The organism is Bradyrhizobium sp. BRP19 (genome assembly GCF_020194195.1).
GTDB classification, from domain to species: domain Bacteria; phylum Pseudomonadota; class Alphaproteobacteria; order Rhizobiales; family Xanthobacteraceae; genus Bradyrhizobium; species Bradyrhizobium yuanmingense.
Genome location: NZ_JADYVZ010000016.1, coordinates 56,424 through 114,094, shown reverse-complemented (window position 1 = coordinate 114,094; position 57,671 = coordinate 56,424). Strand labels below are relative to the sequence as shown.

The following is a 57,671-nucleotide window of genomic DNA, read 5'->3' as shown; positions in this document are numbered from 1 at the left end:
TAGGCATACCGAGCGTCTTGAGCAGCAGGGCATAGGCGTCGATATGAACCGTCTCCTGTTAGTGAAAGCGGCCATCATCATCTGGACGGTGAGTGGCTGGAAGAGCGGAATGTACCGCTTGAAATAATTGTCGCCGACCTCGATGTCCGACTGAGTGAAGAAACGGAAGATCTGGGTGAGCAGCGCGCGCTCGCTGTCGGTGACGCGGTCCGAAGCCCAGTCGTTGAGGTCGGCGCCGAGCGGCACCTCCTCGCCCATCCAGTGGGTCTGCTGCTGGCGCTTCCAGAACTCGTAAGCCCAGGCATAGCGATCGACGTCGTAGCTGCCGGTCGAGTCAAGGAGGCCGACGCGTCCCTTGCCGATCAACGTGCGCGGATCGGCGCGCGACAGATCGATCACTGACATGCGAGGCACTCCTCATAGTCGGTGCGCTGCCGCGCCGGCTGCTGCGTCGGCGTTGCATCCCCGGCAATCTTGCCGGCGAACGCCGCGCGCGAGATCGACTTTGATCGACAGTAGTAGAGGCTCTTCACCCCACGCTTCCACGCCGTCCAGTGCAGCATGTGGAGGTCCCACTTATCGACGTCGGCCGGCAGATAGAGGTTGATCGACTGGCTCTGGCAAATCAACGCGGCGCGGTCGGCGGCAAGCTCGACGATCCAGCGCTGGTCGATCTCGAAGGCGGTGCGAAAGATCGCTTTCTCGTGCTCCGACAGGACGTCGAGATGGGCGACCGATCCGTCGTGCGCGATGATCGACTCCCAGGTCGCCGAGGTGTCGGCGCCTTTCGCGGCCAGCACCTTAGCGAGGTGCGGATTGCGCACCGAGATGGCGCCGGATAGCGTCTTGTGGGTGTAGATGTTGGCCGGGATCGGCTCAGTGCAGGCGCTGGTGCCGCCGCAGATGATGCTGATCGAGGCGGTCGGCGCGATTGCGATCTTGGGGCTGAAGCGCGCCATCACGCCGCGTTCCAGGGCATCCGGGCACGGGCCACGCTCGCGAGCGAGCGCCACGGATGCCGCATCGGCATCGCGACGAAGTTTTCGGAACATGTTCAGATTGAATGACTTGGCCAGGGTACCCTCCATTGGAATGCCCTTGGCCTGGAGAAACGAGTGGAAGCCCATGACGCCGAGGCCAACGGAGCGCTCGCGCAGGGCGGCGTAGCGGGCACGCTTCATTCCGTCCGGCGCCACCGTGATGAAGTGCGTGAGCACGTTGTCTAGGAAGCGCATGACGTCCTCGATGAAGCCGGGCTCCTCATTCCACTGGTCCCAGGTCTCGAGGTTGAGCGACGACAGGCAGCACACCGCGGTGCGCTCCTCGCCGCGATGATCGATGCCGGTCGACACGGTAATCTCGCTGCACAGGTTGGAGGTCGAGACCTTGAGGCCGAGCTCGCGCTGGTGCTTGGGGAGCGCACGGTTCACGGTGTCGATGAACAAGAGATAAGGCTCGCCGGTCTGCAGCCGGTTCTCAAGGATGCGTTGCCACAGCTGGCGGGCATCGATCTCGCGGACAACCTCGTTAGTCTTCGGGCTGCGCAGAGCGAATGCGGTGCCGGCGCCCACGGCACACATGAACTCGTCGGTGACGTTGATGCTGTGATGTAGGTTGAGGCTCTTGCGGTTGAAGTCACCAGACGCCTTGCGGATCTCGAGGAACTCCTCGATCTCGGGATGGTGGATATCGAGATAGACCGCCGCCGAGCCGCGCCGCAACGAGCCCTGGCTGATCGCCAGCGTGAGGCCGTCCATGACGTGGATGAACGGGATGATGCCCGAGGTGACGCCGCCCCTCGCCTTCTCGCCGATTGAGCGAACATTACCCCAGTAGGTGCCGATGCCGCCGCCATTGGAAGCAAGCCAGACGTTCTCGTTCCAGGTGCCGACGATGCCTTCGAGCGAGTCCGACACTGAGTTAAGGAAGCACGAGATCGGAAGGCCGCGCGTCGTGCCGCCGTTGGAGAGCACCGGTGTGGCCGGCATGAACCACAGCCGAGACATCGCATCATATAGACGTTGGGCATGCGCAACATTGTCCGCGAAGGCGCAAGACACTCGGGCGAACATGTCCTGGAGGCCTTCGCCGGCGAGCAGATAGCGGTCGGTCAGCGTCAGCCTACCAAACGAGGTCAGCAGGTCGTCGCGCGACCGATCGAGCGAAAGGTCAGACGGAGTTGGCGATCGCGCGGGGGGCCTCGGCAGGGGAGCCGGCAATGCTGGGGGCTGCACAAGACACAGTTCAGGTGTGGTAGGCTTTGCCTGCGCTGAGGGCTGCCGCACACTCGGCAGCTCAATGAGATGACCATACTGATCGAAATCGTAAGACGCCGACATCGGCAACCCCGTGATATTTGGGGGCTGGGACCGTGCGGACGACTTGCGAGGAGACCCGGCCAATGTCCCCGGCTGCAAGCGACCCACCGGGCACCCCGCCCGAGGACATGGGTTCTGTCGCGGTAGGTTTCCTGGCTCGCGGGTCTTCCCAGCGCTGTCGCGCTAATGCCTCGGAATAGCCGCTGCCGGCACAATGGGTTCCCCTTAACTCCGTGCCACCATATATGCGAATTGAAAACCACGACGACACCACATATAGAAGCCGTTGCCCAGACTCGTCAAGACGGCACAGTCAAGTTAACCAGTTGGAGCAGCCCCGAGGTCGAGGTTCGAAATTCGCCGAGCGCCTGTCCTGAGAGCCTCACTCAAAAAGCATAGATGTCTCAAGGCCTGGCCAATCGGCGAGTTAGGAGCCTCAGATGGGCGACGAGCGGCCAGGCGAGCTCGGTAGCGGCGGAACCTTCGAAGTCTTTGCAGAGATGCCGACATCTGCCGAGCCACGCAAAGGTGCGCTCGACGACCGAGCGCCTGCGATCGGCCAAGATGTGCTCAAGCCTTTGGAAGTGGCGTCGCAAATTCTCCAACAGGGGAACAGCAACCCTGGACATCCTGAATGTTGGCATCGATCGGTTCGCGGTCCGCGAATTGAGTTGGGCCGGATCGGGTTTCGGTAGCCATACGCGTCTCGCCATTCATCGCTTTCTGTGGCCCTTAGATCAAAAATTGTCTGGAGCCCGACCGCAATCGATGCAGCCGCCCGTGGCAATGTCCCACGCTTAGTGGATTTGACCCCGCCAGCTCTCACATCAGACGTGCCAACTTTGCCGAAGAGGCGATTCGTATGCTTTTCGCAGGCCGGGCGAGCCGCCTCACGTGCTCAGTTGTCTGGCCGCGAACATAAGCCGTCCTGACCGAACGCGGTCATGTCAGGTTATTGGCAATCAATCCTAACGGGATGAGCTATGCTTGAGTCTGGGTGACGAGCCGATCCGGCGGCGCGGCCTTGCTGGGTGGGAATGAAGCCGTTCGCAACATTGGCGTGAGCGGCGGCGAAGAACCGTGTTGTATCTCACCAACGACCTTGAAGCCGTGACGTTGGTAAAAGGGAATGTTTTCAGGGTTCGAGCTTTCGAGGTAGGCAACAATGCCGTTCTCATCGCATCGTTGAAGGGCGTATTTCATCAGCAACGTGCCAAGCCCTTTTCCGATCCAGTTCGGATCGACGGCAATGAGCGGCAGATACCAATGTGGCTCGTGGGGACGATGTTCGGCCATTCTCCGCCGCAAGTGTGCCATATCCTCGGTAATCTCCGGGCGCAGGGATAGCGCCATGATTGCATCCAATGCCTCCTCGTCTTGCTGCACGTTGGGAGGCAGCCACAGGGCCGCGCCACGAATCTCTCCCGCGACGTAGGCTGTGCCATGTGCAAATGCTCGGCCCCCACAGGCGTCAATGAACTGAGGCATGCTCCTAAGGTATTGCCTTGGGTCAGGCCAGCTCCAACGCATCAACGGATCCGCGGCAAAGCCGAGCACAATGGTCCAGACAGTGCTTGCACGAATGTTTGCGTTCGCAGATCTGATATCTGATTCTTCTGTCATGATGTCGTTTTCGGGGCTCTGTTTTGGCATTGGCCTTCCAAGGAGGAGCATGGCATCGACACATCTGACGGTGAGCGGAATGGATGCACCGACGGGGACCCGCCGGGTGCATTTGGTTTCCCTTCCGAGATCTCCGCCTGTCTCAGACGGCTGACGTTGACGGCCACTTCGGACGAAGGCTCCTTGGTCGGCAATGCTTGGATCTACATATTCCTGGCGGGCTTCTGCGCTTCCACGCCCTATCTGGAACCCGCCCCGCCCTTCCCAAAGGAAGCTCCGACGTTCTCAAGGTCGACACGGTTCGGGTGCAACCGTCCGCGAAGGGAATGACATGAGGACGCCTCTGAGATTGCAAGTGCGAAGAAGTCAGGGCATGGCGAACATCGGGCGATGGCTGCCTGAACCGGGCTCCGGCACGAGCAAACAGCTTGCCAGGTGTCGCGCGTCGAGGTCCAGACTAGGCAAGGAATCATCACCTCGTCTCGTATTGAGTGGTTCTCGTAAGTTTCTTGGTCAAAACACATGCTAAGTGCGAAACCTCCATTGCCAACGTCGTGTCCGCGGCCACCGGCAGAGAGAGCTTTCGTCTGCGAGAGTCATATGCGTAGTACAGCGGCTTTCCAATTATCGCATGTTGTCTGCGCTCCTTGATGTTCTTGTGTCCAACAGCTCTCGGCGCATCATCGCCGCGATTCGCGATTGTCGGATCAAGGCAACGCGACTGGATACCACGACGCTGCCGCCGTGGACCTACTGGACAACGCAACTTGGGATCGCGCGAGAGCTTTCGTGCCTTGATTGATCGTCAGACGTGTCGATCGCTCGCACAACGGCGTTAGCTCTATCGAGCGAAAACGTTGCTGTCGTGCCCTCGTCGAACTTGACGCCTAGGTCAGTTGTATCCGCCGCGATCCTTGCCATAGTGGGAAAGACAGCAGGCTGACGTAGTTGCGTGAGTAATTCTCGTAAAAGAGGTTTTTGGCCACAAGCGTTGATGGCTTCGTAGGACTTGTTCCAACTCACTCCCTGATCGGAACGGTTTGGAAGATTTCTTGGCGCTGGTATGCTTGCCACACCGGGTCCGAGATCCACGTGGTGAGTCATGCTGTTTCATTCTGTCTTGGAAAACTGTAGTCGCCGGGGCAGCATATCAGGAGGCATTGTAGCGAAGACCTCCCCAGAATGGTAGGGCTATCGCATATGGGCAAGAGCGCTGAGAAGGAAGTCATTATTCCATCTGGCTTCGAGCATTTTGTGGCTGGTGCGCACGGGGCCTGGTGTCGCCTGCAGTGTATTGATGGCCAGCTTGCGGATAGCTGCGAGGTTTTCGGCGGCATGGCCCTTGCGACTGCGGCATGCGTCCTCGTCGAACAGAACGTCGAGAACCCAGTGCAAGTTATTCTCGATACCCCAATGGGCACGCACGACCTCAAGCAGTTTCTTGGCAGGGAGCGGACGCGATGCCAGAAAGTATCGTACCGTGTGCTTGGCGGCTTTGCCGGTATTGGCCCGCCAACTGTCGATGCGGCCAACGGCAGCGATGGCTGGGAAGCCGTATTGCTTCGCCAATTGCGGTGCCGAGGTAACGATGGCCTGCCGACGCTCGGTGCGGCCGTGGGCGGTTGTCCTCCGCTGGCTCGCCCGCGCGGGCTTCCGGGCGGTGTCGACGAGCGCCTTCGCCGCCTTGAACAGCCGGCCGCGATTGCTCTTGATCGCCAACACGTAGTGGACCTTGCACTTGCGGATAGCCCGCTCGGTGTCGGGTCGGCAATGCAAGGCATCGGCGGTGACAACAGCGCCGTCCAGATCGAGCAGAGCCAGGACTTTGAGAACGCCGGCAACCTCGTTGCGGTTGGGAGCCTTTCCCTGAGCCAGCGCCATGCGCGTGCCGGCCGCCCAGACGTTGACCATATGAAGCGGCGTGGCTCGCCGGCCACGAGTGAAGGCTCCTCGCAAGGCCTTCCCGTCAATACTGACCACGCCCTTGATGCCGAAGCCCTTGCTGAACTTACGCAAAACGGCTTCCAGCCCCTTCGGGTCCAGCGCGCGGAAAACGGTGCTGAACGTATCGTGGCTGGGAATGCCGTGTCTAAGCTCCAGGAACCCTCGCAACAGCTCCTCTCGACCCCTGCCGAAGAACTCGAACTCGGTACAGTTCTTGGCGCCAGCCAGCGTCGCCGCCAAAGCGATGATAAGAATCTCAACCAGATCGTGCCGTGTGTTGTCGGCGCGAGGATCCTTGAGCGGTCGAAGCAGGCGCCTGAGTTTGCGCATTCCAGTCTCCCTCGGCAATCGAGAGAGACCCAAAGAATCCAGTTCCGACCGCTTTGCAACACGCCGATAGCGTCATATGCGATTCCCCTACCCAGAATGGGTAGAGATCTATCCGCCCTTGATGCTGAGTTGGCCCGGGTTCAACCTTGAGCATAGTCTGTCGAACGCCATCCGGAACTGCCCCCTTTTCGTCATGAAGAACTGCCCCTTCGGCAACGCTGCGGTTCGACGTGATCAGCATGGCGCCGGTTTCGTAACGGCGACTGACCAGCCGGAAGAACAGATGCGCAGCGTCGGGTTCAGGGGCCGGTAGTCGAGTTCGTCGACGATTAGTAGCTTTGGCTTCGACAGCGCGAGCAGTTTCTCGTCCAGATGCTGCTCGCCGTGCGCCTTGGCGAGGCCCGCGACCAGCGTCGTTGCCGTGGTGAACTGCACCGTGTACCCGTCCAGGATCGCCTCTCGCCCGAGAGCAATCGACGGGTGCGTCTTGCCGACGCCTGGCGGACCAGCGTCATAATGCCGGGTGTCTGGGATCTGAGGTGGAGATCCTTTACGCGTTCCATCCGCGATGCGGAGCGTCAGTCGTCATTGTCTCCTGCAAGCGGCTTGGGGGTGAGACGCATTTTGTTATCAGACAACCTGATGCCACCTTAACGCTGCTGCCGGCATGGATGGCGGTTCCCGCCGCCGCTTCCTTCCATCTCAAAGCTGATCCGCAGCTTCCGGTGGATCGTCTACTGGAGCGCGTCTTCTTGTCGAGGCGCTCTTAGCCTCCTCTTCCAGGGAATCGTCCCATTCGCGAGGAGGCCGTCATGGCGGACGCATCACGTCGTCAGGGGGATCTGTTCGAGAGCCCTCCGACATACAGCAGCATTCCAATCGAAGCCCAACAGCAAATGCTGGCGCTGTTAAAGGAGCTTCTGACCGAAGCGCTCACCGACAGCGCAGTCGAGGCACACGACGTGAACCGGGAGGACGGCGGTGAGCAATATCACACCTGAGCACCTTGCTCGCCAGGCCGTCGTCTACGTTCGCCAGTCGACGGCAGACCAGGTCATCAACAACCGCGAGAGCGAGCGCCGCTAGTACGGCTTGGCCGAGCTTGCCCGGCAGCTGGGCTAGAGCGAGGTGGCCGTAATCGACGACGAACTCGGTCGCTCTGGTGGCGGCACCGCGCGTCCCGGATTCGAGAAGCTGCTCGCCGCCATTTGCGAAGGGCAAGTTGGCGCTGTGGTCTCGATTGAGGCCTCTCGGCTGGCCCGCAACGGTAGGGATTGGCACACGCTCCTGGAGTTCTGCGGGCTCGTTGGAACACTGATCGTCGGTGAGGATGGCGTCGACGATCCTCGCTATCCCAACGATCGCCTTCTGCTCGGCATGAAGGGCACGATGAGCGAGATGGAGCTATCTATCTTTGGGCAACGCTCGCTTGAAGCCTTGAAGCAGAAGGCACGCAGGGGTGAGCTCTTCCTCAACGTCGCCATCGGCTATCTCAAGGTCTCCAACGATCGGATCGACAAGGACCCTGATCGGCGCATTCAGGAGGCGCTCGCACTCGTGTTCACCAAGTTTGCCGAGATGCAGACACTGCGCCAGATCCACCTCTGCTTACGGCAGGAGCGAATCACTTTGCCCGGGGGTCGGCCATGGCCCCGAGGGCCGCCACGTCGAATGGAAGTTACCAGTGTACAATACGATCTACCACATCCTGACCAATCCCGCCTATGCTGGCGCCTATGTCTTCGGGCGCTCGGGCAGTCGAGTGACGATCGAGGCCGGCCGCAAGAGGATCGTGCGGGGCTTCCGGCGCGAGCGCAACGACTGGGAGGTTTTGATCAAGGACCACCATGAGGGCTACATTACGTGGGCGGAGTTCGAGAAGAATCAGGGCCTGATCACCGACAACGCCAACGGAAAAAGCTTCATGAGTCGAGGCTCGGTTCGCAGCGGCGAAGGCCTGCTCGCGGGTTCTTCGTTGCGGCCACTGCGGCAGCAAACTTCACGTTACCTACAGCGGTACGCACAGTACTGTCGGGCGGTATCATTGCCGCGGTAGCCAGATCAACCATGGTGGAGACCCGTGCATCTCATTAGGCGGTCTGCGCGCGGATCGCGCGATCAGCACGGGGGTCATCGCGCGGCTGCAGCCGCTGGGTATACGGGCGGCGCTGGCGGCCATGGAAGCGCGCGGCCGTGAACACGCCGACAAGCTGCGTCAGCTCGAGTTGGCTCTGGAGCAGGCACGCTACGAGGCAACTCGCGCTCGTCGGCGATACGAGGCTGTCGAGCCGGACAATCGCCTTGTTGCCGGCGAGCTGGAGCGGCGCTGGAACGAACGCCTGGTCGCTGTCCGCGAGCTTGAGGGCGAGCGCGACACGTTGTTGGCTACGCCGGAGATGACGTTGAGCGACATCGATCGCGATCGGTTACTTGCGCCTGGTTCCGAACTCAAGAGAGCTTGGGAAAGTCCGGGTGCAACAGCTGCGACGCGCAACAGGATCATCCGAAGCTTGATCAATGAGATCGTTGTGCGCATCCGCGACGAGGTGCTGGACTTGATTGTCCACTGGCATGGCGGCGATCACACGGCATTGCAGGTGAGGAGGAACCGCACCGGCGAGCACCGCGGCGGATGTGGTCGATCTCGTTCGTGTCCTCGCGCGTCAGATGCCCGACAGCACCATCGCCGCGGTTCTCAACCGCGCCAGTAGGTCGACAGGGCGTGGCAACAGTTGGGCCCGCGTCCGCGTTCGCAGTCTGCGCAACCAACACGCCATCGCGGCCTACCGAGAGGACGAGCGCGCCCAGCTGCGTTGAAAGTCAGTCCTTCGACGGCTCGCCGTCTGATCGAAGAACAGAGCTTGCCTGCGCAGCAGCTGTGCAAAGGCGCACCGTGGATGGTCAAAGCGGTTGATCTGGAACATCCCCAAGTCAAGGGCGCGGCGGTTCCGGCGGCCATCGTCTGGCGATCCGGGTCAAAAAGATTTCAACTCCAAGGGGGTAGCGAGATGGGCAGCATGAACCTGACTCGAGCGCGCCGAGCAGCAGCACGTTCTCGCCGTTGGCGATCCAACGTGACGCGGCCAGGTCGCGGATCTGCTTCGGTCGATCGACGGCTGCGCCTATGATTCTTGCGCCACGACCTCGCGCTCGCACAGTAGGATCAGCGTCTCACGCGCCGACAGGTTCACGCGCGCCGTCTCGTCGGGCAGGTGGTCGAGCTGGTCGCGGATGGGAGAGCTGCGAGCGCGCCAGCATGGCCCCCAGCCAATCGATTGGTGCTTCGGTGACCTTCTTTGTACGCACCATCAGAAGCTCCCTCCGATCGTAGCTTCGTATTCGGCAAGAGGACGTAACAACGAGGCAGTGGTGAAGGCGCCGGCACTGTCGGTGTCGCGCTTGCTGGTTGGCAGACCGCGCCATCGCGACAGGCAACCCCGTCGAGGTGGGCGAACTCGACGATCCGCGGCCGGCGATCCTCCGATTGCTTGTGACTGCAACCTCGCGCATGCCATGGCGGATGCGCACCTCGCCAGCCGCGACCGTCACGGTGTACCTCGTCACACGCAAAGCGAGTGATCGGCGCCACGCCCGTCGTGCCGTGGATACGTACGTTCGCCACCCCGCCCTCCCACTCGGCGAGATGCGTCTCGAATGCCTCGCAGCTCGCGAAGGAATGCCCCGCGATCACGTTCTTCTTCACGTAGCGGACGCCATTCTCCGTCTTGCCCTTTGTGCGCGCCCGATACGGTGCGCAGGCGCGAGGACGGAAGCCCCAATGCTTCGCGAACGTGATGAGCTTGTCGTTAAACTGAACCGACCGGCTCATCTGCCGTGGCGCACCACGAGCGCGCGTAGATTGTCCTTCAGCACTTCCTCCGGCACGCCATCGAAGGTCGTGAATGGCTCTCGAGCCCAGCGAACCAGTGCTCTTGCTTTTCGGCGCGGGTCGCCACGAACACAAATGCTTTGACCTTCGCCCCGCCGATATCGACCAGACGCTCGCCGAAGTCGATCTGTAGCTGCCGCCCCGGGGGCGTCTCGAACCGGGTCGTCGCCAGCGCTTCGGCCTTCAGTGCCTGGCGGTAGGGTTGCACGGCGCGTCGCAGCGTTCGCCGGCTGACCGCCAAGCCGTTTTCGGCCAACAGGTCGTGACGGACCGCATCCGCATTGCCGCAATGTCGAATGAACCTCTCGCGCAGCCAGCCTTCAAGGCCATGACCCGCTTCGCCCGCTCAGGCGACTTGAACGGCTACACCCACCCGCGCCACGTAGTCCTTCACCGTCTGCAGCCCAGCTGGCGCGCAATCCGCTTTAGACCTCACCCACACACCCTCAGATGCAACATCTCCGCCACGTCATCTGGCGTATTCATCACCTGCCCCCGTGGATTACTCCACGACAAGCCTTTGATTCGTTCCTCGTTCATTCGCTCTCTCCTCGGCTATCCAAGGAGGGGGCAATTCCTCGTGACGTCGAGGGCCGCATTGCCTCGCTAAAAATGTTACCGGACAACTTCCCTGTCGTGTCTGGGGCGGAGCTGCCGAATCAGATCGGTGGCGGCTATGGCAGGGAAGATCAGCATGCGCGCAAAGCGCGAGATCACATCAGCGCTGGCCGAGCGTTATCGGGCAAGCGGGCGGCTCGAGAAGGGACGGATCCTAGACGAGCTGTGCGCCGTTGCGGGATGGCATCGCAAGCACGCGATCCGAGCGCTGTCAGCGGACGGGGCATCGGGGTCGGCCGTGCCGCGGCGGCGGGGCCGGACCTACGGAGCTTCCATTCGTATGGCACTGATTGTGCTATGGGACTCGTCTGACCGGCTCTGCAGTAAGCGGCTCGTCGCGATGATCCCGTTCTTGCTTCCGGCTCTTGAACGGCACGGCAGATTGAAGCTTTCTGCTGATGAGCGGTCTAAGGTTTTGAGGGTGAGCGCGGCGACGATCGATCGCCTGCTGAGCGACGTAAGGATCGCAGCAGCCGGAGGACGCCGACGGCGGGCGGGCTTTTCCAGTGCCGTACGGCGGCAAGTCCCGGTGCGTACATTCAATGACTGGGGATCACCTCCGCTGGGGTACTGCGAAGCGGATCTGGTTGCGCACGGCGGCATGTCCGTATCCGGGGCCTTCATTCAGACGCTAACAACGGTGGATGTCGCAACGGGGTGGACCGAATGCTTTCCGCTTGTTGTGCGTGAAGCAGCGCTTGTGGTCGAGGCCCTCGAGCGCGCCCAGAACCTATTTCCCTGGCCCGTTTGCGGGCTCGATTTTGACAACGACAGCGCCTTCATGAACGACACGGTCGTCTCGTGGTGCCGTTCTCACGATGTCGAAGTCACTCGTTCCAGGGCCTACAAGAAGAACGATCAAGCGTTCGTTGAACAGAAGAATGGAGCTATCGTTCGACGTCTGGTGGGCTACGGGCGCTTTGAAGGCATTGATGCCGCTCGCTCATTAGCTCGCCTGTTTGCCGCGGCACGGCTGCACATCAATTTCTTCCAGCCCTCGTTTAAGCTGAAGGAGAAGCACCGCGAAGGTGCCAAGGTGATCAAGCGTTATCTTCCTCCCGCTACACCGTACGAAAGAGCATTGGTCCACCCGCATCTCAACGAGGCATTCAAACGTCGGCTGCGTGAGATTTACCGCACGCTTGATCCGGTGGCATTGCTGGCACAGATGAGGGACGCTCAAAATGAGCTGGGCAAGCGTGTTGATCAGCGGGCCGGAAAGCCAGCCATGACCGTCGCGCCGGTGCAAAGCGACTTGACCGCCTTTGCCCGAGAGCTCGGCGACGGTTGAAAGCAGGGTGAGCAGCGCGGCATTCATCGGCGCCGCTATGTGCGGCGCAAACCTGCGCCACGTCGGCCATCGATGCTCGACCCATACATTCCCATGATCGAGGAATGGCTCGCCGCGGCTCCGCACTTGTCCGCCGTCGATCTCCTCTCCCGGCTGGCAGCGCATGCGCCGGGTCAGTTCAGTGGCCATCAGCGGCGTACGGTGCAGCGGTTGGTGAAGAATTGGCGATCAAAGGTCGCTCGACAGCTCATCAGCAGCACCGAAACCATACTATCGTTCCAAGCTTCCCTCGCTGTCTAAATCCCACGTGTTGCTTTGCCGAATCACCGCAAGCCGCTCTCTCGCTACGGCGCTCTGGAGGGCGCGCTTCGCGAGCGGCTTGCTCGGACCCGCGGGGTCCAATTCGCGCGACAGCTGGGGGCGCTCGGTAACATTGTCATCTGAGGCAATATGAGGGGGCAGTTTTCCATGGCGCGCGCGACAGCGAGCCGACTTTGTCTTATCAGTCTGGCTCTGGCCTTTGGCAGAGCCAGAAAGCCAAACAAGCTCGGCCGAAGCTGTCTCGATGGGAGAACTCCAGCCATCTTGGGACGTCAAACACCACGCACCATGTTCGATGCGGAGCGCGTTTTCGTGCGATCGCCGTCGCTACTGTCGATCAGGTTGGCAGCAGCCATGTGCACTCCACGACAACATACTCCGGAATGCTGTCCAGCGAGGACTTGCCGACGGCCCGAATTTGACGCGTTTGAATGCCAACGGGCGATCGAAGCGCTTACCCCTTCTGGGAGTAAAGAGTCGGAATTCGGTGGAGGAACTCGCCCGGACCTGAACAGCGAAAATCAATGGGGCCGCGAGACGATGCAGTCCCGCGGCCTCGCCACCGGAATTTAGTGAAAAGACAGTTTAAGTATAAAATCCCTCAGCCGGTGTTCTTTCAGTAGAACACCGTGTTCCCGTGTTCCCGTGTTCCAACACTTGCCAATCCGGGCGGCTACGGGGAAACGCGTGCAACCGCAGACCAATGCGGCCGCGAGATCGATGAAAGAAGCCGGTAAAATTGACGGTTCGCCTGTCCTATTCGCCTGTCATAACGGGTGCCAAGCGTCGAAAGAGTGTATCAGCGAGCAGAAGCAGCGTTCGATGCTATGCGCTGTTTGTAGTCGTCGGCGTCGCGCGTAATGGTGATCCTGCAGGTGCCGTTTGAGCGCATCATTGCTGTTGCGCTGATTGCGCGATGTTCGTGCATAACTGCCGGTTGCCGAGGCCCGCTTCAGCGTACGGCTTCCGTTCGCTTAAACCATTTCCTCGGTAAGCCAATGTAGTAGCCGCGCATGCGAAGCTCTGCCTCTCATCTATTGATGTGTTTCGCAAGCGGAACACACCACCGACACGATTGATTATTGCCTCACGCATCTCACGCGCATCGCGTGACGGAGACTTCGCGACGAACGACCTAGTGCTGACGCCAGAGGCCGCCACGCCAGCGGCCGGATCGGTACTCGCGGCTCGTTGCTGGGAAGTCCGGCCTTCAGACGGGCGTGTCGTAGGTGATGGGATAACGCTCTGGAAACGGCCCTCCTGCGTAGTCAATCTCCGCGGCGGGACGGACGCCCCGGATTTGCAGGATGCGGCGAACGATTTCCGGAACTTGGATGCGGCTGATCTGGTCGCCGAGGCAGGTGTGCATCCCGTAGCCCAGATGCATGTAGACCGACTCCGGCCGGTCGATCGCGAAGTTGGACGGCGCCGGCAGTTGCAAGCCATCGCGCATCGCCGACCGGGTCGAGATCAGCACCGTGCTGCCGGCCTTGATTGTCGTCGCGCGCAGCGAGCCCTTGGCTATCCGGTAATCGGTCCGGCAGTGGCGCACCACGAACGGATTGATCGGGTTGAAGCGCAGCGCTTCCCAGCAATAGCGATACATCAGATGGTCGTTGTTGCTGCTGGCGACGTCGATGGCCTCCTTCAGGATCCTCGGGCGCTTGAACAACTCGTCGAGCAGCTGCACGATGGCCGCCGATGTGGTCTCAATCCCGCCGACCAGTGTGCCCATCATATTGGTAATAATGCGTTCGTCGGCGAAGCCGATCGAATCGTCAAAATGGCTATTCAGCAGGCGGCTGAACACGTCCTCGAGCGGCGCCCCATTTTTCAGCTGCTCGCGCCGCTGCGGGAGCAGTTGTGTCAGATAGGCGCGCATCTCCTGCCCAGCGTCAATGTTGTCCTGGTGCACCTTCGGATCTTTGTCCAGGTTGTGAAACATGTCATATTGCGTCGCGCGCGACCAGCGGAACATCGAGGCCAGATCGGGGCCGGGAAAGCCGAAATATTCTCGGGTCAGCTGAATGGGCACCAGGCGCGACAACGTGCTGACCACGTCGATCTGGTTCTGGGTATAGATCTGCTTTTCGACAGACGCATTGGCGAGGCTGCGCACCTTCTGGCGAATTGCCGGCAGATCCTCCATGCGCATGAAGGCGCGCATGATACCCTTGTCGCGCTGGTTTATTTCGGTGCAGTCGCGGCCGAGCATGAAGGGGCCGACCGAAGGGTCCATCATCGGCGCATAGGTGACGTTGAAGATGTCGGGGCGGCTCAGCGCTTCCTGCACGTCGGGGAAGCGGGTGATGAACACCGGCCCCGCGGCGCCCAACGCCAGGTTGGGCCTGACGCGCCGGATGAATGCGAACAATGCATCCGGATGTTTGGCGATCATCCATTTCAGGAACTTCGCCGCCGGCCCCTGTTTCTGTTCCGCCATTGCTGCCGCACCCTAACTCAAGAAAAGCTTCGCCTGGTCGGTCGATCCGGGCTTTCGTCCACCTTTCCCCCTGCGGGAGCGAGATGGTCTTCGCTACTGCTCCAGTTGGAGCTGACCCAATCAATTTCAGATCGACTTGAGGAACTCGATGATTGCGTTGCGCTCCTCCGGAGACAGCGCAGGGCCAATGACGCCCTCATGCTTCTCGTTCGAGAATTCGTGGCCGGTATTGCGATTGGCGGGCCTCGACGTATCGATGATGAAGTAGCCCTTGCTGTCGTAGGTCCTGCCTTCAGGAGCGACCGTCCGTGTCACGATACCGACGCGGACAGGATCGAAGCTGGGCTCGCCGAGCAGGAAGACTTGTGGGCGCTCCGCAACCGGGCTGAGCAGATCGTAGATCGTCGGCACCGAGCCATTGTGCAGGAACGGGGCAGTCGCCCATACGCCGTTCAGCGGACGCGCCTTATAGCCGAAACCTGCCGCGAGACAGTTCGGCCGATCGCCTTCGATCTCCGCTTGGACCGTCCCGGTCGACCGAAGCCATTCGTCGATGCCGGATTGGACCACGGCGCCGAGCGCAAGCGCGTAGAGTTGCATCGCATGGTCCGAGAGGTGGATCGTATCCAGCGTGTTGTCAGCCTTCCGTTGGCAGACATCGATGTCGAGGCCGAGTCCTGGGCTGCTCTGGCCCGCCCTGGCCAGTTCGCTGCCGGCGGTGTCCACGGTGCGATTGCGCAGCACGTCGCCCTGGGCCGGATCGGTGCCGATATGGCTTTGCTTGATGATCTTGACGTTGAGTACGGATTCCCTCGTCTGCTTCTCCTGCCCATCGCGACCGCGCCAGCGGATAGGGCCGAAGTTCTTCCAGAACTCCGCGTCCGGGGCCTTGCCGTGCACGATGTCCGGCGTCAGCGCTGGAAGATGGCAGCCGCTGCAATGTTTGTCGTAGAGTTGGGCTCCCACGGCGGCCTTGGCTTTGTCGATCGCAGGAAAGCTGTCGGGCCAGGCTGGCGCATTCAGTCCGGTGAAGGCTTTCGCCACCAGCGGCTGGTCCTTTCCAGCGAGCTGTTGTTCGATCCAGTGCAGATTATCGAAGGGGATGCTGCTGGCAAAACGTCCCCCCTTGGGCGGGGCGGTGAGGTTGAGCTCCGCCGAAACCCCCATCGCCTCGCCGGCATTGCGCACCAATGGCTGCATAATCGAGCCGTCGTACTGCACCCAATCGAACCATGACGATGTCCAGATGTGCGGGTAGCTGACAGGGGCGTTGAGGTTGACGTAGTTGCCGTAGCGCTTGGGGTCGAGTGCGAACACCTGGTTGCCGATGCGATTGAGCGCATCGAGGCGGGTAAACCCTTCCGTGACGTCGATCCCAGCGGGCTGATCGATCAGAGCACCAAGTATTCCATCGAGCTCCTTGGACAGTTGGACGCGTGTAAGATCGCTGTACTCGGTTCCTAAAACGCGCTTCGCGAACCGCCCGAAGCGACCGTCGAAGAAGGGTAGCTTTGCCGACAAAGCGGTCTGTGCGAGCGCAGCGCGGAGCGCATTTGTCAATTGACCGAGATCGGTCACGGCGGGGCCGCCTTCAATGACATAGCGCTTCTCTTTGAAGATCAGTTGGCCGGTATGGCACGCGGCACAGGTCAATCCAACGGCAGTCTCCTTACGCGAAAGCCCGCGGATCGACTGAAACGGCGAATATGCAAAGCCGATCGGCAAACCGTACTCATTGTTCTCGCTTTCGGCAGACTCTATGAATCCAAACCGCAGTAAATAGCGGTTGTCAGAAAACCGTTCTCGTTTGAAAAAGGGGATAGCGAAAGGCGAGTTCAGCGGCGCTTCCAGGGCGAGAAACCATGACAGCGGGATCGGTAAGGTCTGCGTGCCCTGGGCTTTATGATGGAATCGATCGGCGTCTTCGGCGTTCCAGCCCTGATCGAGCGAAACCTGCTCGCTCGCGGAAACCGGTTCAGGGAGACCAGGCGGCGTCAGAGCTTCGATTGTCGCGCCAAGCTGGGAGCTGGTCATGACTGCGATCAAAGCAATGATCACGATGATCGCCAGAAGAACAAGAAAGCGTCGCCACCAAAGGCGCCGAATTGCGCTGGCAACTGTCGACATGGCTCCCCCGTGTCAGCGAACGGCCTCCAGCAGAGAGCCGTGCAAACAGTAATACTACAACTACATGATCTTGTAGGCTTACCCCCGCTGTTGACGTCCTTGAGACGCGATCACTATTCTTTCTGACGTCACAATCGGTGGTCTGTGGAATGGGCGAACTTGACCGCATAACAAGAACATCTAGAGCGTTCGGACGAGCTCTTGTTCGAGCCGCCATCCCATCCTCGCGATCGAATTTGCAGTGACGTTGGGTCCGCTGTGGGAGATCGGGGGCTGTAATCCGCGGGAACGCGAGCGAACGGAATCGGCCGGGCGCCTGAGGGCAATAGGCTCGCACTCGGAGATCAGGCCTCCGTAGGGCGCAATGACCATGAGCATACATCCGGCCACGCCGATCACGATGATGCAGACGGCGAATTCGAGCCAAGCAACGCGGCTACCATTTAACGGCTTCGTTTTGCAAGCACGATGACGGCGTGGCTGACCTGAATTAGCAGCATCGGCGTCAGGCTGTAGCCCGCGACAATGCTCCACATCGTGAGCGTCGGTGGCAGACGTGGAAGACCTCTGTCATCGGCGGCCAGTAGAGAGGGACTGCGAGCAGAGGGCCGTACAGGCCGAGCGCAGCCAGACCCATGGATTGCGCGTGAACTCGTTGACAACGGTACCGGAGCGGCTGCTGCGCATGGCGACGACGCGCCAGAGTTGTGCGAATGCGACGGCGAGGAATGTGGTGGTGACTATGGCCTCGCCCGTCCAGCCGGGCCGAAACCGCCAGTGTCCCCGCAGTTCTCACGCTTACGAAGGAAGGCCTCATATCCCTCCGGGTCAACCTCCTTCAGGCGGTTCAGCGCGCGCTTAGCTTCCAGATCGGCGGACTTGCTATGACGCTGTTTGATCTTTTACTTTTGCTTCCATCTCTGCGAGCTGTCCCGTTGCTGTTGGTACACTCTCGGGTATTGTCTCGAGCTTCGCGCTTGGTCGCGTCTCTTCGAGGCCTTCGACGCACCGATTGGGATGACGAGATGCTGCGGCTCGAATTGAACGACCTTCTCGAAGGTGGGTTTGAGCCCCGCTCGGCGATCTGCACGAGGCCGTCCAGGCGCTGCTCGACCATCCGCGGCGGCGGCGGCGGCTCCGGCGGCCTGCTGCCCGCAGGGCTGATCCAAGCGACCAAGTTTGCATCGTCGCTGTTGAAATGGTTGAAGTCGAGTCGACGTCAGCATCGTCACCTCCGGAGACGTCGGCTTCGCGGCAACGGAAGCTCTGGCAGTATTCCGAGAACGGCACGATCCCCGGCACCGACGACACCTAGCAAGGGATCGACTGCATGGCCCATACTTCCGCGCAAACGCTCGGGTACCCACGCTAGTAGCCGTGTGCGAGCAGTAACGCCGTCGTGGTCTAGCTGCTGTTGTTAGTTGGTAAACTCACCGCCGTTTGTCGTGCTGGTGATTGCAACGCCGTTAACGCATGTTGTCAACAGCAGCGAACGTAAGCGGATCAACTTTCCGGACACGATGCAACCGCAGGCATAAATACACGTTCGTCTGCCTATTTTATAAGGCAGGCCGATCGTCGCAGCCAAAAACCTTTCCGAACATCGAATAGCGGCGAACAAGCGTAAACATCGACACGCACTGCTTTTGGCGACAATCAAAACGACCATCGACTCGTGCTCGTGACGATGACGAACGATGGTCAATCAAGCCACATCGGCATGGGATTCTGAGGACGTGTCGCTTCTGCAATGCATGTGGAGCGCGGGCCACTCGGTGTCTGCGAGGGGTGGCGATGCGTATCTCGCAACGCCATCATCGGCAAGGTCAAGCGCATGAGAGCTCGCCGAGGCCAAGCAACGCAACAGGGACAAACGACGGCAAAGTCAGCAGCAGTCGCTATCGACTTTGATCCGGCGCTCGTGCAGGAGATGATCTGCTCGAGCCTGGCCCGGAACAGATCACCTTCCTCCGTCGCCTTCGGCTTCTTCGGTCGCATCGGCTCCTCCCGATACGAGCGCCGAATCATGCCGTGCGATTCGAGGGAATCTCAAACTGCAAATTGCAGGTTCCGAGCTACCGCACTGTCAAAGCCTGCAACCACAAAGTCGACGCAGCCGGAAAAAAAGCGACTCCAGATCAGCCCCTTACCCGTTCTTCACGGACGACTAAGGAGGCACGGATGAATCGATCCATGAGTCAAAAACCAGGCGCACGCTTTACCGAGAAGCAGGGCCATTATCTGGCGTTCATCTATACCTATTCGCACATGTTCGGACGGCCACCCGCCGAATCCTGCATCCCCAGAAGCATCGAAATCCTCGTGCCGCCAGAAAACTTGCCGATCCTAAGCTGGCCGGTATCAAACCATCAAAATCACTGTGACGAGCCACTAGCTAGTTTCGCCCTCACCTCGTGGCAAGAGGTTAATCGGATGCGTGTGGCGAGAATAACATCAAGCCGAAAGAACACCGAATTCCAGAGTACGCCTAAAGGTTGCCTGGAAGATCGGCGCGAACGTTTGATCCGCGCCTTGGCGAGTCCGAGCCGTCACGGCGCAGGACAGCGCTTCTCTATCCGAGCGAACGGTCGCCCGCAGCGTCCGCGCCTTAATCAACTCAGGTGATATTTATTCAGTAGTTCGCCAAGCTCAGTCGCTTCAATCTTTTTTAGAATGAGCTCGCGCAGGAACGCAGGTCCCGGGACCTCAATTTCATTGCCGTCGCGCAGTCTAGCCATTGCTGCAAGCAGCTTGCGAATATCATAGGTCGAGTTGAATACCTCGGGCACTCCACGTTCAATCTTGAGGAGGATATACACGGCTTCCATCGCGGTCCGAACGGAGTATTCCGTCGTGAAGATACAATCCCGTTCACCCGACTCCGCGAACTGGCCGATGAAGGCGAAATTGACCGCATCTTTCGGCACAACATCTGGCCGATCGCCCGCCTGCCGCGGCATGAAGAAGGAAGTGACGTAGGGCATCATCACCGGGACCGTCTTGGCGGCCCCAGCGGCGAGTTCCGGTATACTCGCAACCGGTACACCGAGGTGATAAAGCCATTCTTGCGTGATTTCCTCGCCCGTACAATCTTGCATCGGTTTCCTCACGTATTCGCCGGCTTTATCGACGAATAGCGAATAGACCCAGACGACGACTTGATCGCTGGGCTGGCGCTTGAAATGCGGCTGGCGATTTGTGGTCCAACTGAGCAACCAGCTCGAATCTTTCACCGTAACGATGCCTCCTGTGACAACCTTGCCGCTGAACGGATCGCGTTTGGCGATCTTGCGGATGTATGCTGGAATGCGTTTGTCCAGGGTCGTGAACGTCGCCGATTCCCATTTGCTTGCAGGAATATTGCCGCAAAAGACATTTGGGCGTCCAAAGGCCGCATCTTTGGCCGCAATACGCCGCCACAGATCCCAGGCGGGCGCCGGTCCTTCGTTGAGCCTGGCGGCCGTGTGATGGTCCCCCATGTCCGAGTTTTCGGTCAGCGACCCGATCGTCATGAAAACAAGATCGTCGGCGCCAATAATGAGACTGCCCTCAATGCCATTCTCCTGCCAGCGAATGGCTGTGGCTTGCTTGCGTCCACGCTTTATGTCGAAATCGATATCGGTGACTACGACCCCGTAGCGAAAATTGACGCCTTGCGCCAACAGCCATTTGGATAACGGCAGAACAAGCGATTCATATTGATTGTATTTGGTAAACTTCAGCGTACTGAAATCCGGCAGGCCGCCGATATGGTGGATGAATCGATGCAGATAAAGTTTCATCTCGAGGGCCGAATGCCATTCTTCAAAGGCGAACATGGTCCGCCAATAGAGCCAGAAATTGCTGTTGAAGAAATCTCTCCCGAACACTTCGTCGATGCGCTTGGTCTCCATCTGCTTACGGGTGGCAAGAAAAAGGGCAATCAGCTCTTTCTGGGCCTGTTCGCTCAGTGTGAAGAGGCCATCGGTATGGGCATCCTGCCCCTGTTTCACCGTCGCCCGCCGTAGTGTGTAGTTCGGATCATCCTTGTTCAGCCAGTAAAACTCATCGAGCACGCTGGCGCCTTCAAGTTCGAGCGATGGGATCGAACGAAACAGATCCCAGAGACACTCGAAATGATCCTCCATCTCTCTGCCACCTCGAATCACGAATCCGCTTTTCGGATCCTGACAACCGTCCAACGCGCCCCCCCGGAACCGTCTGTCGTTCGAGGATGGTAATACGGTCGCCACGCATCTGCCCGTCGCGGATCAAGAAGGCCGCGCCGGAGAGCGCAGCCAACCCCGAACCAACGAACCAAGCTGTCTTGCTGTCCGCGCCGGCGGGTTTGCGGGGCCGAGCAAAAGCTTCGTAATTTCCACTGGTGTAATACATCGCGACATTCCATCTCGTTTGATGTGACAATCCGTCCGCTGATAGTCAGAAGATGTTTTCGACCGCCTGACACTTCTGCGGGACGCCGATCGTCAGACCGCCATCGACGACGATTTCGGAGCCGGTAAGATAAGAGGACTCGTCGCTAAGCAGGAACAAGACTGCCTGTGACACTTCCTGCGGCTCGGCTGGCCGCCCGAGCGGAATTGGAAAACCGGAAAGATCGATGTTCTCTGTCATCCGAGTGTTGATGAAGCCCGGATGGATAGAGTTTATGCGAACGCCGGACGCGGCGGCCTCCAAGGCAGCGGACTTCGTTATGCCCCGCACGCCGAACTTGGAAGCAACATAGGCGTGAAGCCCAGCACTACCCCTCAGCCCCTCAACCGACGAGATGTTGACGATCGAGCCTCCGCCCGCGCGGCGCATGGCAGGTAGGGCAGTCTGCATTCCCAAGAATACACCGGTGAGATTGACAGCCAGGGTCTTCTCCCACTGCTCGAGCGGGAACCGCTCGATGGGAGCCATACTCGCGATGCCTGCATTGTTGACGAGGCCGTGCAGCGCGCCGAACTTGCCCTCCGCAGCTGCGATCGCCTGGGACCATTCCCCTGGCTGGGCGACGTCTTGACGCACATAGATCGCGGATGGGCCAAGTTCGGCCGCGAAAGTCGGTCCTTCATTGTCAAGAGTATCGGTGATCACGACTTTCGCGCCCTCGGCTACCAGCAGGCGCGCATGAGCGGCCCCCATTCCTCGAGCCCCGCCGGTTACCAAAATGACTTTTTCGCTCACACGTCCCATAACTCTTGGTTCCCTCGATCAGTGGCGGTGCAGGGTTTTTCAGCATCAAAAAGGATGACGGGCATGTTGATCAAAATGGTTGAGAACGAGCATTGAAAGTCGGGCAAGCCAAGAGTTGCGGTCTGCACCACGCCCCGGACTCTTGCCGATCTGCCCTCTGCTACGCATCATCTTTGATGCCCAAAGCCTGTGCGCAGTACCCGTGTAAATTGGCGCTAAAGCACTTCAATAACGATTTCACGTCGCGAACATGCTTCCGCCGCTCAGGCGTTAGCCATCCTTTGGATTGTTGCATTGGCTTTGCCGAACTACCCCACCTTCTAGACGCCGACAATTTGCGACCGAATTTCCTCCGGTTTCGGAGATAGGATCGGTACCCGCGAGCGGAGCGATACCGGTGCCGAACGGTGCTGAGCTCCTTGTGGATCGAAAAGTGGGGCGCAGAACGCATGAGGTTCTCCTAAGTCTTGCGAATTGGAGTATCCATTCCGTGCAATCGCCGCGCCGAGACTCTGATGGGAAGTCAGCCTCACGTGACTCTTGCACAGGCGCTGGAGGTCTTCCGACTCACCACCGAGACGGCGATGTCAGGGCCTGCGTTTTCGACCATGCGAGCGATAATGTTGCGCTGATCTGGTTTAATCGAGACACAATGGCGATAGCCATGCTGTTGCGAAAACTCGTGAGAGAGCCTCATCGACTTTCTGTCCGGATACTTGATTATGTCGGGCTTTCGACATCGCGTCGTCAATCGGACAAGCGAGGAAGGCAACAGAACAATAGTCGAAAGTTGTCGGGTCACTCGTACCCAATTTGATGTCAGCCAATGAGCCGTATAAACCGCACGAGGTGCCTGGCATCGACGTTGCATAACGACTGATAGACAAATAGGAATCACCCACTCGCCTTGACGTCATTATCGGTGAGCACGCTCCGCCGGAATGGATGCACAATCAGGCGCATCCGGCAGCACAGGACAGCTGCCGGCTTCTAGAATGGAGAAGGTCAAGCGTGTCGGATGTTTTCGGATCGTTTAATCCGGCGGATTGAGGTGCAAGGCGCAGAAACGGCACTGCGGCCTCGCGTAGCGAAGATCGCTATCACCGGATCGATGTGCCGTACGGACTACCGAACCCACATCGCTGCCAGCGCAGTACAGTCGCTTCAGGGGCGCTTCAACAACCGGAGAGGCGCGGTGAGATGAATAGCTCAATCTCCAACCGCGCGAATTATTCTGAGATCAAGGAGGATGCGATGCCCGACGTCAAAGGCATTCCGCTTGATGCGCCTCTTTACCATGGGGGCAAAAATCGTGGCACTGCGTTTCTCGGCTGCCAAGCCATAAACCTTATGTTCAGCGTGGGGCACGAGGCGAATTGTTTATTGCCGAAGGAGCTAGCACCTGCAGCAAACCCTGCAATCGCCATTGTGGGGGTCGCGAGCTATCGCTCAAGCACTGTCGGGCCATACTTGGAGTGCTATTCAGGAATTCAAGTTCGTGATCCCGACGGTGAGACTGGCTACTACATCCCTTACATTTACGTGACGGTAAATGATGCAGCTCTCGCCTCGGGACGAGAGGTTCTTGGTGCTCCAAAAAAGCTGGCGCACATTAGACTGATCAGAGAAGGCGGTCTAATTCAGGGTACGCTCGAGCGTCCGAAAGGCAAGCGCCTGCTGACCCTTACCGCTCAACCAGACGAGCGCATGAGCTCGGATTCGCGGCAGATGTATTCTGCGCGGACGAATTTCTACTCGGTTCGGCAGCTGCCGTCCATCATTGAGTCCGGGAAGGGAGAGGTCACGCAACTCGTCAAATGGTGTACGGACCGAACGTTGCGACGCGACGAGCGTGGCGAAGAAGTTCTATTTACTGGACCAACCTCCCTAACTTACGACTCCCCCTCGATTATCGATCCCGTGCACAACTTGACAGTTGGCCAAGCCCTGCTCGGCACATACGAGGAGTATGACGCAAGGCTCGAGGCCATTGATATCCTTTCGGAGGAATCAAACCCGGTAAACAGATGATCGACGAGCTTGAAGAATTCATCCAATCCTAAATTGCTGCCAGGGCTGTCGGTTTGCCAGCTGACGGGCGGTATGTGGGGTTCACCTCCTCCCGGCGACTCATTCTGGAAGATGGTCGACAAGGCCGGCTTCAAGACCCACGTCTACAACAAGAATAGCGGCAATAAGGAGAAGAAGGCCGACGTGGCGATCGCCACAGCCATGATGGATGGGCGTTCAACATCATCGACAAGGACAACGACGATATCCTGCTGGTTGCCTCGTCAGAAGCAGACGAAAGAGCTGCGCCGGACATGTCGGCTACGGGCCGATTTTGTTGCAGAACTACCTTGAGGAGCGGTGCGAACCGTGATTCCGTCGAAGTGAAGCGGCTATCGACGGAGAGAATCGATGATGGGGCGGCGCAAGGGCGAGCAGGGTCATCTGTTCTATGCGTTCGACCTCGAGGCCGTAGTGCCGGACGACCATCAGGTTCGGCAAATTGCGGCAGTTCTCAATCTGTCGTGGGTGCGCGTCGAGCTTGCGCCGCATTACTCCAACACTGGCCGACCATCGGTCGATCCGGAGCTGATGATCCGGATGCTCATCCTTGGCTACGTATTCGCGATCCGCTCGGAGCGCGCACTATGCCGCGAGGTTCAGCTCAATTTCGCCTATCGCTGGTTCTGCGGCCTTGGCATAGAAGACAGGATCCCGGATCACTCGGCATTCACGCGCGCCCGCAACGAGAGATTTCGCGATCATGATGTCTTTCGTCACGTCTTCGAGCGCGTCGTCGCTTCGTGCATCAAGGCTGGCCTTGTCGGCGGCAATGGTTTCGCCGTCGATGCCAGCTTGATCGCGGCGGACGCCAATAAGTGCCGCTCGACGCCGGGCGATAAATGGAGCCACGACATCGACCCGATGGGGGCTAGGCGCGCCGTTCAGGACTATCTCGCCAATCTCGACGATCCAGCATGGGGTCGTGCCACCGACGTCGTGCCGAAGTTTGTCGCGCCGTCCGACCCAGCCGCGCAGTGGACTGGCGCACTGCGCAACGCCGCGTTCTTCGCCTACGCCGACAATTACCTCATCGACATCAAGTTCGGTATTATCATGGATGTCGAAGCGTCCCGGGCGATCCGCCAATCCGAGGTTGGCGCATCCCAAACGATGATCGAAAGGACTGAGAAGACGTTCGGCATCAAACCCGACTGGCTCGTCGCGGATACGGCCTACGGCGCGGCCCAAAATCTCCACTTCCTGGTCGATGTGAAGGGGATCGCGCCCCACATCCCGGTGATCGACAAGTCACAGCGCGACGACGGCACGTTCAGCCGCGACGATTTCATCTATGACGAGGCGCGCGATCAATATGTCTGCCGCAGCGGCAAGATCCTGCCGCGCACGCGGACCACGCGGAGATGACGCTATCTCGTATTTCTCGCGCGTCGCCGATTGCCGCGACTGCCCGCTCCAAATCCAAGTGCTGTCCAAACTCGCCGAGCCGGAAGCCGCCACGTGCACGAGGCAGCGCGCGATGTCGCCCGGGCTATCGCCAAGACACCTGCCTACGATCAGACCCGACGAGATCGCAAGAAGGTTGAGATGCTGTTTGCGCACCTCAAGCGGATCCTGCGGTTCGACCGCCTAAGACTGCGTGGACCGGCCGGCGCGCGGTTCGAATTTACGCTTGCAGCAATAGCTCAGAACCTTCGTCGCTTTGCCAAGCTGGCGCTCCATCCACCCAACACGGCCGCACTATGCGTTGCGTAAGTGCGTCCGTCGCGTTGTTGCGTCAGGCATCAGTGCCCGGCCGTCTCCGCAGCCCATGCCGGGCAGGCGGCCAAGAGATCGCGAGCCCAAATTTTCAGATCTCAGCCCGGCTGAGAGCGTCGATCCTACCGACTTCTGCAACAAAATCGGCCCAAAAGCGCAAACCCGCATTTCTCTGCAGCTCGCTTCGCCCGCCGCAACGTGCTTTCAAGAAAAACGACATAGCAGTTGACTCTTTCTGAATACACTTTCCGATGGCGCGGACTTGATGATGCGCCTAAATGGTTTGCGATGCGCAATACAGCGCGACGCGATATAGCCGCGGGGAGGCAACATGGGGAACACCCTTGTTGTACACGCGAAACGTCTGCCTCAGTCTCAGAAAGCGCGACGGGCGGCGCAGTATGTCCGCATGTCGACGGATTACAAGCAATACTCGATTGAGAATCAGGCAGTGGTCATCGCGACCTACGCCGAACTTCACAAGCTAACCATGGTCCACACCTATCGTGACGAGGGAGAAAGCGGCCTCAGAATCGAAAACCGGGGGGCCTTACCGAACTGGTTGAAGACGTGCAATCGGGACGCGCTGACTTCGCGCATCTGCTTGTCTTCGACGTGAGCCGATGGGGACGCTTTCAGGACGTTGACGAGAGCGCGCACTACGAGTTCATCTGCCGCAAGGCGGGCGTCCAGGTTGCTTATTGCGCGGAGCAATTCGACAATGACGGAAGCCTTCTCGCTAGCATCATGAAGAATATTAAGAGAGTGATGGCAGCTGAGTTCAGTCGGGAACTCTCCGCCAAAGTTTTCGCAGGGGCAGTCCGACTGACGAATCGCGGCGATGATCAGGTCTCGCACGGATTATTACCACCTTTTAGGAGCGTGCCGGGGCCCTCAGATGCCGGCTTTTGCCGGCCGCGTTGCTCAAATGCATAGAGCGCTCCCTACGGGGCGCTCTAAGATCGTCAGTTACGCCTTCGGCAAACTGCCGGCGCGCAAGATGGCTTCGCATCTTGCTCGGACGCTTTGATGCTCGGTGCGCATGTGCATCGAGTAGATTTCCTCAAGCCCAAGGAAGACGTCTTCAACCGCTCCGGAGCCGCGTGCATTTTCGAGATCCTTTTCGACCCGTGCCAAAATCTTCAACTCTTTGGCGCAAGCTCTGTCTGCCTTTTGTTTTGTTACCGTTTTCACTGTCGTTTTCTCCGTCGATCTTTCTGAGATCGAGATAGTCGTCCGGAGCCAGAAATAAGCAACGACAGGCGCTCCCTCGCGCCTTTAGGCTTGCGCCACTGGACATACGCGCGAGGACGCAGGACTCTGAGGAAAACGATTACGCCTGCCGCACGAGGTTTTCTGGACCTCATCGCGACAATAGGAAATGCGATTCGGCCCTGTCAACGTTTAAGTTGTATTGTTTTTTATAACACGTATTGAACCATTAATTATATCGACACGCAAAGGTGCACCGTGTTTGAATCGCGCGATGAAGCGCAGCTCAAACCAAACTCGCAGATGTGGACGGAAAGCGAAGCTTTTCAACTGCTGCGTTGCTCGACGAGCCACGTGAGACATCTGCGGCTCACTCGTCAGCTCGGGTGTTATCCAGGCCGCCCCGGCCTCTCACAAGCCGATCTGGAAGTATACGTCGCGGCAGTGAAGATCATCAGAGTTCGAATGCCCGGAACAGCCAAGGGGTACGCCGTCGTACCGTCGCTTCGGCAAGGTGGCGGACCCACGCGATACGGTCGCCTTCCATTCGATCCGCCTGCCGACAGAGCCAAAGTCAGGCTTCAACATCGGCACCCACCGGAGGGCCGCTGCTTCCGGATCGGCGCTTGGACGTTCTGCGGTATGCTTCATGCGACGGTTAGCCGGGTGGGCACTTTAATCGGCGGCCGTCGCGCGACCGCCAGCTCCTCCCAGGCGGCCTGGACGCGGGCGCGGGCCGCGTCGAATATCTCGGCAGTGCCGCTCCGCGATCCTCCTCTGGCGAGCTGCTAGGCGACGATCGGTCGGGCCGAGGAATAGTGATTGTGGACCGCGGGCAAAGCCTGTAGCACCATGGTAGCGACGCGGCTACGTTGGGACGCATGACGGGCGGGCGCGTACAAGAGGAACTGATTGGCTGCTCCGACTGCGGCGGCAATGTCTCGTTTTCGGCCGTCGCCTGCCCGCACTGCGGCTCGCGTGAGCCAGCCGGTCATTATGTGCAAAGCTCCGAAGAGCAACGCCTACACCCGATCGAAGAGCTGAACGATCAGGCACTGATCGGCATGATTGTCTTGTGTACAGGTATCGGCTTCTTCTACGGCGCGGTGATGATCGGTCCCGGTGGCGCCGCCGGCTATGGCCTAGTCGGCGCTATCATCGGTGCATCGGCCGGTTTCATCATCAATGTCAGCCCCCGGCTGTTTGGATGATCCTGCACCGGTCACGCCGCCGACACAAACACCGGGAAATATCCCGGTGTCACAACCAATGATCGCGGGGAAGCCAATGCCGCCTCTCCTCAATCCAGTTCTCGCCAATCTAGCGCCCTCTGGGTCCGACCTTACCGTGTACGATGAAGAGCACATGACCACGTATTGGCGCCTGCTCGACGCCAATGCCGAGGGCGCTGACTGGCGCGAGGTATCGCGGATCGTCCTTGGTATCGACCCAGACCGCGAGCCCAAGCGGGCCCGGCAGGCATTTTGAAACCCATCTTGAGCGCGCGCTCTGGATGGCCAACAGCGGATACCGTCAACTGCGAGGCGGGCCTTCGAAGGCTCCGTAACGGCAGCGAGCGCGGACAGTCTCTCGAGCAAAACGGCCGGCGGAGGTCATCCACCGCCGGCCATCTTACGCTGCCTTGGGCTGGGGGGCTGATTAGGCAGCGATAACCGTGGCTGCAAGCCTGCCGAACGGCGGTTAATAACCCACTAACCGATTCGGGCGGGCTCCGGATCATTCGAAGGCCGGAAATGGGCGGACTTGCGTCTTCAGGCGAGCCCCCTTGTAATCGGCATTCAGCGCAGCATGGACCTGGGGCGGCCAAAATGTTCGGATGGGGACGATCAAAGAAGTCGGTTCTGGCCTCTGCCGAAAAGGCTATAGGCGATCTCTTCGAACCTCTGACGCTCCTGTCAGCCCTCGACAGGCTGCTTCCGCTGTACCTCAAGGAAACCGATGAAGGCCGGTTGGTTTACCCTGCCTGCAAGCGTGGACTGGGCGACACCGACGGAATGTGCGTGCCATCTGGGAGCACACGCGGCTCGAAGCCTGCCGCTACGTGATGATGGTGCCGCGGCGCGACGTAGATCTTTTGGTCAGCGCCGTCCGCCAGGCCGAAATGATGGATGCCTTTCTCAGGCAGGCTCCGCACGAAGAAACCGTCGCCGACTTCAAGGGCGTTCCTGTTGTCGATTATCCAGTTGCGATCATGGCGGGCCTGAATTGGCTCGATCATTGCTCCTTCATCGGCGGCGTCGACCCTGACAAGTTCAGCCGAACGAGACGAGACTTTCGACGGCTCGTGGTGCTCGCGCAGCAATGGTGGGCGATCGAAAACGCTGAACCGCGCTGCTATGAGATGCTTGCGAACTGTCAGGTCCCGCCGCTGATGTTCTATCTCATGTGGCAGAGCTTCACGCGCTTGGCCAAGGAGATCGCGATTGCGGCGATATACGGCTCCTCGCTCGATCGCGCCATCGAGCTTGACCGGCAGCATCTTCAAACGACACTCGGTTCGCAGCCCGACAAAATGCAAGCTGCGCTCTCTGCTCTGAGCGAAACCGCAGCCAGATTAAAAGACGCTTCTGATCCAGACGACTTGGGCCGTCGATAATAGCGCCGCGGCTCGCGCGCTTAGATCAAGGGCGAAACGAGCTCGACTGGGCAGTCAAATCTGAGGCGGTGCAGGCGTGATCGGCAAGCCCTTAGTCGCGCTTCAGCTACCAGATATGCCCCATCGCCAGACGAGGATGACGCGCGGCGCAGAAAGCTGGGCCTCAATCTACGTCGCCTTGGGCTTCACGCTTTCAATTGACGGGACGGCGATATCGATGATCCCTCTGTTTCCTTGGAAGCTTGCAGTTGACGTCGTGGTGCGTCGCTCACGGTTCTTCTTTTTCTCAATAGCGGACGGTTTCAGAACAAGCTCTTGGGCTGGAAGGCCAAGTAAGAACAGAAGGCTCGCTAAGTTTGCTCTGGGATTACTTGTGGCTTTGCCGCATATGTGGGCTCGGGCTTGGTGGGTGAGCCACTCCTTCGATCGGCTTCTCGCCTACGGCGGCCTTCGCCGCCGGTAATCTCCAATTTATCGAAACCACGAATTGCTTGGCAGGAGGACGGCTATTTTGAGATCCCGCACTCGTGCTTGGCGACCCAAGTCCTTGGTGTCGGCAGCGAGCTCATCAAGCTGCGCAAATGTTGGCTTAACGCTTGCTGCGGCCTTCTCCCAATGCGACTGGTCATCGGTTGCCAAGGCCGTCCATACATGCATCCGAGTTTCAAATACGCGCTATTCGATGCGCTCGTCTTCGACCACGTGATCTTTTTGGCGGACCACGGTCGCCAACGATCCGCTCGCGCTTCGGGAGGCATGGATCGTGTAGCCGCCAATTGCTGCGGTCATCAGAAGGAGAAATCCGAAACCAACCATCAGCCGACCGGCGATTTTGACATTTGCAAGCACTTGCTATGGCTCTCTGCTAGCGGAAGGTTGCCGTGCTTAGAATGCTCGCGTGCAGCGACCTGATCGCCCGGTGAAAACGTCAGCTATAGACAGGACGATTTCAGTTTGGCGAGTTCGAGGTTGCGCTCAATCAGATCGAGACTGGTTTCAAGGTTGGCCCTAGCTGAAGCGTCGCCAATCTTTTGTATGGCAGCTCGTATCTGACGATGAGTCTGCTCCAGCGTGGCGATGGCATGATCAATCGTGAGCTTGGCGTTCGCTTGAATGGATTTAAGCCGTGGATTTGGATTTGCACATCGACCGGAATCACACGCCATCGGGAACGGCACCACCGGCGTGTCACACTTGCCAAGGACGGTCGTTTCTGCTGCTTCACGAGTGGCCCGCACCGGCGCACTCGGTCGACGAAACTCCACAACATTGGGCATTTCGAACCTCGATCAAAGCGCATCCAAAATCACGCGCGCGCAGTCATGCTGATAGATCCGCGCGCGAATGGAATTACATGAGCAGCAACGCTTGTTGGTTCGGGTTGTAAGGCTGGCCCAGTTAATAAACTTCTTTAAATGCGGGTCGTCCGCTTTGCCCGCAACAAACGATCGACGGCATACATCCTGTAACATTTGCGGGATGCAACTTGAAGCACGAAGCTGAATTCCAGCGCCCGGCCATCGAGCCGTGCAGAAAATCCTCAAGGAAGGCGGCATAAACGCACCGAGAAAGGAATACATGATCTCGCGTACACACTACTTGGGTTCGAGCGTCTGATCCGGCCGCAAAACGATCGCACAAAAAAAGTTCGTTGCCGACAGGCCGTCGACGAAGGCTGTACGTCAACCGACAGATTCAGGTTCGAAGTCGGCGACCACTTTCGAAGCAGCCCGAGGGCCTGGCAGTGGATGTTATCGCGTACGTGCTCATCCCTTTCACACTTTCGATAGAGCGGTGCAGACACTTGGAGAGAGCAAATCGCCCAATTGAAGTCGCAAACGGAGTCCGCGAAAGAAGTACCGTGTGCAAGCTTCGCACTGCGGCGGGTCCTCTTTCAGCCCGCGCGACTAAGGCGGGCCGTTGGCGATCGCCCGAGAGGATTTTATGCGCATGTAGCGCCTGCAAGAGCATGATCTTCTGCCGAGCCGGCTGATAGATTACATCACGTGATACAGAAAATGTCACGAGGCACAGCAGCCCAATCGGCCAAGAATGGTCAGTCCAGGTAACCCCAACCGAGGTTAGCCAATGCAGAAGCCAACACGCTGTCCCCACGTCGACGACGGTGCGCCGTCCGGTGCGCTGCTTACCCGTTACGATGAGGGACATCTCGCCACCTATTCGCGGATGCTGGATGCCGACAGGGAAGGGGCCGATTGGCGCAAGGTGTCACGGATCATCCTGCATATCGATCCCGAACGCGAGCCAGCGCGTGCTAGGCGCGCTTTCGACAGCCATTTGGCCCGCGCGAAGTGGATGACCGAGTATGGTTACAGACAGCTATTGCGTGGCGGTGTTACGGGCCATGAGCTGAGCGACGGCAAGCTGTCGTGCCACAGTTGGTCCGCTGACCACCAATGACGGCCGGGGGTCTTTCTCTATCCACCCGCCCTTCCATCTCCGTGAGGCTGAGCGAGCTGAACTCGGCATTCTCTTAGCCACGACCTGACAGGAAGCGACGGCGCCTATCGGCGGAAGGCGCCGATCGTGTTGCGCCGCGATCCCAAGCGTGAACCAAACGATGCCCACAGAATGCTTGAGCTCAATTCAATAAAACAAGGCAGCCGGACGGCCATTCAAAAATGCGGGGTTATCGCTGATGACTTAACGTGACACCGAGTTTCAACGCCCTTCTGCCGCAACGCGGCCGCGCTCCGCTTCAACAGCTTTGCGATTTCCGATACGGGTGTTCGCGCCCTTGAATTTGCTTGGGGAGTTTGACGTCGGTCGGCGCGTAAGCCTTGCGCTTTAGCCAATTACATCTCGAATAGCGTCAAATTGCGCAGCACGCGGTTTGGTTGATCAAGTGTGAGAGACCGGCAAACAGTGTAACCATTTATGAACGGAATGGACCGCGTCGCCAGCCTCGGCATTGGATTCAGTGAGGACGAGCTTGTCGGCTTAAACGACGAGGCTGCCGTGTTCGCCCTTGCGCACGTTGGCCTTATGGTCCAGCGCCTGTTTGAACGTCATCCAAATCGGCGATCGGTAGCCTTTGGTTACGGCTTCCGGTCACAGCATGTGAACATTGATACCTTGCTACGGGATGCCATTGGCGCCCAGGGGCCGCGCGATATGCCCGCTGTCATTACCGGCATTCCAAGGCTTGATCCAGGGTCGCACGCCGTCTTCGACCTCGCGGACGATTTGGTCGGATGCGTTGACAGATGTCTGCGTCCTTGTCGTTGCCTTTCATGGCTTGAGGGTTGCGGCATGCAACCGACTAGCCGCGCGGCGATGAGCGGGGGTAGCGGTCAGGGTAAAAAAGCAGGGGGGTTGCGACCCCGGATGCTTGGTCCGGGACTACACGGCCCGTGCTTTTTGGCCTTGACAGAGGGCCGCAGGCCCCTCGACCAGTTTCTCGGTTCGGAACATCGCACTTCTCCTTGTGCGGCGAGAACACGGACTTTCATCTAAATGGTAGGCTATAGCCAGTGTTTTAACCGATCGAGGAATGGCAAGCTTCGAGACATGAAGCCTCGTGCGCTACTGGCCTGGAACGTCCGTCGGATCCGCATCAAACGTGGTATGTCGCAGGAACGATTGGCTCGCACGGCGGGGATCGATCGTTCCTACTTGGCCGGTCTTGAGCGCCAATCGAAAAATCCGACGATTGATGTTCTCGATCGCATTTCCGAAGCGCTCGGCGTTCATCCGTCCGATCTCTTTGTTGAGCCGAGCTGTGCGAGCATTCTCAAGATTTCGCCCCGGCCTAAGCGGCCGCGTCTGCTTCGCAAGAACGGGTAGCCATTCATACGCGACGGGAGAGCAACACAAGCCATCTCGATAACGCGACGCCGGTCGGCAGGATTATGCAGCGCTCAGAATGTTTTCCCATGAGGCACGTCTCTTCGAAGGCATAGCGCGAAGCCATAATGACTGCACGATATGCTTTGGTATCTAATCCCGACAGGTTCTTTGGCCGAATCGACGCAAGCCGCTCGCTCGCTACCGCGCCCGGAGGCCGCGCCTTGCGCGCGGCCTGCTCAGACTCGCGGCCAGCTGATTCAGGAGACACTAGGGTGCGCTTCGGTAACATTGTCATCTGAGCCAATATGAGGGGGCAGTTTTCGTGGCGCGCGGCACAATTACGATAATACGCACGATTGTGGTCATACGATTTCTCGTTGAGTACGACAGATATCGGATGCATGCGTGCCTATTCCATCCTTCCTATCTGGCACATAGAAGCGCGCCACGGACTTTCTCCAATTTTGATTTACGGAATCACGACTACGGATGGATGAGATCTGCTGCCCTCTCTCCGATCATAATAGACGTTGCGTTGGTATTCCCAGCGATATGACGAGGAAAGATGGAGGCGTCCGCAACCCACAAATTCTCAGTACCTCTCACTCTGAGAGAAGGCGTGAGAACCGCACGATCGTCTGTTCCCATGCGGCAAGTTCCGACGGGATGAAAGAAGGGGACAGTCGCTTTCCGAATATACGCTTCATCTGCCTGCCGCCCGGCCCCTGGTACGGGTGCGTCCCTGAACTTGACGACATGAGAGCCGAACGGAGGCATAGAGCAGATCTTCCGGACCCAATCCAATCCCCGCATAACTCCCTCAAAATCATCAGGATGTTCAAGCAAGCGCGGAAAGATGGCGATTGGAGCGAGAGGATCGTTCGATGTCAGTTCGAGATGACCCGTGCTCTTCGGATAATTGACGTTCACCAGGATGGTCACCAGGTTAGCTCTCGGGGTTTTCAGCCTTCCATTCTCCTTGGTGAGGCCGAACGGGAAGAGGTGAAATTGCAGATCCGGCTCAGCAAGCTCAGGAGACGATCTGAGAAAGGCGAGGACTTGCGCCGTCGGCACGCTCATGAACCCCGACCGTTTGAAGACCCACTCCGCCAAGGCGAGTGCTCCCCTTACCGGATGCGACAGTGCATTCGCGGTCTCTACATCGAGTTCGGCAAGGACATACAGACCCGGGTGCTCCATCAAATTCCGTCCAACCTCAGGACTTTCCACACGGGGAACAATGCCATGTTTTGTGAGATGACGGGGATCACCGACACCGGAAAGCATCAACAAGTGCGGGGAATTGATGGAGCCGGCCGAAAGAATGACACCCTTTCTTGCGACGAAATCGACATTTTGTCCGTGATGCGTGGCGGCAACACCCCTCGCGCGCGTCTTGTCAAACAGAATGTGGCGAACGATGGTATCATCCAAGAACTTCAGATCAGTTGCTGACAGCTTTGGCCTTATGAAAGCCTCGAAGGCCGAAAGCCGACGCCCGTCGCGCGTCGATCCTTGGTTCCAGGCAACTCCCTCGTGCGAGGCACCATTCAAATCCTCATTGAAGGGAATGCCAGCGGCTTGAACGCTGTCGATAAACTTCTGTGAAATGGGGTGACGCCAACGTAAAGCTGAGACCCGTTGAGGTCCGAGCCCTCCGCGAAATTGATTGTCTCTGTCCTCATCCGCCGTCTCCATTTTTCGGAAGTACGGCAACACGTCCTTCCATCCCCATCCTCTGTTGCCCAGCGCCTCCCAAGCGTCATAGTCCCGCGCGGCCCCGCGGATGAAGATCATCCCATTTATGGCAGATGAACCTCCCGGCACCTTGCCACGAGGCCAGTCCTCGACCACGCCGCCCCTGCTCGGATCTGGCTCCGTCTTGTAAGCCCAGTCGTACCGTCTATTCCCGATCGTATAGACGAGGGCACCCGGAACATGAGACAGATTGAGACGCTCCTTCTTCCCGGCTTCCAGCAACAGGACCGATTGTTTTCGCTCAACCAATCGCGCCGCCAGAGGACATCCAGCACTTCCGGATCCTACGACAATGTAGTCAAACTCCATGCTGTTCACTCTCCGAATAGGAGCGCCATTGGATGGCCGCGCAATCCTGCAAAGTCATTGATGGTGCGGGTCTATTTCTGTCAGATGGCAAGCAGCCAATTCATCGCGTCCGCGTGCCGCGAGCGGCGGATCATCAATGGCGCACTTATCGAGCGCGAACGGGCAGCGTGGTCTAAAACTGCAGCCTGCTGGGATGTGGATTGGGTTGGGCGGCTCACCTTCCAGGAGGTAGGTCTCAGCCTTGAAAGGACGTTCCTCAACCGCCGGTACCGCGCTCAAGAGCGCACGGGTATAGGGGTGTCTCGGCTCGATGAAAGTGGTCCGATTGTCAGCCAGCTCCACCACGCGCCCCAGATACATCACGGCGATGCGATTGCAGGCTCGCCGCACCATCCCAAGATCGTGTGAGATGTAGATGTAGGTAATTACGCGTTGGTCCTGAAGCCGCTGAAAAAGGGCGAGCAGTTTGCGCTGCTCGACCTGGTCGAGCGCCGATAGCGTCTCATCAAGAATAAGCAACTCGGGATCGAGGACCAGGGCCCGGGCGATACTCACACGCTGACGCTGCCCGGCGCTCAATCCGACCGGAAGCTTGCCGAACAGGTCGAGAGACAGTCCGACTTCCTGCATGGTCGCCGCAACCCGATCGCGGAGCTCGGAACGCGACATCCCTCCATGGATGTACAGAGGTTCGGCGATGGTTCGCCCGATCGAAAAATGAGGCGGAATGGAGCTAAACGGATCTTGCAGGAGAAGCTGGAATTTCCTTCGGAGCGCCAATAGGCGCTCGGCCTTCATAGACGCGATATCTTCGCCCATGAACAAAATCTGCCCTGAATCCGGGACCTCCAGGCGGCTTAGGAGACGCGAAAGCGTTGACTTCCCGCACCCCGATTCGCCGACGATCGCCAAATTGTCACCTCGTCGAACATCGAACGAAGCGCCCCGCACCGCGTGCACGAACTGGTTTGCAAACAGCTTGTTTCTATCCCTCGTGGGATAAATCCGGCTGACGTTTCGCACCGACAGAATGACATCATTTGCGGCAGGTGACACCTCATCTGCAACGGCTTCAGTCGAGCTCTGCCATATGCGGGGGATGTCCGCTATCAACTGCTTTGTATAGGCATGTTGCGGAGCCGCGAGCAATTGCTGAACGCTTTGCGTCTCGACGACGCGGCCGCCTGCGAGAACAAGAACCCGGTGCGCGATTTCGTTGATGACCCCGAAAGAAGATGAAACGAACAGAATCGCCGTCTTGAAATCCCGCTGCAACTCGCGCAGGAGCCGAAGGATTTGAGCAGCGACGGTAACGTCAAGAGGTTGCGTAATGTTGTCGGCGACCAGAAGGTCCGGGTTCGTCACGAGCGCATCCACGATCAGGGCGCGTTGCATCATTCCGCCGCTGAACTGGAACGGAAACTCCTCAAATCGCTGTTTCGCGCCGGGCATCTTTACGGCATCGAGCAGGCGTATGACACGTCCCTCTGCCTCGCCGTTGGAGATATCAGGCTCGATGGATTTGAGTTTTTCGACGATTTGCCGGCCAACCGGAAGGGTTGGATCGAGAGCACTGGCGGGATCGGAGCCTATGTAGGCAATCTTGCGCCCACGGAGCGCCTGCATTTTTGCCCGGGGTAGTCTCAGAAGATCGTTGCCGCGATAACTGATAGCGCCCGATTCGATTTCGAGTGGGCTGGTGACCCACCTGACAAGCGCCCGCGACAGCACGGTCTTTCCCGAGCCGCTCTCGCCGATGATGCCGAGCACTTCGTTTTCATCGACACTCAGATTGACGTCGGTGAGCACGGCGCGCGTTCCGCGCGGCCCGAGTTCAAGGGTGACGGTCAGATTGCGGACATCAAGAATGTTGACCGGCGATATCATTCGAATCCCAGCAAGATCTTGTTGCGAGATCGCTCGAGAGCTCCTCCCATGATGTTGATGCAACAGAGTGTGATCGCGAGCAGGAGGCCTGGCACCGTGGTGATCCACCAGGCATTCAAAATGTACTTCGTGCCGTCAGCGATGATGGTGCCGAATGTCGGGGTGGGCGGCTGAATGCCGATCCCGATAAAGCCCAGCACAGCCTCGAAAATCATCATGCGGGCAATGTCCAGGATTGCGACAAAGGCGATCGGAGGCAAGATGTTGGGCGCGATATGAACGAGCAGGACCCGCGCGTCTGAGGCGCCGAGAATCTTTATCGCTCGAACATATTCTTTGCGGCGCTCGGACAGGGTCACACTGCGCGCTACGCGAGAATACGCCGGCCAGCCGGCAAGAATCAGAACAAGGATGATGGCCAGCGGAGTGGGACGTGAAACGCCGAGAACTGTGATCGCCAGAATGATCGCGGGAATCGACATCTGCGCGTCTGTGATCCGCATCAAGAGCAAGCCGGCCCATCCGCCGAAATAGCCTGAGATCATGCCAATGGCTGAGCCAAGGATGAACATTCCCGCAACGCTCGTGATGCCGATCAGCAGGGCATTCCGAAGACCGATGAGGGAGCGGGTAAACAGATCACGGCCGAGTTGATCGGTGCCAAACAGATAAGGCCAGCTCGAATGATCCAGCAGTGCCGGTGGCAGGAATTTCTTGCTGACATTGAATTGGGTCGGCGACAGATTGAGAATGTAGGGTCCCAGGACAGAAAGGATGATCAGCAGGCAAAACAGGGCAAATCCAATCCTGAACTCAGTTGTTCGCCATGCCTGCACGAAGATGCTGGCCGCGATGCCGCGACCTCGTGTTGCCGCAGGGCTGTCGGTCCTGGCCGAAAGTTCCGTCGATGCTAGTATTGGAGCCTCCTGTCGATCGCCATCGCTGCAAAGTCGACGAGAATATTGAGCATCACCAAGGTCGCACAGGCGAGGATCGCGATGGCCTGGATAACTGGGAAATCCCGTTGGAAGACCGCGTTGATAATCAAAAGGCCAACGCCGGGATAGTTGAAGACGTATTCGACGACGAACAGACCACCAAGCAAAACCCCAATGGCCTGTATCCCGAGTACATTGAGGACGGGGATGCTCGAATTGCGCAGCACGTGCGCGACAATCATTCGGCTGCGCGAGAGACCGCGAATCTCACCCTGCGACACGTATGGCTCGACAAGATTTCCGCTCACCGAGACCGAGACGGACCGAATGAGGGTCGGAGCAAGTTCGATCGCGAGAACAATGGCGGGCAAGATTGCGTAGCTCGGCCCCTGATAGCCGATCGCCGGCAGCCATCCGGCCTTGGCGGAGACGAGAAAGATGAGAACGAGGGCCAACCATACATTGGGGAGTGAGACCAGGACGGAAGCCAAATGCAGTGCAAGCCGATCCGGCCATCGTCCTGATCTCAAGCCCGCGGCTATGCCGATCGGGAGCGCGATTGCCAAGGCAAACAGGAATGCAAGGCCAGCAAGGAGCAGGCTGAAGGGTAGACTGGTTGTGATGAGGCCCAAAACGGATGCACGGTTGGCGGCATCGAAAGTCGAGCCGCCTCGCGAGCCGCCAGTGCTGCCGCCTTGTGCGCTTCTGACGAAAGAGCTCCCGAAATCCCCCGTCAGGATTTGCGCGACATAGCGGCCGAATTGAATCGGGATTGGATCCCTCAGGCCCATATCTTTGGCGGTCTGCTCTGCGACAGATACTGACGCCATTGGCCCCAGCATCATACGCACAGGGTCGCCGGGAACGACGCGCAGCAGCGTAAAGATGAGCATCGTCACGAGGACGACCAATACCAACCCTTGTGCAAGGCGCCGAGCGAAGAAGTCGAGCGCAAACAGCATGTCGGCTCCTGGCCTCCCAAAGACTTTTGCTGCGGCCCCTTTAGCTCAGGTCCGCCTTGCTCAGGTCAATCGGCCCGTTGGGGAAATAGTATGCCCCCGTCAGATTCCTGGCTGCGGCATGGAAGGTCACGGCGGAAAAGAGCGACAAGCTCGGAACCTTGTTTGCGAGAGTGGGAAACGTCTCATTCTTGAAAATGCTGCGGCGCTCTTCCGGGTTTGTAGCGGCGCGTTCCTTGTCTAGCACCGCGTCAATTTCCCGGTCGTTGATCCCGGTGATCAGCGCGGCGCTTGAATGCCAGTTCGGTCGAAGCACGAGATCCGGCTCCGGCGATCCGGTCATCCAGCCGACGTCGCACATGTGGCCCTGGCCCTGGCCGTCAGCGCGGCGATAGATCGCCTGCTCCCACGCGGCCGGTTCAAGAACAGTCAGGCGAACATCAAGCCCCTGTTCTGCGAGCATCGCTGTGATCAGCTCGCCATACTCTTTCGTCTTCGGATAGAACCCGATCGAGGTGATATATTCGAGTTGCGGCAGCCCCCTTCCTTTGGGAAACCCTGCCTCGGCGAGAAGCTTCTGGCAGGCATCCGGATCGAACTTGGGATAATCAGGAATGTCCGTGAAGCCGAACTTGGTCGGCGAAATATAGCAGTTAGACGGTGTGGCCGCCTCGCCCATCAGCGACAGGATTTGATCGCGGTCGATGGCGTGGCAAACTGCGCGGCGAATGCGTGCGTCGTTGAAGGGAGGCTTGTTGCACCGGAAGTGCAAATATTTGTTTTCGGTCGTCAGCGCCCTGTGGGTGGTGACTTTCGGGTTGCTTGACAACGAGGCGTATTGCTCGGGCTCCAGCCGTTCGGCAATGTGATATTCGCCGTTCAACAGGCCCAGCGCGCGCGTGTTGGCGTCCGGAACGTAGGCATAGACGATCCGATCGATCTTGGGACGTCCGCCGTAGAATTCATCATTCGCTTCGAGGCTGTTCCTGTCTCCCTGCGTGCCCGCATATTTGAAGGCGTTCGTGCCGTTCGGGCGCTTTTGGAGGAGCGCGGGATCGGCAATATCCTTTGCCGACAGGATTGGAAGGAAGCTCGAAATGAACCAGAAGGCAGACGCGGGGTAGCCGTGTTTTTCGGTCTTCAACCGGACCGTCAGTTTGTCGACGACCTCGACATCAACGCGGCCCGGATAGAGGGCGGATGCCGGGCGCGCCGGATTGGAGGCATACTCCATGGTCGCCTTAACATCTTCAGCACCGAACTCCTTGCCATCGTGGAATTTGACGCCGTCCCGAAGCTTGAACTCCAGGGTGTGCGCATCAATCAGCTTCCAACTGGTGGCGAGGTCTGGGGTCAGCTCTTCAGACTTACCCTCCCGCATTTCGCAGCGTGTCAGATGATTGAATACGAACTTTTCGAACTTCAACTGCCCCAGGGTCGTGTGAGAGGTCGGATCCCAATTGCCGGTGACCGGGCCCATCGACGCCAGCACGAGGGTTTTACTTTGCGCCGCCTTCGCTGGGAGCGGTTTGAGACCCGCTCCGCTAGCCACGGCAACTGCTCCGGCTCCTGCAAGCAACTCTCTCCGTGTTACCATTTCGAGTCCCCTCTTCTTGGGTTAGACGCGCAAACAGCGCGCTTGATGAGCGCTCTCTTCACATAAATTGGTCCAGGACCGCGCTTTCCAGCGCGATGCTGATCTGCTTCATCTCGCCCGCGAGCTGATCAGGCAGGCCTGCGCGAACCTTCGTGCCTTCACGAAGAGCGCAATTGCGCGCAGCAGCGCGGCTAGGTGATGGTCCGCCGACGACGCTGTTGAGACGAATGTAACTATGGCCCATGTCACAACGCCTCCGTCCTTCAGGCAACGCGGTAGCGGTTGATCACGCCTGGATCAGGGTCGAGGCCAAGCCCCGGCCCCGTCGGCACGGCAACCTTTCCATTGACCGGAAGCGTAGCACCGCCGTAGATCTCGGCCTCGAAGTCGCAATAGAGCCGCTCGAGCATCGGGACTGATCGCTGCGCCGCATTGAGGTGTATGGTCGCGACCTGGCCGGGGCCGAAGATTGCACAATGCGGCACGAATTCGATTGATTCAGCCTGACAAAGCGATGCGATCTTCACGAGCTCGGAAATACCGCCAGCTTTCGCGACATCAGGCTGCGCAATGTCGATGGCCCCTGCGGCGATCATCGCAACAAAATCATGCAGGCTGCCGGCATTTTCGCCGGCGGCGATGTGGTGCCGCCCGGTTGAACGAATGCGGGCCAGCCCAGCATAGTTCTCTGGTGGCCAGACCGGCTCCTCCAGCCAGTACAGATTGAGAGGCTCGAGAAGCCGATCGTATTTGAGCGCCTCCGCCACCGGCCATGGGCAATTGGTATCCAGCATGACGGCGGCCTGCGCCCCTGCGGCTTCGACGGCGGCGTGGATTTCGTCCTCGGTGATCTCGTGCAACTTGATGTAACGATATCCGCGCTCAATTGCCTGCCGGGTGGCCCTGACGACATCGGCGCAATTGCCGTAGCGCATCAGACTGGCATAGACCTCGACTTCGCTGGCGAATGCACCGCCTAGCAATGCGGTGAGCGGCAGTCCGGAGATCTTGCCGAGGATGTCCCACAGGGCGATGTCGACCGCCGAGACGCCATAGATGATAGGGCCCACGCGGCCAAAATTCTGGAGCCGGAATTCCACATCATACTTGATCTTGCCGATTTCCAGGGCGCTCCGGCCGATCACGAGCGGTAACACGCGCGTCTCGATCATCGCCTTGAGCGACTTGTCCTCGCACCGCGAGAAGGCTTCGCCCCACCCCACGATGCCCTGTTCGGTTTCCAGTCTCACCAACAGCGTGTCGAACTGCAGTTTCGGCGCTCCGCCGAAGCTCCAAGGCGGCACTCCGCCGGATTCGAACGGAATCGATACCAGGATCGCATCCGCCTTTACGATCTTGTGAGAGGCGGCTGACGACGAAAGGCGCTGCAGACCGGCGAAGCTAACGCCCTTGGTTTCGGAAATGCGCAAGCACGGCCCCGCTCAACTGCTGATTGTCGACAATTAACAAACAACACGAATTCTCTGGTGTCAATGGCGAATGTTCGCCAATATCCGCCGTGACTCAGAACGAACATTCCGCAAACGCGGTTGGAGGAAGAATGGCTGCTAAGATCATCTCGGGATTAGTCGAGAAGCGGAGTTTGGACCGTGCGGCTGCCGACGTTATCCGCCAGACGATCACCAGTGGCGGCCTCGCGCCGGGAAAGCGCCTGACAGAAACCGAACTGTCCACGGAGCTCAACGTGTCGCGGGGTACGATAAGGGCGGCGTTGCAGCGGCTGATGAGCGAGGGCCTGGTGAAGCAGAAGCCTTACTCGGGCTGGGAAGTCGCGAGCTTGACATCCAAGGATGCATGGGAGCTCTACACACTTCGATCCAGCCTCGAGGGCCTGGCCGCACAGCTCGCTGCCGCCAACCCGAATCGGAGGCAACCGATCGAGGCGGCTTACGACGACATGAAGGCCGCCGCAAAAAGCCGCAACCAGAAGCGGATTAACGATAGTGATCTCGCGCTTCACAAGACGATCGTTGTCCTTTCGGGACACAACCGCCTCGCCGATCATTACGGCTTAGTCGAACATCAGGTTTGCATGTACATGGCCTCTTCAAACGCAATCCTTGAACGGCCCGACATGGTCATCGCGAACCACGAGAAAATGGTCAACGCGCTGCTCAGGGGCGATGCGGCCGCCTCCGAACGTTACGCACGCGAGCACAACAAGACCTCAGGCGAGCTTCTGGTTCGGCACCTTCAGGAGACGGAAGCCAAACAGACCAACAAAGTGGCTTCGCGCAAGCTCTAGGGAGGGAAGGCATTGCAGTCAGCGACCGCAAAATTCGCGCAGCCGGCTGGGCCGGATCATTTGGCGACATTCGCCGCAGGATCGAGGCCCTCCGGTTAGTATCGCTTATCACCCAGTCCCCATGCCGAACGTTGCCGGAACGATCGACCGGGCGATAAACGGGCCCTTGCTGATCGGCCCAAGATCTGCCGAGGGTACGAATGAAAGCCGCGGATCGCGTCCTTCAGCCACCTGCTCACTGTGCTGGTTGATTGTCCTCTGACCCAACGACGCAAAAACGGAAGAGAGAGAGAGAACCGAATTCATCAGACGGTGAGTAGCCTGTAGTTGTCTTTTCCATCACACATCCTAACGTTTGAAATAACCTCGGTGTTGAAATACGTATTCCGGCCGAAGTCGTAGGAGCTGACGCAACACAATGGAGGGGCAAGAAAACACTTGGTCCCACAACTCACCATAGGGCTTCGAGCGTGGCTGTGGAATTTCGAGATCTACGCTGGGCGATCGCTGCGTCCCAGCATCGAAGCATCCGTCAAGCGGCAGAGACGCTTAGAATCAAGCAGTCGACGCTCAGTCGCTGCCTACGAAGTCTCGAACACACGTTGGGCAGCAAACTATTCGAGCGCACCAACGGAGGCACGCGACCAACGATGGAAGGTCGAGAATTTCTCGAGGATGCCCGGCGCATCGTAGGCGAATCTGAAGCAATGGCCGCTCGCCTCAAGACCCGCTCGCGTCGCGAGAGCGGTCGGTTGACCATCGGGATCCATACCTCCCTGTCAGCCGGCAATCTCCGAGCCACTCTCCTCGAGCACAGGCACCGCTTTCCCGATGTCGATAGACAGTTTGTCGACGGAGCGAGCGAGCATCTGATTTCGGACCTCGCCAGCTCAGCCATCGATGTCGCTGTCGTGGCGGATCCCAACCCGACTTGGAGCGGCAAGTCATTGGTGCTCTGGAGCGAACGTGTTGTTGCTGCCCTCCCTGCGAAACATCGTCTGGCAAGTCATGACGTAGTTCAATGGGGCGAACTGCGGCGCGAACCGCTTTTGATGTCACAGCGTGGCCCCGGACCGGAACTCCTCAAGCTTCTCATCAGCAAATTAGGATCTTCCGATCCTTGCAAGCTGCTTCGCCATGACGTGGGGCTCGACCGGCTTCTCTCCATGGTGGGCATGGACTTCGGTATTCTCCTCGCCCTGGAAAGTGCGACTGGCGCGACTTATCCCGGTGTCATCTTCCGGGAGGTGCATGATGCGGAGGGGCCGACGCGGCTGAGCTTCCGCGTCTATTGGCGGCAGTCCAACGGCAATCCATTAGTACGTCCGTTTCTGGACCTCCTTCGCGAGCGCTACCCGGATCTTTCCGCTGCTGTTGGTGCGGGCTGAGCAGAATTTCGCCGGGCCTTCGCAAAAGCGCGGTCGGTTGCCATGAAACGTTCGATCATCGGCGCGATCAATTTGGCAGGTTCGTTCGGCGTCGTAGTGCCTCCGCTACGTGTTAAAATCTCGGCGTAGCTTTTGAGATCCCTGAAAACCGCCGCCGGCAACTCGATCGTGAGCTTTACCGGCTTGTCGTCTTCAAGCGGTCCAAGCTTGAGCTTCGTCATGGCGCCCCTCCCTTTCCGTATGGAGCCAACACTAAATCCCGCGTAACGATGACCCGGACCGGGAAACCCGGCCTAATAGTCAGCGTCGGCTGGATGTTGAGCTGACGTTGCACGATCTGTTGTCCGGTCTGACTGATGCTGTTGGACGCGCCGCTACGGATTGCTTGAACGAGGTTGTTCTCATTCTGGCTCGTGCCCGCCTCGGCTCCGACGCTGAGCATGGTCGAGAGAACGGCGGCCTTGAACAGCATGCCCCAGTGGTTGTCGACCTCGTCCTCGAGACCGGCATAACCAGCGGTGTCGGCGCCGGGCTGGCGCTCCAGCACGATCGAGTTGCCGTCCGGCATGATGATGCGAGTCCAGACCAGGAGTATGCGGGACTGGCCGAACGCGACGGAACTATCGTACTGACCTATCAGTTTCGCGCCCTGAGGGATGAGAAGATATTTTCCGGACGGGCTATCCCAGACCGCCTCCGTGATTTGAGCCGTGACTTGGCCAGGCAGATCGGACCGAATGCCCGTGATGAGCGCAGCCGGGATCACAGTGCCGGCCTGCACGACATAAGGAGAGACTTTGGCCTCGAGCCGATCCGGACTGACCGTGCGCTTGTCCGTCGCCGCATTGAGGAAGGCCGTCTTGCGGTCTTGCATGTTCTGGGCGGAGCCGGCATCGACGGGCGGTGTCGCGGCCGGGGTCGTCACGGCGCCGGTGGCGGCGGTCGGGATGAGTTGGCCGGCGCTCTGCGGTTGCTGAGCAGTCTGGGCGAAGAGACGACTGACCCGTGCCGCCTCGATTTCCTGGCCCCTGCGCTGCGTCTCCGGATCAGACGTTGCTGCCATGGTGTTCGGAGCGGTGCCGGCGTTGAGGATCGGCTTGCCGAGATCGCCGGGCAGCGGCGGCCCGAGCGGCGGCGCTTGACGCGGCAGACCGGTGTAGTCCTTCGGCAAGGCAGCGAGGCTCTCGACCGAAGGCCTGTTCTGGGTGCTGAGCAGCTCTTGGCCGGTCTGCGGCTTGTTGCCGGTCTTGAGCGCGTAGCCGAGCGCGCCCGCGACGGCGAGGGCCGACACCGCGCCGAGGCCGACAAGCACCTTGCGCGAGAGCCGTGTGACACGCGGCCGCACGCCTCGGAGCCGAAGGTGCGGCGGCGCGACGGGCGGGATGTCGCTCTGATGTTCGTCTTCGCTGCCTATCGCCATGAGCGCGGCCTTCCGTCGGTGCGGACGATGCGCACGCGCCGCTCGCTGTCCTTGTCGCCAAGACGCAATTCGGCGGCAGCGAACAGGCGGTCCACGATGTAGTAGTTGCGGTTGACGCGGTAGTTCACCAGTTCGGACCCGCCGGCCGGACCGATGACGAACAGCGGCGGCATTTCGCCCTGGACGATCCCGCTGGGGAACTCGATGTAGACCTTATTCCCGTCGTCAAAGGCGCGCAGCGGACGCCAGGCCGGATCATCGCCCTCGATCGCGTAGCGGAAGTTGATCGCGGCGAGATCGACGCCAGCCGCGATGGGGGCTGCGGTTTCAGCGGCCGCATTCTGCCGCCGAAGCGCAATGAGTTGATCCTCGGGATACTGCCAGGAGACCGAAGCCATGTAGGTCTTCTCCGTCGAGCGCAGCTCGAGGAGATAGGTCCGCCGGTCGGTGTTGATGACGAGGTTGGTGACCAATTCCGGCCGCGTCGGCTTGACCAGGATGTGGATCTTCCTGGTCGCGCCCGCGCCGCTCTCGGTATCACCGATGATCCAGCGCACAGTGTCACCGGCGGCGACCGGACCGGAACCGACGAGTTGCTCGCCTTCCTGGAGGGCGACATCGGTGATCTGACCTGGCGCGGTATAGACCTGGTAGAGGGCTCCGCCCGAGAAAGGATAGACCTGTACCGCGTTGATGAATCCGTTGCGAACCGGCTGCACCCGTGCCGCGGCGTTGGCCTGTTTGACGCGAACCTTCGGATCGGCGGCTTCGGGGGTGCGCTTGCCGGCGGCGAGCGGTTTCAACTGCCCTGGCAGCGGCAGCGGTTTTGGCAACTCCACGATCTGGACGGGCCGCGGCGGATCAGCGGTGAGCGTCGCCGGCTCCGCGCTATCGTAGTTGATGTCGGGCGGGATGAAATTGTGCGCGCAGCCACCGAGCGTCGAGGCGGATATGAGTAAAGCCGCAAGTGCGGGTTTACTGAAGCATGTATCGCTGCCTTTCCGGCCTTGGTGAACGATGGAGAAACGTAAAGCCGGACCGCCGGCTCTTGAGAAAATCGGCGGGGTCATTGTCCCAGCTCCTTTGACCAGTTGATGGCGTTGACGTAGATCCCGAGTGGATTCTTGCGAAGCCGATCGGCGTCGGTAGGCGGCTGAATCGCGATGGTGAGGATCGCGGTCCAACGTGTGGTGCCAGCGAGCGCCCCGTCTTGATAGCGGTGCTCGACCCAGGCCACGCGAAAACTGTCGGGCGAGGCGCGGATGACGCTGGAGACGTCGATCGCGACCTGCTGCTTGCCGAGATTGGCGAAGGGGTCATTGGCGCGGGCGTAGTCGTTCAACGCCGCCGCGCCCGCCGTCGTCGTGAAATCATAAGCCTGCAGCCAGTTGTGCCGCACGATGATCGGGTCGGCCGGAAGCGAGCGGACGATCTGGATGAAATGGGCGAGATACCAGGCAATCTGCGGGTCGTTCGGCCTGTAGTCGGCGACGGCGGGCGCCACGGCTTGCGCCTCGCCGAGCTTGTCGACCTGCACCACCCAGGGCACGACGGTGCCATGCGTGGATTGCCAGACGAGCCCCCCGGCGAGGCCGGAAGCGAGGATCAACGAACCGAAAGCCATCAGCCGCCAGTTCCTGGCCTGCACGCGGGCGGAGCCGATGCGTTCGTCCCAAACTTGCGCAGCGCGCTGATAGGGCGTTTCGGGTTCGGGTGTACGGCCGTAGCGCACCGACGTTCGCCGAAAGACTGACATCAATTATTCTCCTCCCGAGAGGTCGACGGAGTGACCGCCACCGTGGCTGTCGCCTGATTTGAGGGCTTGCGCGGCCGTCTGCGCGCCGTGAATGACGGCCTGATTGCGCTTGACGCGCCGGGCCCAGGCGGGCGGGCTCGCTGCTTGAGACGCGGCCCCATCATTTGCGGCCTCGCCACTCCCGATGGTTCCCATGGTCGAGGTGCCACCCGTGTTGACGACGCCGGCACGGGCACCGGAGGCGAAGCTCTCCCTCATTGCCCCCGCCGCTTGCGAAGCGGCGCGTCTGACGGGAACTGTCCCGTGACTAGCCGCCGCACGACCTGCGCCACTGAGACCGGCCGCGACGCCGCCGGCGCCAGACCTGCCGACCGATGCGATGCTGTAGGCCGTGGACATGCCGCCGGCCATCGCCGCACCACCACGTGCGGCGGCCGCAGCACCGGAGCTCGCTGCCATCGCTCCCCTTCCGGCCAAACCGAACGCCGCGCCGCCGACCATCGCCGTACCGGCGACGGCGAGACCGGTGCCGACGGCAGCGCCCGCGCCAAGCTGCGGCGCCCCCGAGACAAGACCGCTGGCGATGCCGGGACCGAAGATGCCGAGGCCGAGCATGGCGAGCGCTGCCAGCACGACTGAGAGCGCCTGCTCGATGGTCGGCTGGCCGCCGGCATAGGCTGTGGTGAATTGAGAGAAGAGCCCAGTGCCGATGCCGACGATCACGGCGAGCACCATGACCTTCACGCCGGAGGCAACGACGTTACCCAGCACCTTCTCCGCGAGAAAGGCGGTCTTGTTGAAGAGCGCAAAGGGAATGAGGATGAAGCCGGCAAGCGTCGTCAGCTTAAACTCGATCAGCGTGACGAACAGCTGCACAGCCAGAATGAAAAAGGCGATCAGCACCAAGAGCCAGGACACCATCAGCACGGCAATCTGGACGAAGTTCGCAAAGAAGCTGGTGAAGCCCATCATCTGGCTTGCTGCGTCCAGCAGGGGCTGCCCAGCGTCGAGCCCAACCTGTGCGAGCCTGCCGGGACGAAGGAAATCCGCGGTCGAGATCGACGAGCCGCCGGCCTTCAGGCCGAGGCCTGCGAAGCTATTGAAGATGATGGATGAGAGCTTGGTGAAGTTGGTGATGATGAAGGCGAAGAAGCCGATGTAGAGGGTCTTCTTCACCAGCCGTTGGAGGATGTCCTCATCTGCGCCCCAGGCCCAGAACAGGCCGGCGAGCGTGATGTCGATGACGATCAATGTCGACGACAGATACGTGACTTCGCCCTTGATCAGGCCGAAACCCGAATCAATGTAGGTCGTGAACGTATTGAGGAAGGTGTCGATAACGCCGACGTTGTTCATGACCTCCCTCCCTGCGGAGCGCTCGTCATCGGCAGTGTGGCCGGCGCGGCCTGCGGCAGAAGTGGCCGCGCCGGCCTGCCGAAGAAGCGCGCGCGGTTCTCCTTCCAAACCGCCTGGCAGTGCGGATCTTCGGCATCCTGGGGTCCAAGCTCAGCGCAGCGGAGCAGCTCGGCCGAAAGGTCATCGGGAGCGGAGACAGAGGGGACGTCGGATGCCGGGCGCTCGGCCGGACGCCGATGGATGACATGCAGCGCTGCGAGGAAAATCACGAACACGACGATCATCGCGCCTGCGCGAAGGATATCCGAGCGCTCCATGACCCAAGCCTCAGTTGCCGCTGAACATGGTGACGTTGCCGGGCTGATAGCCGCTACGCGTCGAGAAGATCTTGTATTGTTGCTGGCCTTGCGATTCGCTCGCCGCGACGCGCGCCTGCTCGAGCGCGTCTGCCCTCCCCTTTGCAGCGAGGACCGCGACAAGGTCGGAAAGCTGCTGGGATTGCAGGGCGAGAAGCTGATTGCCGGCTTGAGCGGCCTGCAGCGCGCCACTTGCCGACTGACTGGCGGTCACCAGCGAGCTCATTGCGCTGGAGTTGGTCGAGATATTGCCGACGACGCCGGCCTGCACCTTCAACGAATCCTCGAAAGCGCCGACCGAGTTCTGCCAACGACGTTGAGCCGCAGCAAACATTGTCGCATTGGAACCCGTTGCCGCCGCCGTGCCGTACGTGCTGGAATACGTCGTCTGGATCCGCTCGACGTTGAAGGCGATGTTCTGGGCCTGGCTCAGCAGCGACTGGGTCTGGGCAATCGACGCCTGAAGCTGAGTCAGCGTCGACATCGGCAGATTGGCGAGGTTCTTTCCTTGGTTCACCAGGCTCTGGGCCTGATTGGTCAGCATCTGGATCTGATTATTGATCTGCTGCAGCTCGCGCGCCGCAGTCAGCACGTTCTGGCTGAAGTTGCTGGGGTCGTAGACGATCCACTGCGCAGAGGCCGGCACCGTTAAAAGCGGCGAGATCCATAGGGCGAGCGAGAGAGTGGTCGCGGCGACCAAGCGTGCGCGCCGCGTCTTGCGGACGGTCATGATTGCACCTCCAGATTTGTCAGGTCAGGGATGAGGTCGGCGGCCCAGAGCAGCTCGTGATCCGCGAGCCAGGCGGCCGTGAAGTCGTCGCGGCCGTGCTCAGCGAGCAGCCGTTCAATGGCGGCATGGTCGGCCTTGGAGGACGCAGCGCAGAAGGCGAGCGCGACCGGCCCAAGGCCGAGCTCAAAGAGCCGGTTGCCGCGGCGGGATTGGCAGTAATAGTCCCGCTTCGGCGTCGCGCGCGCGATGATCTCGATCTGGCGATCGTTTAGGCCGAACCGCTGGTAGATGGAGGTGATCTGAGGTTCGATCGCGCGCTCGTTCGGCAAGAAGATCCGCGTCGGGCAGCTCTCGACGATTGCGGGTGCGATGTTGCTGCCGTCGATGTCGGAAAGCGATTGGGTTGCGAAGACGACGGAGGCGTTCTTCTTCCGGAGCGTCTTCAGCCATTCCCTGAGCTGTTGCGCGAAGGCCGGATCGTCGAGGACGAGCCACCCCTCGTCGATGATGAGGAGGGTCGGCCGGCCGTCGAGCCGTCCCTCGATGCGATGGAAGAGGTAGGTGAGGACGGCGGGCGCAGCACCAGCGCCGATCAAGCCCTCGGTCTCGAACGCCTGCACCGACGCAAGTCCGAGCTGCTCTGCCTCCGCGTCGAGCAGGCGGCCGGAGGAGCCGCCGACGCAATAAGGTTGCAGTGCCTGCTTGAGCGCGGTCGATTGCAACAGAACCGTCAGGCCAGTGATCGTGCGTTCCTCGACCGGCGAGGACGCCAGCGAGGTCAACGCCGACCAGACGTGCTCCTTCACGGTCGGATCGATGGTGACGCCTTCCTTGGCGAGGATCGCGGTCACCCATTCTGCCGCCCAGGCGCGCTCCGCCGCATCGCCGACACGCGCGAGCGGTTGAAGAGACACTGAGTCTTCAGCGCTGTTCGACAGACTGCCGCCGAGGTCGTGCCAGTCGCCGCCCATGGCAAGCGCCGCCGTGCGGATCGAGCCGCCGAAATCAAAGGCGAAGATCTGGCTCTTCCGGTAGCGGCGGAACTGGATCGCCATCAGCGCCAGCAGCACGGACTTGCCGGCGCCGGTGGGACCGACGATCAGGGTGTGCCCGACGTCGCCGACATGCAGCGAAAAGCGAAACGGCGTCGAGCCCTCCGTCTTGCCGAAGAAAAGTGGCGAGCTGCGGAAATGCTCATCGCGGTCCGGCCCGGCCCAGACCGCCGAAAGCGGGATCATGTGGGCGAGGTTCAATGTCGAGAGCGGAGGCTGACGGACGTTGGCGTAGGCGTGCCCCGGAAGAGAGCCGAGCCAGGCTTCGAGCGCGTTCACCCCTTCCGCCATGCAGGTGAAGTCGCGGCCCTGGATCACCTTATCGACCAGGCGAAGCTTCTCAGCAGCGAGGCCGGGGTCCTCGTCCCAGACGGTGACGGTCGCGGTAATATAGGCCTGGCCGACGTTGTCAGTGCCGAGTTCCTGCAAAGCGAGGTCGGCATCGGCGGCCTTGTTCGCCGCATCGCTATCGACCAGTGTCGAGGCCTCATTCGTCATCACCTCCTTGACGATGGCAGCGATTGACTTCCGCTTGGCGAACCACTGCCGGCGGATCCTGGTCAGCAGCTTCACCGCCTCGGTCTTGTCGAGGAGGATCGCGCGCGTCGACCAACGGTACGGGAAGGCAAGCCGGTTGAGCTCGTCCAGGATTCCGGGATGAGTCGCGGTCGGAAAGCCGACCACGGTGAGCGTGCGAAGGTGGTGGCTGCCGAGGCGCGGCTCGAGACCGCCGGCGAGCGGCTCGTCCGCGAGCAGCGCGTCGAGATGCATCGGCGACTCGGGAACGCGGACCCGCTGTTGCCGGGTGGAGATGGTCGAATGCAGGTAGGTCAGCGTCTCGCTGTCATCCAGCCATGCCACTTCGGGCATGAACCCTTCGACCAGTTGCAGGACGCGGTTGGTCCGATCGACGAAGCCGCGCAGCAGCTCATGAGGATCGACGCCGCCCTGCGCGCGGCCCTCATAGAGCCAGCCCTCGATGCGCGAGGCGTCCTCAGCCGGCGGGAGCCAGACGAAGGTCAGGAAATATCGGCTCTCGAAATGGGCTCCAGCCTCCTCGAAAGCGTCCCGCCGCTCCAGGTCAACCAACGCTGATGCGGCGTCGGGAAAGGTGTTGTGCGGATAAGTCTGGGCACTGATGCGCTGGGCCTCGACGAAGATCGCCCAGCCCGAGCCGAGACGACGCAGCGCGTTGTTGAGTCGGGCCGTCACGCCGACGAGTTCGGCAGGCGTCGCGCTGTCGAGATCCGGACCGCGGAAGCGGGCCGTGCGTTGGAACGCGCCGTCCTTGTTGAGGACGACGCCTTTCTCGACCAGAGCTGCCCAGGGCAAGAAGTCGGCGAGACTGTGAGGCCGGTTGCGATATTCGGCAAGATTCAGCATGGAGGCCTCACGCGCCGAGATAGGATGGATAGCGGAGGTGGCGTCGAACGACGTCCACGAACTGCGGGTCGCGCTTGGCCGCCCAGACGGCTGCGGCATGACCCGCAGCCCAAATCAGCGCTCCGGGAATCCAGAGGTGGAGGCCGAGCGCGATTGCGGCCGCCAACGTGCCGTTGGCGATCGCAACCGTCCGGGGCGCACCGCCCATCAGGATCGGGTCGGTGAGCGCGCGATGGACCGGCGCGAAGAAGCCTGGCACCTCCGGATCGACGATCGCGGCCATTACACCAAGGCTCCGCCGGAGAAGCTGAAAAAGGTCAGGAAAAAGCTCGACGCGGCGAAGGCGATCGATAGGCCGAAGACGATCTGGATCAGCCGGCGGAAGCCGCCGGAGGTATCGCCGAAGGCGAGCGTCAGGCCGGTCACGGTGATGATGATGACCGACATGATCTTGGCGACCGGACCTTGCACCGACTCCAGTATCTGATTGAGCGGCGTCTCCCACGGCATCGAGGAGCCGGAGGCGTAAGCCGCGGGGGCAAAAGCGATGGAGATGAAGGCAATTGCCGCGAGCTCGGTGAAGCGGCGGCGAACGTCACGGATCGCGGGAGGGAACTGAATCATGATGGGTCCTTGGGAAGCGAGGATTGGCCGCCCGCTCCGGCCGATTGGACGCGGTAATCGCCAGTGGCGGGATCAAGACCGGCGACGAGGGCGAGTTCGGCGAGGCGGCGTTCGCTGCCACGGCCGCGCAGCACCGCGACGAGATCGATCGTCTCGGCGATCAGCGCCTTGGGAACGGTAAGGACGGCTTCCTGGATGAGCTGCTCGAGGCGGCGAAGCGCGCCCAGCGCCGTGCCGGCGTGTATCGTTCCGACTCCACCGGGGTGACCCGTGCCCCAGGCTTTGAGGAGCTCCAGGGCCTCGCTGCCTCGGACCTCGCCGACCGGAATGCGGTCGGGGCGCAGACGCAAGGAGGAGCGAACGAGATCGGACAGCGACGCGACACCGTCCTTCGTGCGCAGCGCAACCAGATTTGGGGCGCGGCATTGCAGCTCACGCGTATCCTCGATCAGGACCACGCGATCGGTGGTCCCGGCGATCTCGGCCAGCAGCGCGTTCGTCAGCGTTGTCTTGCCGGTCGAGGTGCCGCCAGCGACCAGGATGTTCTTGCGGGCGGCGACGGCTTCGCGGAGCACGCCCGCTTGTCCCGCCGTCATGATGCCGGCAGCCGCATAGTCGTCCAACGTGAAGACAGCGACGGCGGGCTTGCGGATCGCAAAGGCCGGCGCCGCAACGACGGGCGGCAGGAGTCCCTCGAACCTCTCCCCCGTCTCGGGAAGCTCGGCCGACACGCGCGGCCTCTCGGCATGCACCTCAGCGCCGACATGGTGCGCGACCAAGCGCACGATCCGCTCGCCGTCGGCGGCGGACATCGTCCGGCCGCTATCCTCCAGCCCGCCGGACAGCCGGTCGATCCAAAGCCGTCCATCGGGGTTGAGCATTACCTCGACGATCGCCGGGTCTTCGAGGAATGTCGCGATCGCAGGGCCAAGCGCGGTGCGCAGCATGCGTGCGCCACGCGAGAACGCTGCCGAATTGATTGGTGTGCCCGCCACGACCGTCCCCCGAAAGCCAACCGCGGCAAGCGATCAGCAACGGGGATGGATAGAAAAGGCAGGAAATGGGTTAGTTCAACAAGTATTCAGCTGTCGTAGGGAGCAGGCGTGGAGCGGCGAAAAAATACTTGCTTTAGAGAGGGCTAGACCCGGTGGCAGGTCGCACTAACACCCTTGTTGGAATCGCAGCCGACGACGGACACCAAGCATCTGACCGAATTTCGGTGGTCGAGACCGCGAAAGGTCTAGCCCTATCGATAGGTAGGGATCCGCAACGGCCTTGGGCTGCGCCGTGGTCTCGACGACCGCTCGCTCCAGACCCTGAGGGCCGGTGATGCCAATCTCGTGCGACCTTCGATGCTGCGACGCGGCGAGCGTCCCCCGTAGATCCCGAAACACCGCAGGCGCGGCCGAAGCGTTGTCGCGAGTAACATTAGGTGACTGCTCCCGATGGAGCGCTAGGCCTAGCTAGGCCTAGGCATAGAGCTCATTCTGCCTACCTCGAATAGTCAATCTGAAACGGTTTCCCGGACTTCCTCGTCGTGGAAAATCCCGACGATAGCAGCTCCCCCGTCCTTCGCTTCACTGATTAGGTCCACCACAGTCGCGCTGTTCGCAGCGTCAAGGGATTCCGTAGGCTCGTCCAGCAGTAGAATCGGATACCCGAGAGAGCGGGTGGACTGCGCCGTTCCCATCGTTTCTCCGGGGCGAGAGCTGATAGCCTGCCTTGGCGTATTGGAGCCCGTGGCGCGAGTCAGCTCAGCTTAGCGGAGCTTGATCAACGCTCGACGAAACTTGAGGACAAAGACTCTAGGCGCCTCCTCATGACGTGACCGTTGTCCTCCGAAGGCTGACGTCAAGGGAATTCGGTTTGGAATGAGGTAGAAAAGGGCAATGAGTTTCCGTAGGTTGTGAGTCTGCCGGCAAGCTGCCCATTCTGGAAAATTCTTGTGCTGGAGGGTAGGCTGGCAAATTGTACAAACAAGGAACACAACTCCCACACGCCGAGGACCGAGACGAGCAAGCTGTCCCCAGCATGCCAATGAACATGTTCCCATCGGGACACCTCCCATTGACCGCGGCCGATTTCGCAAGGCCGGACCCAAAATTTCTGCCATGTATGCATCAACACAGGGTGAAAGTGCCGGTATGCCCGATGGGACTGCATCCATCACAATGCCCAGCCGCCGCAAGCCGAGAGTAAGTTGGTTCGGCTTCGATTATGAGCCTATGAACGTCGCTTCTCTCTTTTCAACAAACGCGCGTGCTCCTTCCGCTGCGTCAGCTGTCGTCATGAGGAAACGGTTGAACATTTGTTCTAACCTGAGTCCGGTTGCCAAATCGACATCCCGCCCCCTGAGTGACAACTCTTTAGATGCTTGCACTGCCAAGGGTGGGTTACGGGCCAAGCGTTCGGCTTGCTCCCAGGCTTTTTGAAACACCTGATCCGCAGGCACGACTAAATTCACCAAACCCCATCTTTCGGCGACCGCGGCACCAATCGAATCCCCGGCGAGTAACATCTGCATCGCTATCGGATAAGGAAGTTGTGCAAGCAAGCGTTGAGTTCCTCCATTACCCGCGATGATACCTCGCTTCACTTCGGGTACACCAAACTGCGCGTGTTCAGCAGCGACACGAATATCCGTTGCAAGCAGCAACGTCATTCCACCACCAAGACACCACCCATTAACTGCCGCGACAACTGGCTTCCAGATTTCAAGCCCGCGGTTGAGTAGTGGTTCGCGCTGCGTTCGCCACATCTCGGCGGGGCCTGGGGGGTTCGGGATTTCATCCTTCAGATCGGCACCAGCGCAAAATGCCTTGCAACCCGCTCCCGTGATGATGGCGGCCCGAATATTGCGATCGTCTCGAACTTGCGTCCAAGCCGATGATAGTTCGCTATAGTGCGAGCGATCGAGAGCATTCATGCGCGTCGGGCGATTAATGGTGATGATCGCAATGCTATTACGCAGCTCAAAATCAATGCTCATGATTCATTTCCTGGAGAGGCAGATCTTTCGGGACGCAGATTGAGACTCCACTCGCGTACGCTAGTACATCTCGACTCATCCGCCTGGCGGGCGCATCCGGATCACCACTTTCAACGTCTCGGACGATTTTTCGATGAATGCGAGAGACCGCGCTTCACTGCTCTATCGTATTGAAATTCGTGACATCTGTTGCCGCAAATTCGCGCTCACATGCAGACAACGCGATATGGGAGGGTAAGCAGAAGCAGGCCCCTGATCAGACCACACGTCGCCCCCTCCCAACCAAGGCATTGCGCGAGACGCGCGCTTCGAACTCACCGCGAGGGTTTCGTGTCACGACGAGCCCGAAACACTCATCAAGAAGCGCGAGTACGCGCTGCGTATGGGGTCGAAGCTTCTCTAGCCCGTACATCTTTACAACGTATTCGGCTAGCGACTGGAGAACGCTCTGCTCGTCCCTTCCGTGGAAGACGAACGGGTCCGTGATGCGCTGCACCGTTACCTCATCGAACTGCGCTACGGCGAACAAATCGAGCACCTCGCCCGCGGTAAAATGAGGATAGTCATGCGGTGTCACCGAATAACGAGACACCACGTCAGCGAACCAGCGGGCAGTGGGGGAGCCCTCCTCGAAGTCATGAAGAACAAGGATACCACCGGGCCGGAGAATTCGCGCGGCCGCCTGGACCGCGGTGGCGCGCTGAGCACGCGGGATGTGATGTGTGCCGTAAGCCATCAGCACACCATCCACCGATGCGTCTCTAATCCAGAACGGATCGGTCGCGCTTTGCCACGTCGCAAATAGGCCGTCGCGGATGCAACGGTCGACCATGAACTGAGATATATCAGAATTGATGAACGTCGGGCAGCGCGCCGTACCCAAGAGTTGTTGGGCTACCTTGTTCACGTATCCGTCGCCAGCGAGAAGATCGCAGATGATCAATGATGAACAAAGTCCGTCGCGACCATCGGGGTGCATCTTATCCAGAAGATCCATCACACCCTCCGATCGTGCCAGCAGCGACAGTTGGATGCTATCAAGGTAGTCCAACCCACGCCCTTCCGACGTAAACTCATTGCGCGAGAGATTGGCCAGGTTGGTAAAGGCGGATGATTCTCCAACTATTGTGGGCTCGATGGCCTTAAAGGCGATTGGGTTTAACTTTTTCAACTCGGCGAGGCGAAAATCTAGGCTATTTGAAAACATCGTAGTTCTCCATGGTGATCAACCGCCGGTGACTAGAGCGATAGAAGCGCCACAGTACTGGCTAAGCACGCAGCATTCCGGCGCGCCCTTCAATCTCATCCTTCGGGCAACTCGTCTAACCAACAGGCGCCTTCACGGTGCAGCCGAGAAAAGATCGTTCCGATCTTTTCTGGAGCCTTGCTTTGA

The 57,671-nt window shown here is 59.8% G+C and carries 44 protein-coding genes, 12 pseudogenes and 1 riboswitch (2 of these 57 cut by a window edge); of the genes and pseudogenes, 18 read left to right on the top strand and 38 right to left on the bottom strand.

The window, feature by feature from the left end:
* The 7 genes and pseudogenes from I6F36_RS31845 to I6F36_RS31820 all read right to left on the bottom strand — a co-directional run.
* On the bottom strand, window positions 1-7 hold the 5' portion of the coding sequence (locus I6F36_RS31845) for a ribonucleotide-diphosphate reductase subunit beta (protein ID WP_276573742.1). It extends 668 nt beyond the left edge of the window; the window shows 7 of its 675 coding nt (coding positions 1-7); it begins with the start codon at window positions 5-7; the stop codon falls past the left edge of the window.
* Between the two features lie 116 nt (window positions 8-123).
* Window positions 124-258 (bottom strand): annotated as a pseudogene (locus I6F36_RS39755) (ribonucleotide-diphosphate reductase subunit beta); the annotation flags it as partial.
* Between the two features lie 137 nt (window positions 259-395).
* A complete protein-coding gene (locus tag I6F36_RS31840) occupies window positions 396-2,339 on the bottom strand; it encodes a ribonucleoside-diphosphate reductase subunit alpha (RefSeq protein ID WP_225172863.1) in 1,944 nt (647 codons plus the stop codon).
* A 103-nt stretch (window positions 2,340-2,442) separates the two neighbouring features.
* A riboswitch (cobalamin riboswitch) is annotated at window positions 2,443-2,597 on the bottom strand.
* Between the two features lie 125 nt (window positions 2,598-2,722).
* Window positions 2,723-2,869, bottom strand: a pseudogene (locus I6F36_RS31835) (IS5/IS1182 family transposase); the annotation flags it as partial.
* A 430-nt stretch (window positions 2,870-3,299) separates the two neighbouring features.
* Window positions 3,300-3,941 (bottom strand): N-acetyltransferase, encoded by a 642-nt coding sequence (locus I6F36_RS31830; RefSeq protein WP_225145054.1) that lies wholly within the window; start codon window positions 3,939-3,941, stop codon window positions 3,300-3,302.
* A 1,191-nt stretch (window positions 3,942-5,132) separates the two neighbouring features.
* A complete protein-coding gene (locus tag I6F36_RS31825) occupies window positions 5,133-6,215 on the bottom strand; it encodes an ISAs1 family transposase (protein WP_225145045.1) in 1,083 nt (360 codons plus the stop codon).
* A 208-nt stretch (window positions 6,216-6,423) separates the two neighbouring features.
* Window positions 6,424-6,722, bottom strand: a pseudogene (locus I6F36_RS31820) (ATP-binding protein); the annotation flags it as partial.
* A gap of 305 nt (window positions 6,723-7,027) precedes the next feature.
* Here I6F36_RS31820 and I6F36_RS31815 point away from each other — a divergent pair.
* The 4 genes and pseudogenes from I6F36_RS31815 to I6F36_RS31800 all read left to right on the top strand — a co-directional run bounded on the left by I6F36_RS31815 (window position 7,028) and on the right by I6F36_RS31800 (window position 8,926).
* Complete coding sequence (locus I6F36_RS31815) at window positions 7,028-7,216, top strand: hypothetical protein (protein ID WP_225145044.1); 189 nt, start codon at window positions 7,028-7,030, stop codon at window positions 7,214-7,216.
* Between the two features lie 127 nt (window positions 7,217-7,343).
* Window positions 7,344-7,619, top strand: a pseudogene (locus I6F36_RS39590) (recombinase family protein); the annotation flags it as partial.
* A 280-nt stretch (window positions 7,620-7,899) separates the two neighbouring features.
* Window positions 7,900-8,271: a recombinase family protein gene (locus I6F36_RS31805; RefSeq protein ID WP_225130553.1), complete on the top strand. Its 372-nt coding sequence runs from the start codon at window positions 7,900-7,902 to the stop codon at window positions 8,269-8,271.
* A gap of 121 nt (window positions 8,272-8,392) precedes the next feature.
* A complete protein-coding gene (locus tag I6F36_RS31800) occupies window positions 8,393-8,926 on the top strand; it encodes a transposase (RefSeq protein ID WP_225145043.1) in 534 nt (177 codons plus the stop codon).
* A 1,155-nt stretch (window positions 8,927-10,081) separates the two neighbouring features.
* Here I6F36_RS31800 and I6F36_RS31795 read toward each other — a convergent pair.
* Window positions 10,082-10,360 carry a hypothetical protein gene (locus tag I6F36_RS31795; RefSeq protein ID WP_225129189.1) on the bottom strand — a complete coding sequence of 93 codons (279 nt, stop codon included), beginning with the start codon at window positions 10,358-10,360 and terminating at the stop codon, window positions 10,082-10,084.
* A 420-nt stretch (window positions 10,361-10,780) separates the two neighbouring features.
* Between I6F36_RS31795 and I6F36_RS31790 the strand changes: the two genes are divergently transcribed.
* On the top strand, window positions 10,781-12,013 hold the full coding sequence (locus I6F36_RS31790; RefSeq protein WP_225172862.1) for a transposase family protein: 1,233 nt from the start codon (window positions 10,781-10,783) through the stop codon (window positions 12,011-12,013).
* 1,531 nt (window positions 12,014-13,544) lie between these two features.
* On the opposite strand, the gene I6F36_RS31785 is transcribed toward I6F36_RS31790, so the two are convergent.
* Complete coding sequence (locus I6F36_RS31785) at window positions 13,545-14,777, bottom strand: cytochrome P450 (protein ID WP_225129187.1); 1,233 nt, start codon at window positions 14,775-14,777, stop codon at window positions 13,545-13,547.
* Window positions 14,778-14,903: 126 nt separating this feature from the next.
* Window positions 14,904-16,904, bottom strand: a complete 2,001-nt coding sequence (locus I6F36_RS31780) for a cytochrome c (protein WP_225145041.1) — start codon at window positions 16,902-16,904, stop codon at window positions 14,904-14,906.
* A 2,181-nt stretch (window positions 16,905-19,085) separates the two neighbouring features.
* Here I6F36_RS31780 and I6F36_RS31775 point away from each other — a divergent pair.
* A complete protein-coding gene (locus I6F36_RS31775; protein ID WP_225145040.1) occupies window positions 19,086-19,529 on the top strand; it encodes a hypothetical protein in 444 nt (147 codons plus the stop codon).
* Here the strand turns inward: I6F36_RS31775 and I6F36_RS31770 are convergent.
* Window positions 19,517-21,278 (bottom strand): annotated as a pseudogene (locus tag I6F36_RS31770) (oleate hydratase). The gene I6F36_RS31775 and the pseudogene I6F36_RS31770 overlap by 13 nt on opposite strands.
* A 45-nt stretch (window positions 21,279-21,323) precedes the next feature.
* On the bottom strand, window positions 21,324-22,082 hold the full coding sequence (locus I6F36_RS31765) for a glucose 1-dehydrogenase (RefSeq protein ID WP_225145039.1): 759 nt from the start codon (window positions 22,080-22,082) through the stop codon (window positions 21,324-21,326).
* A 1,200-nt stretch (window positions 22,083-23,282) separates the two neighbouring features.
* On the opposite strand from I6F36_RS31765, the gene I6F36_RS31760 reads away from it, so the two are divergent.
* The 4 genes and pseudogenes from I6F36_RS31760 to I6F36_RS31745 all read left to right on the top strand — a co-directional run.
* Window positions 23,283-24,113 carry an acetoacetate decarboxylase family protein gene (locus tag I6F36_RS31760; protein WP_225129179.1) on the top strand — a complete coding sequence of 277 codons (831 nt, stop codon included), beginning with the start codon at window positions 23,283-23,285 and terminating at the stop codon, window positions 24,111-24,113.
* Between the two features lie 9 nt (window positions 24,114-24,122).
* Window positions 24,123-24,446 (top strand): hypothetical protein, encoded by a 324-nt coding sequence (locus I6F36_RS31755; RefSeq protein WP_225129178.1) that lies wholly within the window; start codon window positions 24,123-24,125, stop codon window positions 24,444-24,446.
* A gap of 57 nt (window positions 24,447-24,503) precedes the next feature.
* Window positions 24,504-25,868: pseudogene (locus I6F36_RS31750) on the top strand (transposase).
* 334 nt (window positions 25,869-26,202) lie between these two features.
* Window positions 26,203-26,711 (top strand): annotated as a pseudogene (locus tag I6F36_RS31745) (recombinase family protein); the annotation flags it as partial.
* Between the two features lie 129 nt (window positions 26,712-26,840).
* Here I6F36_RS31745 and I6F36_RS31740 read toward each other — a convergent pair.
* Window positions 26,841-27,065, bottom strand: coding sequence for a hypothetical protein (locus I6F36_RS31740; protein WP_157785281.1), 225 nt, complete (start codon window positions 27,063-27,065; stop codon window positions 26,841-26,843).
* An 899-nt stretch (window positions 27,066-27,964) separates the two neighbouring features.
* On the opposite strand from I6F36_RS31740, the gene I6F36_RS31735 reads away from it, so the two are divergent.
* The 3 genes and pseudogenes from I6F36_RS31735 to I6F36_RS31725 all read left to right on the top strand — a co-directional run bounded on the left by I6F36_RS31735 (window position 27,965) and on the right by I6F36_RS31725 (window position 29,700).
* Window positions 27,965-28,294, top strand: a complete 330-nt coding sequence (locus tag I6F36_RS31735) for a hypothetical protein (protein WP_050992060.1) — start codon at window positions 27,965-27,967, stop codon at window positions 28,292-28,294.
* Window positions 28,295-28,370: 76 nt separating this feature from the next.
* Window positions 28,371-28,650, top strand: a pseudogene (locus tag I6F36_RS31730) (DUF2285 domain-containing protein).
* Between the two features lie 450 nt (window positions 28,651-29,100).
* A complete protein-coding gene (locus I6F36_RS31725; protein WP_225145037.1) occupies window positions 29,101-29,700 on the top strand; it encodes a hypothetical protein in 600 nt (199 codons plus the stop codon).
* Window positions 29,701-30,375: 675 nt separating this feature from the next.
* Here I6F36_RS31725 and I6F36_RS31720 read toward each other — a convergent pair.
* Both I6F36_RS31720 and I6F36_RS31715 read right to left on the bottom strand, forming a co-directional pair.
* On the bottom strand, window positions 30,376-30,549 hold the full coding sequence (locus I6F36_RS31720; RefSeq protein ID WP_157785279.1) for a hypothetical protein: 174 nt from the start codon (window positions 30,547-30,549) through the stop codon (window positions 30,376-30,378).
* Window positions 30,550-30,632: 83 nt separating this feature from the next.
* Complete coding sequence (locus tag I6F36_RS31715) at window positions 30,633-30,977, bottom strand: hypothetical protein (RefSeq protein ID WP_157785278.1); 345 nt, start codon at window positions 30,975-30,977, stop codon at window positions 30,633-30,635.
* Between the two features lie 811 nt (window positions 30,978-31,788).
* Between I6F36_RS31715 and I6F36_RS31710 the strand changes: the two genes are divergently transcribed.
* Window positions 31,789-32,121, top strand: a complete 333-nt coding sequence (locus I6F36_RS31710; protein WP_225145036.1) for a DUF2285 domain-containing protein — start codon at window positions 31,789-31,791, stop codon at window positions 32,119-32,121.
* A 540-nt stretch (window positions 32,122-32,661) separates the two neighbouring features.
* Here the strand turns inward: I6F36_RS31710 and I6F36_RS39905 are convergent.
* Window positions 32,662-32,883, bottom strand: a pseudogene (locus I6F36_RS39905) (ArdC-like ssDNA-binding domain-containing protein).
* Between the two features lie 348 nt (window positions 32,884-33,231).
* Between I6F36_RS39905 and I6F36_RS31700 the strand changes: the two are divergent.
* Window positions 33,232-33,507: a helix-turn-helix domain-containing protein gene (locus I6F36_RS31700; protein WP_225145035.1), complete on the top strand. Its 276-nt coding sequence runs from the start codon at window positions 33,232-33,234 to the stop codon at window positions 33,505-33,507.
* 486 nt (window positions 33,508-33,993) lie between these two features.
* On the opposite strand, the gene I6F36_RS31695 is transcribed toward I6F36_RS31700, so the two are convergent.
* The 6 genes from I6F36_RS31695 to I6F36_RS31670 all read right to left on the bottom strand — a co-directional run bounded on the left by I6F36_RS31695 (window position 33,994) and on the right by I6F36_RS31670 (window position 42,388).
* Entirely contained in the window at window positions 33,994-35,577 is a 1,584-nt protein-coding gene (locus I6F36_RS31695) for a GMC family oxidoreductase (protein WP_225172861.1), read from the bottom strand.
* 54 nt (window positions 35,578-35,631) lie between these two features.
* Complete coding sequence (locus I6F36_RS31690; RefSeq protein ID WP_225145033.1) at window positions 35,632-37,464, bottom strand: ABC transporter ATP-binding protein; 1,833 nt, start codon at window positions 37,462-37,464, stop codon at window positions 35,632-35,634.
* Window positions 37,461-38,381: an ABC transporter permease gene (locus I6F36_RS31685; protein WP_097669317.1), complete on the bottom strand. Its 921-nt coding sequence runs from the start codon at window positions 38,379-38,381 to the stop codon at window positions 37,461-37,463. The genes I6F36_RS31690 and I6F36_RS31685 overlap by 4 nt, the downstream gene beginning before the upstream one ends.
* Window positions 38,375-39,361 carry an ABC transporter permease gene (locus tag I6F36_RS31680; protein ID WP_225145053.1) on the bottom strand — a complete coding sequence of 329 codons (987 nt, stop codon included), beginning with the start codon at window positions 39,359-39,361 and terminating at the stop codon, window positions 38,375-38,377. The genes I6F36_RS31685 and I6F36_RS31680 overlap by 7 nt, the downstream gene beginning before the upstream one ends.
* A 43-nt stretch (window positions 39,362-39,404) precedes the next feature.
* Window positions 39,405-40,913: an ABC transporter substrate-binding protein gene (locus I6F36_RS31675; protein ID WP_225145032.1), complete on the bottom strand. Its 1,509-nt coding sequence runs from the start codon at window positions 40,911-40,913 to the stop codon at window positions 39,405-39,407.
* 308 nt (window positions 40,914-41,221) lie between these two features.
* The gene (locus tag I6F36_RS31670) at window positions 41,222-42,388 is read right to left on the bottom strand and encodes a mandelate racemase/muconate lactonizing enzyme family protein (protein ID WP_050992058.1); all 1,167 of its coding nucleotides are present in this window, start codon (window positions 42,386-42,388) and stop codon (window positions 41,222-41,224) included.
* Window positions 42,389-42,519: 131 nt separating this feature from the next.
* Between I6F36_RS31670 and I6F36_RS31665 the strand changes: the two genes are divergently transcribed.
* Window positions 42,520-43,224 (top strand): GntR family transcriptional regulator, encoded by a 705-nt coding sequence (locus I6F36_RS31665; RefSeq protein ID WP_128930987.1) that lies wholly within the window; start codon window positions 42,520-42,522, stop codon window positions 43,222-43,224.
* A gap of 470 nt (window positions 43,225-43,694) precedes the next feature.
* On the top strand, window positions 43,695-44,612 hold the full coding sequence (locus tag I6F36_RS31660) for a LysR family transcriptional regulator (RefSeq protein ID WP_225145031.1): 918 nt from the start codon (window positions 43,695-43,697) through the stop codon (window positions 44,610-44,612).
* Here I6F36_RS31660 and I6F36_RS31655 read toward each other — a convergent pair.
* The 12 genes and pseudogenes from I6F36_RS31655 to I6F36_RS31600 all read right to left on the bottom strand — a co-directional run.
* A complete protein-coding gene (locus tag I6F36_RS31655; protein ID WP_225129157.1) occupies window positions 44,576-44,833 on the bottom strand; it encodes a DUF2274 domain-containing protein in 258 nt (85 codons plus the stop codon). The genes I6F36_RS31660 and I6F36_RS31655 overlap by 37 nt on opposite strands.
* Window positions 44,830-46,032 (bottom strand): TrbI/VirB10 family protein, encoded by a 1,203-nt coding sequence (locus I6F36_RS31650; protein WP_225145030.1) that lies wholly within the window; start codon window positions 46,030-46,032, stop codon window positions 44,830-44,832. Before I6F36_RS31650 ends, I6F36_RS31655 begins: the two co-directional genes overlap by 4 nt.
* On the bottom strand, window positions 46,023-47,102 hold the full coding sequence (gene trbG, locus I6F36_RS31645) for a P-type conjugative transfer protein TrbG (RefSeq protein WP_225145052.1): 1,080 nt from the start codon (window positions 47,100-47,102) through the stop codon (window positions 46,023-46,025). The genes I6F36_RS31650 and trbG overlap by 10 nt, the downstream gene beginning before the upstream one ends.
* Window positions 47,099-47,788: a conjugal transfer protein TrbF gene (gene trbF, locus I6F36_RS31640; RefSeq protein WP_225172860.1), complete on the bottom strand. Its 690-nt coding sequence runs from the start codon at window positions 47,786-47,788 to the stop codon at window positions 47,099-47,101. Before trbF ends, trbG begins: the two co-directional genes overlap by 4 nt.
* 3 nt (window positions 47,789-47,791) lie before the next feature.
* The gene (gene trbL, locus I6F36_RS31635; protein WP_225172859.1) at window positions 47,792-49,144 is read right to left on the bottom strand and encodes a P-type conjugative transfer protein TrbL; all 1,353 of its coding nucleotides are present in this window, start codon (window positions 49,142-49,144) and stop codon (window positions 47,792-47,794) included.
* Window positions 49,141-49,461 carry a putative entry exclusion protein TrbK-alt gene (gene trbK-alt, locus I6F36_RS31630; RefSeq protein WP_225145027.1) on the bottom strand — a complete coding sequence of 107 codons (321 nt, stop codon included), beginning with the start codon at window positions 49,459-49,461 and terminating at the stop codon, window positions 49,141-49,143. Before trbK-alt ends, trbL begins: the two co-directional genes overlap by 4 nt.
* A gap of 10 nt (window positions 49,462-49,471) precedes the next feature.
* Complete coding sequence (gene trbJ, locus I6F36_RS31625) at window positions 49,472-50,230, bottom strand: P-type conjugative transfer protein TrbJ (protein ID WP_225145026.1); 759 nt, start codon at window positions 50,228-50,230, stop codon at window positions 49,472-49,474.
* Complete coding sequence (gene trbE / locus I6F36_RS31620) at window positions 50,227-52,665, bottom strand: conjugal transfer protein TrbE (protein WP_225145025.1); 2,439 nt, start codon at window positions 52,663-52,665, stop codon at window positions 50,227-50,229. Before trbE ends, trbJ begins: the two co-directional genes overlap by 4 nt.
* A 7-nt stretch (window positions 52,666-52,672) precedes the next feature.
* Window positions 52,673-52,948 (bottom strand): VirB3 family type IV secretion system protein, encoded by a 276-nt coding sequence (locus I6F36_RS31615; protein WP_225130570.1) that lies wholly within the window; start codon window positions 52,946-52,948, stop codon window positions 52,673-52,675.
* Window positions 52,948-53,289, bottom strand: a complete 342-nt coding sequence (locus I6F36_RS31610) for a TrbC/VirB2 family protein (RefSeq protein ID WP_109141606.1) — start codon at window positions 53,287-53,289, stop codon at window positions 52,948-52,950. Before I6F36_RS31610 ends, I6F36_RS31615 begins: the two co-directional genes overlap by 1 nt.
* Window positions 53,286-54,284 (bottom strand): P-type conjugative transfer ATPase TrbB, encoded by a 999-nt coding sequence (trbB, locus tag I6F36_RS31605; RefSeq protein WP_225145024.1) that lies wholly within the window; start codon window positions 54,282-54,284, stop codon window positions 53,286-53,288. The genes I6F36_RS31610 and trbB overlap by 4 nt, the downstream gene beginning before the upstream one ends.
* Before the next feature lie 509 nt (window positions 54,285-54,793).
* Window positions 54,794-54,946 (bottom strand): annotated as a pseudogene (locus I6F36_RS31600) (phosphonate C-P lyase system protein PhnL); the annotation flags it as partial.
* Between the two features lie 13 nt (window positions 54,947-54,959).
* On the opposite strand from I6F36_RS31600, the pseudogene I6F36_RS31595 reads away from it, so the two are divergent.
* Window positions 54,960-55,043, top strand: a pseudogene (locus tag I6F36_RS31595) (IclR family transcriptional regulator); the annotation flags it as partial.
* Between the two features lie 347 nt (window positions 55,044-55,390).
* Here the strand turns inward: I6F36_RS31595 and I6F36_RS31590 are convergent.
* From I6F36_RS31590 to I6F36_RS31575, 4 genes and pseudogenes are all read right to left on the bottom strand, one after another.
* Window positions 55,391-55,483, bottom strand: a pseudogene (locus I6F36_RS31590) (amino acid ABC transporter permease); the annotation flags it as partial.
* Window positions 55,484-55,504: 21 nt separating this feature from the next.
* Window positions 55,505-56,278, bottom strand: a complete 774-nt coding sequence (locus tag I6F36_RS31585) for an enoyl-CoA hydratase/isomerase family protein (RefSeq protein WP_225145023.1) — start codon at window positions 56,276-56,278, stop codon at window positions 55,505-55,507.
* Between the two features lie 256 nt (window positions 56,279-56,534).
* On the bottom strand, window positions 56,535-57,485 hold the full coding sequence (locus tag I6F36_RS31580; RefSeq protein WP_225145022.1) for a class I SAM-dependent methyltransferase: 951 nt from the start codon (window positions 57,483-57,485) through the stop codon (window positions 56,535-56,537).
* A 95-nt stretch (window positions 57,486-57,580) separates the two neighbouring features.
* Window positions 57,581-57,671: the final stretch of a KamA family radical SAM protein gene (locus I6F36_RS31575; RefSeq protein WP_225145021.1), read on the bottom strand. 1,178 nt of this gene lie beyond the right edge of the window; only the last 91 of its 1,269 coding nucleotides appear in the window; its start codon lies beyond the right edge, outside the window — the gene reads right to left on this strand; its stop codon occupies window positions 57,581-57,583.

Coding starts and splice junctions, on each gene's coding strand:
- I6F36_RS31840 (WP_225172863.1), bottom strand. CDS start 2,339: ATGTCGGCGTCTTACGATTTCGATCAGTATGGTCATCTCATTGAGCTG.
- I6F36_RS31830 (WP_225145054.1), bottom strand. CDS start 3,941: ATGACAGAAGAATCAGATATCAGATCTGCGAACGCAAACATTCGTGCA.
- I6F36_RS31825 (WP_225145045.1), bottom strand. CDS start 6,215: ATGCGCAAACTCAGGCGCCTGCTTCGACCGCTCAAGGATCCTCGCGCC.
- I6F36_RS31815 (WP_225145044.1), top strand. CDS start 7,028: ATGGCGGACGCATCACGTCGTCAGGGGGATCTGTTCGAGAGCCCTCCG.
- I6F36_RS31800 (WP_225145043.1), top strand. CDS start 8,393: ATGGAAGCGCGCGGCCGTGAACACGCCGACAAGCTGCGTCAGCTCGAG.
- I6F36_RS31790 (WP_225172862.1), top strand. CDS start 10,781: ATGGCAGGGAAGATCAGCATGCGCGCAAAGCGCGAGATCACATCAGCG.
- I6F36_RS31785 (WP_225129187.1), bottom strand. CDS start 14,777: ATGGCGGAACAGAAACAGGGGCCGGCGGCGAAGTTCCTGAAATGGATG.
- I6F36_RS31780 (WP_225145041.1), bottom strand. CDS start 16,904: ATGTCGACAGTTGCCAGCGCAATTCGGCGCCTTTGGTGGCGACGCTTT.
- I6F36_RS31775 (WP_225145040.1), top strand. CDS start 19,086: ATGAATCGATCCATGAGTCAAAAACCAGGCGCACGCTTTACCGAGAAG.
- I6F36_RS31765 (WP_225145039.1), bottom strand. CDS start 22,082: ATGGGACGTGTGAGCGAAAAAGTCATTTTGGTAACCGGCGGGGCTCGA.
- I6F36_RS31760 (WP_225129179.1), top strand. CDS start 23,283: ATGAATAGCTCAATCTCCAACCGCGCGAATTATTCTGAGATCAAGGAG.
- I6F36_RS31735 (WP_050992060.1), top strand. CDS start 27,965: ATGACGGGCGGGCGCGTACAAGAGGAACTGATTGGCTGCTCCGACTGC.
- I6F36_RS31715 (WP_157785278.1), bottom strand. CDS start 30,977: ATGCCCAATGTTGTGGAGTTTCGTCGACCGAGTGCGCCGGTGCGGGCC.
- I6F36_RS31710 (WP_225145036.1), top strand. CDS start 31,789: ATGCAGAAGCCAACACGCTGTCCCCACGTCGACGACGGTGCGCCGTCC.
- I6F36_RS31700 (WP_225145035.1), top strand. CDS start 33,232: ATGAAGCCTCGTGCGCTACTGGCCTGGAACGTCCGTCGGATCCGCATC.
- I6F36_RS31695 (WP_225172861.1), bottom strand. CDS start 35,577: ATGGAGTTTGACTACATTGTCGTAGGATCCGGAAGTGCTGGATGTCCT.
- I6F36_RS31690 (WP_225145033.1), bottom strand. CDS start 37,464: ATGATATCGCCGGTCAACATTCTTGATGTCCGCAATCTGACCGTCACC.
- I6F36_RS31665 (WP_128930987.1), top strand. CDS start 42,520: ATGGCTGCTAAGATCATCTCGGGATTAGTCGAGAAGCGGAGTTTGGAC.
- I6F36_RS31655 (WP_225129157.1), bottom strand. CDS start 44,833: ATGACGAAGCTCAAGCTTGGACCGCTTGAAGACGACAAGCCGGTAAAG.
- I6F36_RS31650 (WP_225145030.1), bottom strand. CDS start 46,032: ATGGCGATAGGCAGCGAAGACGAACATCAGAGCGACATCCCGCCCGTC.
- trbG (WP_225145052.1), bottom strand. CDS start 47,102: ATGACCCCGCCGATTTTCTCAAGAGCCGGCGGTCCGGCTTTACGTTTC.
- trbF (WP_225172860.1), bottom strand. CDS start 47,788: ATGTCAGTCTTTCGGCGAACGTCGGTGCGCTACGGCCGTACACCCGAA.
- trbL (WP_225172859.1), bottom strand. CDS start 49,144: ATGAACAACGTCGGCGTTATCGACACCTTCCTCAATACGTTCACGACC.
- trbK-alt (WP_225145027.1), bottom strand. CDS start 49,461: ATGGAGCGCTCGGATATCCTTCGCGCAGGCGCGATGATCGTCGTGTTC.
- trbJ (WP_225145026.1), bottom strand. CDS start 50,230: ATGACCGTCCGCAAGACGCGGCGCGCACGCTTGGTCGCCGCGACCACT.
- trbE (WP_225145025.1), bottom strand. CDS start 52,665: ATGCTGAATCTTGCCGAATATCGCAACCGGCCTCACAGTCTCGCCGAC.
- I6F36_RS31615 (WP_225130570.1), bottom strand. CDS start 52,948: ATGGCCGCGATCGTCGATCCGGAGGTGCCAGGCTTCTTCGCGCCGGTC.
- I6F36_RS31610 (WP_109141606.1), bottom strand. CDS start 53,289: ATGATTCAGTTCCCTCCCGCGATCCGTGACGTTCGCCGCCGCTTCACC.
- I6F36_RS31585 (WP_225145023.1), bottom strand. CDS start 56,278: ATGAGCATTGATTTTGAGCTGCGTAATAGCATTGCGATCATCACCATT.
- I6F36_RS31580 (WP_225145022.1), bottom strand. CDS start 57,485: ATGTTTTCAAATAGCCTAGATTTTCGCCTCGCCGAGTTGAAAAAGTTA.